Here is a 57671-nt window from a genome sequence, read left to right as displayed (position 1 = left end):
AAAGTAGAAATCTAAAGATTAATTAGCTTAAAACAGCTTCTTCTTCTACAACTAGATAAGGTTCTAATTCTAACTTTAACTGATGGATCCATTTTTCTAAGCGTTCATCGCTTAATTGAGATTCATTATCATGATCTAATGCAAGCCCATAAAAATAATTTTCTTTTTCTTCTATGATAGCTACAGAGTCTGTAAATCGATATCCTTCTATGGGCCAATGCCCAATAATTTCTCCTCCGTTTTCTAATACGACTTTGGCTAGTATTCCAATACCATCTACAAAGTATTCTCCATACCCTATTTGATCTCCCAAACCATAGATGGCTACTACTTTACCGGTAAAATCAATTTCTTTAAAATCATCAAAAAAGGCCTCCCAATCACTTTGTAGATCTCCGTCATACCATGTTGATAATCCTAAAATCAGGACTTTAAATTGATCAAAATCTTCTTTAGATACATCATCAATTTCTCGCACATCTAATTCTTCACTATCCCAAAGAGAAACAAAATCTTTTGTGATGTCATCAGTACATCCAGTATCTGATCCATAGAACAAGCCTATTTTTTTCATAATGGTTATAATTAAATATTTCTACAAAAATATATTATTTTTAATTATTCTAAATAAAAATAATGCAATAAATTTGAATATCGAAATTTGATAGATATGTATATTTTAGATCCATTATATTGTAATAGTACTGGTACCGCCTATACGGTGAAAAAAAATAATGAAGAAGAGGTAAAGCAAAAAATACAATTACAAATAGGTGATATTGCCGTTTTGATGAATAGTAAAGAAATAAAAACATTTCTTACTGTTATTCGCTCTGCCAGAAAAGGATGTGAATGTGAAGACTGCGATAATAAAAACTTTTATAAAACCATAAAATGTAATACTCCTAAAGCAGAAATTAATTTTAAGTTGACTCCAGAAATTTTGGATGGATTAGAAGAATTAGTTTTAGGTGTTTTATTTCACGAAGAATATAATGATATCCTGGGAAGTAATCAGATAAGTTAGTAGGTCAAGTTTTTTGAGATGTATGAACATATGCAATACAAAGTTGTCTTTACCGTATTGTTTCTAATCCTCTTTGTCTATACTTTTTGGGCGTAATGCCTTCGAGTTTTTTAAAAGCTGCAGTAAAATGAGTAGAATTTTTGTAGCCTACTAATTCTGAAATCTCATATATCGGTTTTTTTCCATGTTGTAATAATTTTTTTGCTTTTGTCATTCTTAAATTCAAAGCATATTCAAAGATTGTTGTACCAAAAACACGTTTAAATTCTTTTTTAAGGATAAAATCATTGAGTCCAACCATACGAGTTAATTCGTGAACAGAATATTGAATGGTCAAATCAGAATTTATAATAAACTGGACCTCGTATAGCTTTTTAATAAGGTTATCTGTATTTGAGACCGCTGATTTAGAATTCTTTTGTATATCTAATTGTAGGGAGAGTAATTCTAGCACTTTTGATTCCAAGAATAAGCGCTTTAATAGCCCCTGTCGGGTATCGGTTAATAGTTCTGCAAGTATTTCCTGAGTTTTCGTACATAAAGGTTTTGTGAAATCTTTATCCTGTTTTTCTAATTCATATTTTTCACGGATTCCATACTCTGAGTCGAGTTTATGTTTTTTGATAAAATTTGGACTCATCCTGATTTTAATCTCTTTAAAGTATTTATTCTTGTGATATTTAATAGAACCAGAAGTTTGGGATATATACACAAGATAACTTTCCTGACTTTCATAAATCAAGTCATAATTTTTTCCATCAATTTTAATGATTTGTTCACCATCAATTAGATAAGAAAGCTCTAGGGCATTTATCACATGTGTCCCATAAACATTAAAATCCTTGTTTAAGGATACATCAAAAATAGCTATATGTAATCCACCAAAATGGTTATACTCTAAATAACCATCTCCATATTCGGGTAGGAATTGAAATTTTTTTGTAAGTATACCACAGTGTTCTTGGGTATTAATTAGTTCTATAACAGTATCTAATGTGCATTTATGTTGATTATTTGAGTCTGTTGTTTTTGAAGACTCTTTATTGCGTCTTTTTTTATCCATGATGCGTCATTTTTCTCTTTCCCTAGATACTAATTTTGCAATTAAATTTATTTAGACCAAATATAAATAATAATATAAAGTCTAAACTAAATTGTTTAAAAAAAATTGTAATGTCAGTGATTATTTTAAGAAAAAACAGTTGTCTTTTTTTTCTGTTTTTATACGCAATGGTCTGTAACGCTCAAAGCAGGGTAACAGGAGTAATTTTGGATCAAGATTCTAATCCGATTCCCGAAGCATCTATACAAATTTTAGAACTCAAAAACAGAGGAACGGTAAGTGATTTTGATGGTAAATTCGATATAGAAATACCTTCAGGATCATATACTTTAAGAGCCAGTTTTGTAGGTTTTAAGAAATATATAAAGAAGATAGTAGTACGTAATTCAAAGATTACATCCCTTACTATTGTGTTACAGGAAGATATAAAAGAATTAAGTGATGTAATTATAAAGGGAAAATCTAACGCTCAAAATACAAGAGAAAAAGCATTTGAAGTTGAAGTTATACAAACCAAGGGGCTTAAAAATATAAGTGTAGATATCAATTCAATTTTAATGACTATTCCTGGTGTTAATGTAAGACAAAGAGGAGGTTTGGGTTCTGGTTTTGATTTTTCATTAAACGGTTTATCCGGCAAACAAGTTAAGTTCTTTATTGATGGTATTCCTTTAGAAAATTTTGGAAGCTCATTATCTCTAAATAATTTTCCTGCTACATTGGTAGAGAGAGCAGAGGTTTATAAAGGTGTTGTTCCTATATATTTAGGAGCAGATGCTTTGGGAGGAGCAGTAAACATCATCACAAACCAACGCAAAAATGATTTCCTGGATGTATCCTATGATACAGGTTCTTTTAATACACATCGCGCTACCATAAATGGACAATATTATAGCAATAAAGGCTTTGCTGTAAAAGTTTCTTCTTTTTATAATTACTCTGATAATGATTATAAGATAGATGATATCGAAGTAAGAGATGAACTGGGCAATGATACAGGAGTTAGACGCGATAATGTAAAGCGATTTCATGACGCATATAATTCTCAAATGATCAGCCTGGAAACTGGTTTTGTTGACAAAAAATTTGCTGATAAATTATTGGTTGGTATAACTGCATCTGCCAATAAAAATGAGATTCAACATCCCATTGATCCCCAGAATCCCTTTGGCGAAGTGTTTACAGAGAATAATGTAATTAAAGCTTCTGTCACTTTTGAAAAAGCAAATCTACTCAAGGAAAAATTGAAAGTAAAATTGTATGCCTCTATTGGTCAAAATAATGACAAAGTAGTAGATACTTCTGCTCGAAAATATGATTGGTTTGGTAATTTTATTGAAAGGGGAGACCAAAACTTAGGAGAGCTTGAATTTAGTAAAACCTTATTTGAATTTAAGGATAATACACATTTGATTAATGCTTTTGGGAGTTACAAAATCAACGACAAGAGTAAGTTAAATATTAATTTCACCAAGAATTATGTTAAAAGAAAAGGTGAAGATCCTGCCAGAGTTGGAAGAATACCTTTTAATGATCCTCATATTATAGACAAAAATATATTTGGGGTATCATATAATTTGGGCTTGTTTGATGCTACCTGGAGTACTACGCTATTCGCTAAAGGATATTTGCTAAACTCAGAAGGTATTATTGAAGATGTATTTACTACAGTAGAAGCAGATCGTTTTACTAAAGTAGAGAATACATTCGAAGAACTAGGGTACGGTTTTGCATCTACCTATAAATTTTCTGATCATGTTCAGATAAAAGGTTCGTTTGAGAAAACATTTAGGATTCCTGATGGCTATGAGGTGTTTGGAGATGGATTTTTATTGAAATCAAACCCCGAATTATTACCAGAAGAAAGCTATAATGCAAACCTGGGAATTCTTTTAAACACAGATATTAATAAGTTCAAATTGCGTTTTGATACTAATATTTTTCTTAGAGAATCAGAAAATTTTGTTGCAATTCGATCTGAAGGGATTTTTTCTAGGTTTTACAATACTGCAGCAGCCAGAAGCACAGGGATAGAAGGTGAAATTAGAACACTATATAATGATATCCTATTTCTGGATATTAACGCGACCTATCAAAATATTATAGATCGCAATGTAGGAGATAATGCTGGTGTTGATTTTCTAAAAAACCAACGGATTGCTAATATTCCTTATCTATTTGGTAATGCCAGAATTGGATGTAACTTAAAAGATGTTTTTTCTACAAACGACCAAATAACATTCTCCTGGGGTTCTTACTATGTACATGATTATCCACTTACCTCTTTTGTAGAAGGAGACCCTAATGATAGGGATATTATACCAGAGCAACTTTCGCATAATTTACAACTAGGGTACTCCTTTAAAAAGGGAACCTATAATATCTCTGTACAAGCAAGAAATATAACAGACGAGAAAGTGTATGACAATTTTGAAATACAACAACCCGGAAGAGCTTTCTATGTAAAATTAAGATACTATTTAACAAATAAAAACTAGTAATAATTATAAATCACACCAAAATGAAAATAATAAATTATATTAAATATTTGATGCTGCTAATAGCAGTATCAATACTAGCTACTTCTTGTAGTAGTGATGATGATGGAGAACTTATAGATCCAACCCCAACTTCTGTTTCTAAATATGTAGTTGGTTTTCAGGCATTTCCTGTTGGAGACGCATCTCCGGTAGACTATATTTTAGAATTACCGTCATTGGCATCACTTACTACTGGTGAGATCTCTGTAGAAGGACAAGGAACACCACTAAAGGGTTGGAGATTTTTTCATAACGTAAAAAATACGGTTTTTACTGCTGGGTATTCTGATGATGACAAATGCATAGCCTATGGTTTAGACCAAGACGGTAAATTGATAGAAAAAGCAAATTTTGCTTTTCAATCTACTTTAGATAACTATGCTGCTATAGATGATAAAACACTATTGGCAGTAGAGCTTACATATAGTGGGTTATCTGATAAGCGATTTCATATCATAAATGCAGAAACAGGTAAATTAGAAAAAATAGTAGAGCATCCTATTGATATTGATAAAGGTGATGGTACTGCAAAAAATCCAGGAACGATTCCTTGGGTAACAGGTATGGTTTTAAGAGATGGGAAATTGTTTGTTTCTTATCATAAATGGATGGCAGATGGTTCGTATATAACACCAGATGTGAATAGAGCCTATGTAGCAGTTTTTAAATATCCCGAATTCGAATTAGAAAAAATAATCTATGATGACAGAACTAGTCCGATAGGAGTTAACGGTCATAGCACAGGAATTGAAAAAACCGAAAATGGAGATATTTATTCGTTTTCAACTTCAGCATTAAGTGCTGGTTTTACTTCTGCTACAAAACCTTCAGGTATTTTAAAAATTAAAAACGGAGCTACAGAATTTGATAAAAACTATTTCTTTGATGTAGAATCTGCACCTAATGGAGGAAAATTATTCTGGATGGATTATATAGGAAATGGTAAAGCGATCGCCAGAATTATTATGGATGATACTGTTGGACCTTGGGGTGTATTTAAAGAAACAGGAGATTTTTTCAAATTGGTAATTATTGATTTAGATAATAAAACTGTTACCGATGTACAAGGAATACCAACCCATGCAAATCGATATACTTCTCCAATGTATGTAGAAGATGGTAAAGCATACCTTAGTAGCTATGCAGGGACAGAAACACATGTATATATTGTAGATCCAAAAACAGCTACTGCAACCAAAGGCGCTAAAATACAAGGATTAGCACTTAAAGGAATTTTTAAAGTAACTAACTAATCTAACCTTGTGAGAAGAAGCACTCCTGAACAACTTGGTTTAGGAGTGTTTTTTACAATTTTAATCAAAGTATAACGCAATAGAGAATGAGAAAAATAACAGGATTAGTAATTATACTACTATTATGTACTACAAAAACTTTTGCACACTTCTTTTGGATAGAAACCAATCCTAATGGAGTTATAAATCAAGAACACGAAATACGTATCTATTTTGGAGAGTTTACTAGTGGGGTAATTGAAAAAACAGACGGTGAAGTATTTCAAAATGCACTACATTTTACACTTTGGGTTGTGGATCAGCAAGGGAATAAGATAAAACTAGAAACCCAAGCAAAATCATCTTATCATGTAGCTAATTTTATTCCAAAATCAGAAGGTACGTATTCTATTGTCTTAGATAATAAGAAGTATAAGGTTTTGGATTATACTCAATATGATTATGGTATTTTTAGACCACAATATCATTCGGTTACTAAGGTAGAAGTAGGAAAAAATACGGTACATAAAACGGTTGCGGTAAATCCAGAAAGTATAGCGATAATCGATCTTTCTACAACACCTGAACAGGCTAAACTTCAAATACTTTTTAAAGACAAGCCTCTGGCAGAAGCAGAAGTTACACTATTCATAAAAGAGGATTGGTCAAAAAAAATAAAGACTGATAAGAATGGAATGATAACATTTAGTTTACCTTTTAAAACCCGATATGTGATTGAAGCAACACACGAAGATAAAAAACCGGGAACATATAATAATGTAGCATATCAATTTACCTGGCATTGTGCAGTGTATACTATCAATTGATTTTTATTAGAAAAGGCTATGACTATGACCGAAAAAGAATTGAAAGTAAAACAGGAGATACGGTGAATAGAGAATATACAATCGTAAAACTCACTAAATAATCCTATTAGTCAATACAAAATTAGAAAGAGAGAGTATACTTTTATAAAGTAATACTCTCTCTATTCATAGATATATTTAGGGGTAACTTCGAGTCAAATTTTGTAAGGTTATCTTATGCCTTAGGCTGCTAAGGCTGGAGTAACCATTCCGGATACTTCTATCGTAGGCTCAGTGATTTCTTTAGAAAATGAAACCTGTAAAGATTGTAGTACATTATAATTAAACCATATAGATAATAATCGGTAAGGAATTTCTAACGAATCTTTTAACCCTAATTTTGAGTCTTCCATATGAACCCATCTTTTAAGTGGTTGCTCATAAATTTTATTCATGATTTCGGTTTTACCAAAATGCTTTTTCATTTTTATAAACATTTCTACATCAAATAACCATCTGCTAAAAAAGCTTTTGTTAAAAATTACAGGAACCAGATCAGCTTTAAACACTTTGGCTCCACATTGTGTATCTTGAATAGACAATCCCAAAATGAATACAATAAGAATATTAATAAGTTTTGAGATCATTGCTCTAATACCATCTTTTTGGATATCATCTGATGCATTTTTAGCTCTTGAACCAAAAACAAAACTTAAGTTTCTATTGGTTTTTAATGTTTTTAAAAGCCCATCAAAATCTTCAAAATCTGTAGATAAATCGGCATCGATAAAACCAATAAATTCTATATCACCTCTACTATGTAGATATCTGGCACCGGCTCTTACTGCTGCCGCTTTTCCAGAATTCTTTTTGATATCAATAACACTTACTTTAAGAGGGTTATGAGATTGAATGTTCTTTAATACACCTACAGTATTATCTTTACTTCCATCGTTTACAAAACATAAGTGAAAATCGTTTTCTTTTTGTATAAAGTTTAAAAAAGCAGTTACATTTAACCTGTTTTCTTCGTTATAGCATGGTATGATAATTCCCGTTTTCATAATGGTAGTTTTTTGAGGTTTATATTCCAAAAGTAGCCACGATATGCACTCTACAAGTAGGTATTTCGATGAGTAGAATATTGCTATCGATGAATGGTTTTTATCGAAAGACATACCATTCGTCTATACTCATATTAGAAGGCTCTGGTTCTTGAAAACCAATGTTTTGAGGGGTTCGAGATTACTCTGAGTAGGTCGCGGGTTTCTATAGAAGTCTGATTTGTAGTCAACCAGAACCATAAACTGCTAATTTTTAATTTGCATTCTTTTTAGAGGTGTTCTAAACCGAAACCTTTGTCGTATATTTAAATCGAAAACTATGGCGAGTCTTTATGGATAAAACCACAAATAAGTATTTGATAAGTGCATTACTCATCGGAGTGGTTTTTCATGGTACGACTATTTTTTTTACGCTAGAGTCTACATATGATGCGTTAATTCATTTATTTTTTGGAAATCATTACGCCAATAATTGGTTTGAACCCTGGAACTATAGTTGGTATACAGGTTTTACAGTAATGGGATATCCACCATTGGTACATCAAAGTATTGGGTTGTTCTCTTATATTGGAGGGCTTAAATTTGGTTTGTTTACTGTGGCTATTATAGCCATCATTCTTTTTATAACAGGAATATACCGTTTTGCCCTGGTACTTACCTCTAATAGAAAAGTTGCTGGATATACAGCTATACTTGCAGTGTTCTCTTCTGCTTTTATAGAAACACTACATATTTTTGGACAATTACCCAGCATTATAGGGCTGTCTATCCTATTGCATGCGTTACCCGAAATTTATCTATGGCTTAAAATTGGGAAATATAAATATTTATTAAATGCTTTGAGCCTTTTAGCGGTTACAGTGACTTCTCATCATGTAACTCCAATTTTTGGGATGGTATTCTTCATTTTTCCGCTTATAGGTATGGTAATCATGGATGTTTCCAAAGAAAAAGCGGGTTCATATAAAGAAATTAGGTTTTTGATGTTCTTGCAAAGCTTTCTTTTTCTTTTTAAAAGAATTGTAGGTTTTGGTTTTGGATCACTACTATTAATTATTGTTTGTATTCTTCCCTATTGGATTAATACTAAGAATAATCCGATTACTCAAGTACCCATACCACATGGATCCAGAGATAATTTTTTCGAAGTCACTTCATCGGGATTAATATTCTTTTTGATCCCATGGGGGATTTTGTTATTCTTATTACCTTATATATGGTATCGATTCTACAGTAAGCGGTATTTGTTTTTTGGGTTGTCGATAACACTTTTAACGATCTTGGGAACAGGAGGAACGACTCCAATCCCCAGAATAATGCTGGGCGAAAATGCTTTTAATATCCTAACGCTAGACAGATTTACACTATGGGCCTCTATTATGGCCTTGCCTATGTTTGGTGAATTTAGTTATCGATTTATAGAAGGAGATTTAAAACAAAAAATTCAAGAAAGATACGGAAGTGTGTATCATAGAGTTTTGGGAGGATTATTTACGGGAGTTCTTGTTTTTACAACGTTTTTTACGATGAGCCTGGGATACTTCAGACCTTCGCAACCGCAAAAGATTAAAATGCTACCTATTTTAAATTTTTTAAGCCAGGATCAACATGATCAATGGAGATACCTTCCTTTGGGGTTTGGAGATCAGATGGCATGGCTTTCTGCTCAAACTAAAGCAATGACGGTTGATGGAAATTATCATTCTGCCAGGAGATTACCAGAGTTAACGACCAGAGCGGTAGAACGCTTAGAAAATTCAAAATTTAGAGGAGTAGAAGGCATTGGCTCTCTGCAACAATTTCTTACTGTTCCCGAGAAATATAATTTAAAATATGTGTTTTCTAATGATAAGTTTTATGACCCTATCTTATATTTCTGTGGCTGGCAGAGGCTGCGACAATTAGAAAACGGGATTATGGTTTGGGAAAAACTAAATGTTCCTCCGTTATCCAGTATTTTACCCAAAGAAGATGTTCCCACGTTTCAAAAATTAATGTGGGGTTTAATTCCATTATGTACTGTATTATTGGCATTTATTATTAATATACAGTTGATATGGATACATGCTTTAAAAGCTAAACATAAAAGTTTTCCTGTATATTTTAAGTATGGAATACACTATAAGGGATTTCAAAAATCAATTTTTAAAGCATCTTATCTATGGGGATTCCTAATGTTGATTTTTACGGGATATGGTTTTTATTTGATATACATAAAAAATGTAAAACAGATAAGCCCTGTTAATGTAACAGAATCATATTATGATGCATTGGATTTTAAAGAATTTGAAAGGGCATACTCTTATCTGGATCCGAAAAGTGATAAAACTATGGATCAATATATGTTAGAGGTTGCGGTAACAGATGGACTATTAAGTTCATATGCCAAATTAGATGAGATTAATGTAGACATTATTGCACAAACTGATAGTACGGCCAAAGCTAAAGTAATTACTTATTGGATCACTCCATTAGAAAAAATAGATAAAATATTTTATCATAAGTTGGTAAAATATGGCAAAAAGTGGTTTGTAAAGCCATTACCATATGATTTGGATATTCCTCCGGATCAATTATTTGCAGAAAACATCACTGCTTTTTATAATCATGGAAGACGTAGAGTTAGTTCTGAACAGACGTATCATGAAGATGTTCTTAAACAACCTGTATTAGAGGTGTTATCGGCAAAAATTATTGAATGTAGAGATCAATATAGTCTTATAGGCGAAATACAAAATATCGATAATATACCAGCAGATGTTGTAATCACTGGCACATTATATAATAGTAATGATGAAAAATTAGCGAGATACAATGCCAAACATCAAATGAAACATAAATTAATGCCTAAGGAAATTACTAGTTTCCGGATTAATTTTGAAGGAATTGCCTGGATAGATAAAGAGGACCATAAGCCTAAAACTTTTGACCCTGATCAGTTTACAGCAATGAAGTTTGATGAAAAACCTGCTAAATTCAACTTGCAATGTGCAGGAAATGTAACAACAGTAGATTTATATAAAGGAGTTGCAATTAATGAACTCTCTATAAAAAATGATCATGTAGAAGGAGTTTTATTTAACTCTGGACTAGAAGAGGTTACCATTCCTTTACTGTTAGTTTCTTATTACAATAAGGATCATGAACTAGTATGGGTAGATCATCAATATTTACCAGAAGGTATTCGCCCACAACGTAAACAATATTTTGATTATCGATTGTTAGATTTATCAGGGGTAAATACTATTAATAAAGATTTGAAAAACGTTTTTGTAAATGGACTATTAAATACTTTAATTAGTAGTAAAGTGGTTCCTAGTAGAAAAGTTGAACACCAATCAGCACAATTTTTACCAATAGAAGGAAAAGGGTTTAGTTATATTAAATTTGAAATTAATACCTATATCGGAGCACCAAATTAATGAAGCTAAGAAAGAAACATATTATTCTACTACTGCTAGGGTCATTAATTTGTACCATAAGTATAGCTTTTACGACTGTTCTAGAAAAAACAGACGAAGTTTCTGCAGTGTTATTAACCAAAGAAAGAGTGTTTGAAGCAGGAAATACTATTGTGTTAGATTTTAAACTTAATACACCTGTTAGGACTCAACTTTTTATACATTCTTCTTTTGGAAGTAATATAATCGATTCTGATAAACAGAATACAGCTCATTTTGTCGTTCCAGAGTTTATGGCAAAGAAAAAAGGGTTAGTATCGTATACCTTACTTGGTGAGTCAGGGAGTTTATATGAAGGTGAAATACGAATCATACCTAATACCAAAACAAAAGTGCATTTAGAATCCTATATTGGACCTCCTAGTATCATAGCAGGAGGAGAAGATTATACAATGCAAATTATCGTTCCTACTGATTCTTATGATAATCCATTGCCGGATAGTACAGCAGTATTGATCAGGCATCAATTTTTGGATATAGAAAAAGAAAGCATATTGCAAAGCAAAGATATGATAGGCTGGATAAACATATTCTCTTATGAGCAATCAGGACGAATATTATTGTTTTCGAAAGTTGGCGGGACGGTTTCTAAAGAGTTTTCTGTTGAGGTATATCCTTCGTTACCAGAAAATTTTGAGATTAAAAGTAATCGAAAACATGCATATGCAGATGGTAATCAAATTACAGAGTTTATTACTTCTATCATAAAAGATGAATATGGCAATATAGTAAGTGATGGCTCCCTTGTTAAATTTGTAATTAGAGATGCAAAAGGATTACTATTGCATACACAAGGAAGTACTGTTAATGGCCAGGCGGTAGGTAAAATTTTACATCCCGATCACAAAGATACGTGGCAAATTAAAGCCTATGTACCAGGAATGGCAGAGAGCAATACATTAACTATAGCATATACTCAGGTTTTGAATGATTTTGAAGTGAAATTTAACGATAATAATCGAGAGATTACTATTGGGCCTCTGATAAGTTTTATGGAACAATTGATCCCCGATGGAACTATAGTAAAGATTGATATTTTTAAGGATAATCAAAAAATAGAAACCGGAATTAAGACTTCTTCACAAGGGATCGTTAGATTCCTTTTACAGGATGGGTTTTATGTTTCTGGGAACTATGATATTCAAATCAAAGCTTTAGGAATACAAAAAGAATTTAAGAATATAGCACTAAAATGATAAGCTGGAATAGAAACATATATAGATCAATCATCATCATTTCTTTTGTTGGAGTCATTATATTAATACTCTTTGGTATCAGCCAGACATTATCTTATCTTACTACAGGAGCAGATCGAACTTCGATGCTACATCTGGCTTTACATAAAGAGCAAGTGTATTTACCCAAATTAAAATGGAAAGACACGATTAACCCCGGGCGACCTATAGAAAAACAGACGTTACAGGATATAGAACAAGATTACCTTAATGCATGGTATATACGCAATGCAGCATACCAAACTAATAAACAAGAGGGAATAGAGGATTACTATACTAAAAGTGCACAGAAACATATTGTTACATCATTAGTATCCAACAAAGAAAAAGATATTGCTATACATAGCACTACAACTACTCATAATGTAGCATTAGATTTTTATAGCGCAGATGGCCAATTAGCAGTTATAACAGATACAGGTGTAAAAGAATATCAAAGAGTTTATCGCGATAATGAACTACTATTAGAAACAGAGTTGCAATCAGACTATCAGGTGATGTTAATGTTAGAAGATGGTTTTTGGCGGATACGCCATATGGTAAAAGAAAAAAATCATTCATCAGATCCTGTAATGCAAACCAATAGCTCGATTAAAGTTATAGGAGAAAAAATATTTGTAGAAGATAAAGAATACCAGATCAAAGGGATTAACTATTATCCGCAGAAAACACCATGGGATATGTTTGGTGATGATTATGACATTAATGTCATTGGTGCCGATTTTGATGTTATTAAGAATGCAGGCTTAAATACGATACGAATTTTTATACCCTATGAAGTTTTTGGAAAAGCTAAGGTGAAAACAGAAAAATTAGAAAAACTTAAACAAGTATTAGATAAGGCAGAAGCCAAAAACCTTAAAGTTATTGTTACATTATTTGATTTTTATGGGGATTACTCTGTATTGGATTGGACATTAACCCATCGCCATGCAGAACAAATTGTAAGTGTTTTTACAAATCATAACGCTATCCTTGCCTGGGATATAAAAAATGAACCTAACCTGGATTTTGATAGCAGAGGAAAAGAAAATGTATTGGCCTGGCTAAAAGAAATGACTCGTCAAATCAAACAATTCGATCCTAATCACTTGATTACTATAGGGTGGTCTGATACAGCATCTGCTAGTTTACTACAGGATGAAGTAGATATTATCTCTTTTCATTACTATCTGGACATCAATACTTTTTCTGAAGCGTATACTACAATGAGTGCAAAAATTGAGAAACCTATGGTTTTACAAGAATTTGGATTATCTTCTAGCAGGGGACTTTGGAGTCCTTTTGGTCCTTCAGAAAAAGGGCAAGCCAATTATTATAAACAATTTCAAGAGATCATTAAACAAGATAATATCCATTACCTCTCCTGGACTTTATATGATTTTGATGAGGTGCCTAGTGCCGTGGTAGGTAAATTACCTTGGCGAAAACACAAACAAAAATACTTTGGGTTTATTGATCGCAATGGAAATAAGAAACCTGCTTTTGAGTTTATAAGTAAGTAAATTTGAACCGACGCAGTTTTCTGATATCAAAATGAGGTCAATATTACTCATCCAATGATAGGCATTGAAACATATAAACAGATATTACCCTAAATATTTAATTTTGAAGGATTAACTTTTTATTCAAAATTAAACCCTCATTGCTATAGACAGAGATAATGTATAATCCTTCTTGTATACCTTTAAAGAGATGCTTTTTAGAATTACTTTCAAGATTAGCTTCTAATATCTTAAGCCCTTTTAATGAATATAAATAAATTGTGAATTGTTTTTCTTGATCTGTTTCGATAGAAATCGATCCATTAGAACTCATTGGGTTTTGAAATTTGATAGCTACCTTATCTGTAGATTCATTGTTTATTTCAGAAACCACATCACATCCAATAAATTGATTTTGACCATAAAAAGTAGTATTTGGCGAAAAACTTATATCCCGATCGATTATAGAATTATTATAAATGTCTACAACCTTAAAATCATAAGGCCCTAAATTTTGATCATCTCTCCAAGTGATTACAAAAAAATCATTACTATTATTCTTTGCACGAAACACCTCTTTGAAATCATTGTTTTGATACCTGAAATACAGTTTCTTAACGGTCGATTTGGTGTTTACAACCATTACTCTCTTTTCTGATGCAAAGGAACTTTTGGAATAATAATACCCCATATTTCCCTGTTCGGGACAAGTTGTGATTTTCCATGTAACGTTAACATTACCCAGGAGAGTGTCTCCCAGTTTGGCAAAAGCCTTTTTATGAATGTCTAATCCATGAGTACCAGATTTATCCATTACTTTTACAATAACACTGCCTTTGTTGGAACTTACTTTTAAACATGTATTACAAAGTCTTTCTGCTTGATAATCCGTAGCTCTAAGTGCAGCATATAATGTATCATTAGCCATTGGGGAGTATCCACATGATGTAGTAGCATTTGTCACGTGATGGTACTTTGCCACTCCTGACCAAACCCTATTGTCACATTGTTGGGCAACCACGGAAAGACTAAATAGAAAAAACAATAAAAAATACTGGGGATTAAGCATATAAATTACGATTAATTTGAAGTGAAATAGAACCTTGTGTATAAAAGAATATTTAGTAAGCTTTAATAACTAACTCATGCCATAGATTTATAGTATAATGCTATGCGTTTATTTCTTTTTTTAAAGGAAATAAAGGGTATGAATTGAACCTTATATTAAACATATTCAAGAAAAAGAAAACAAATTGAATTTAACCAGAATACATTCGCATAATAGCAACTATTATACAAAGCTATTTAAAAAAAACACTCTATTGTTTTTGCAATAGAGTGTTTTACAGTTACGACAAATCATTAAGTTTGGGGCAATCCTGCCAGTATACAGGCAGAAATGTTTTTATAAAGAAGCCCCTTTATATGTCTTTTCAATTTTGCGAGCGTTATTTTTTTTAATAGCATTAAACTGCTCTATATACATTGCTGTAATTTTACTCATCGGTAAGGCAGTTGCTGCTTTATAATTTGCTTTTCCTAAAGCAGTACGATATGCAGGGTCCATGACTATTTTTTCGATAGCATCGGCCAGGCTATCTACACTTTCCGGATTAAAGAATTCTCCTTGGTATCCTTCGTCTTTTACTAATAAACTTAGATCTCCTAAATCTGGCATAACCACAGCTTTACCATAACTTCCTGCTTGATGCAATACACCAGAACTACCCGTTGTAGAGGTATAAGGAAATACGACCATTGCACTTTCTGTAAAGATTTGAGGCACATCTGCTTCTTCTACATAACCAGTAAAAGTGAGTTGAGGTACATCTGTATATTTTTCTTTCATCGATTGTAGATATCCAATAACATTAGGATTATCGGTTCCAGCAATTACAATCTCTAAATCAATATTTGTTCTTGATCGTATTTTTTCTACCGCTTCAATCATGATTTCTACTTTTTTGTAGGTACCAAATTTACCAAAAGTCATAATTTGTAATGGACCTTCTGGAAGCGTGTATTTTGGTTCTTCAGGTATTTCAAAAGTTCCATGAGGAATCTGCACTACATTTTCAGTTTTATATTTCGCTTTTAAAATATGTACATATTTGTCAATAGTAACGGCAACGATATCTGCAGATAAAATAAACCGGGTGAGTGTTGTTCCTATCCCGTTATAGATTTTTTGTAAAACTTTATTTTTTGTAAACCCAGAGCTTTCCAGATCTACTTGCTCCATAATATTGTGTAACAGAACTATAGTTGGTATTTTGTTAAAAACACAACGTTTGGGTAGTAATAAACCAAGTGCTGCAGCTATTTTTTTATCTCCGAATTTCATAAACTGAAGATTGAACAATACTGCATCTGGACGAGTTTGTCTAATAGCTTTCATGACAGAGAAGATGTTACTATAGCTATTAAATTTCCAACATTGTTTAACGACTACATTACATCCTTTTTCTTCAAAAACTGTATCAGCGTCATTAGGAGATACATCGGTTAATAAAATAAGTTCGGATACCTCGGCATGCTGTCTAAAATGTTTTACCAGGTGGTATGCATATTCATTTAAAGTTACTTTACTAGGCGGATATGCTGTTACAATTGCTAATTTCATCTGTTGAATTTTGTATTCTTTTTAGAAACAGACAGAGACGAATTAAAATCGAGTAGAAATCTTATTGGTTATATAGGTTTCAAGATTTTAGGACGAATGGGGTACGTCTTTATTTTTTAATATAATAAACTACAATTTATAATAACCTAACAACAAAAACAACTGAAACATAAGAAGAATAATTATAGTGTTGCCAATCAGAAAGAATTTTATAAGACTATTACAGGTAATAAACTTATATACCTAGATTAGTAATTTTCTCTAAAAATATGATTTGCTTTATTTTTTTTGAAAGCATTTACTATTACATTATTTTCTTTTCCTAAAACAAAAAGTATTTTACTTCTTCTATTTGCTTTTGCATAGATGTCTTTTAAAACTTTTATTGCTTTTTTGTCGATTTTATTTACTTTTTTTAAAGACATTACTACTTCTTCATAATGATCTAATAAGTAGTTAAAATGATCTCTTACTACTTCTGTATTATCCAAAGTAAAGTTCCCTATTACTTCAAATGTTCCTGACGTATTTATTATTTGTAGTTTCATGATATTTTATATTTGGGGGGAGTGTTAAATGTTATACGAAATCACTTCTTAGTATGTAACTTACTTTACCAAAAGCATTACTTACTTTTTTGTTTTCTTTTCCAATGATGTAAAAAATCTTGTTGCTTTCCATAGCATTTCTGAATAACTTGGTCAATACCGTAACACCTGAAGCATCAATTTTTTTAACCTTGTCAATACACAATATCACTTTGTCTGAATTGAATAATAGCTTCTCAAAATGATGTTGTAGAGATTTGGTATTTTCTGCTACAATACTTCCTTTAATTTCAAAAATCCCTTGATTTTTAGTAATTCTTAAAGCCATAACTTATTGTTTTATTGGTTATTAATATTTCAAAGATGGATCAATTTTTTTGCATCTCTACGCTAAATCTGTTGAGGTGCAAGTATCCTTCGATGAATTGATTTAATTGTTCGTTGAGCTTTTTTTAGATAGCTTCTGATAGCTTATAAAAAAGAAGATTTGAAATATGAGAAGAATAGCCATTGCTATTATTTGCATAATAACAATATCAGATAATGTGTCGTGAAAGAATATAATAAGTACAACCTGTGAGACCCCTAGTAAAGCCGATAATATAACGGGTATATATTGATCTAAGGATAAAAAATAATAGGCAAAAATGTTAGAAATAGCAAAAAGTGAAGTTGCGATTGCATATTTCCATAGTAATGGAGCAACACTTAAGTATTCTGAGCCAAACATGATATTGATTACCAATTCGGGAAATAGATAACATCCCAGAACAATGGATGCCGAAAGCAGTGTGATATAGAATACATATTTAAATAATATAGGAGCATGGGATTCTCCGTCCTTTTGTTTTTGTACTACCTTGGGTAATAGTAACATCACAAACATCCAGGCCACAAAATAAACTACTCTACCAATCAATGCTAATGATGCATACAAACCAGCTTCATAAGTTTCAAAATAATGTTTAACCATTAGAATGTCGCTATTGTTGATTATGATTTGAGTAAACTCATAGAAAGCCGTTAGCAAGAAAAACTTAATGATATATTTAGATTCTGCAGATGGTAGTTTATGCTTTTTTGTGATCTCTATATCTCGCGAATGAAAAGGTAATAACCCAAACAAAAAAGAAATAGCAATACCCAAAGCAACTAAAATAGAAGATTGTAAACCTAAGGTATATATCAAAATAAGAGTAATAACCAACCTGCTTAACATCTCTCCCTGATAGGTGATTGCAAGACTGTCAAACTTTTTACTGCCCTGAAACACTCCTCTGTTCACACTCATTATGAAGTAAATAGGAACACCAATCCCAAAAATGGTAAACATAACAGAAGATTGAGTATTAAAAAGTACTTGAAGTTGTTTGGAAAAAATAAGTAAGAGAGCACCAAAGATAACTCCAACAATACTTGAATATTTATAAATAATATTGATAAAACTTTTAAATATTGAATCTTCAAAAATCACAGAAAATTTAGCTGTGGATAGCTGAAATGTCATAGCGATAAAAGATAAAACCAAAAGAAAAGTAATTAATAATGCTGCATCTGCAAATTGTTCGGGACCTAAGATTCTACCTAATATCAAATTGTATAGATAGTTTCCTCCATTAACAATGATAACGCTGATCATAAATTTTTGTTCAGCACTTAATTTTTTTAAAGCAGTATTAAGAATCATATTCATAAAGTTAGTTTTTAATTTTCCAACGTTTACATTTTATTCTAAAAATATTCTCTTTTTGATAAAACCACTATACTACCTGTTTTTAGGTAGTATAGCAGCTTTATTGACTATTGTTATTGTATTAAAAAACTTCCCTCGTATCTTTTCTTAAAATCATCTCCTCTAATAATGTACTTATACACTCCCTGCTGTAAATTCTTAGCGGTAAACGTAAATGTGTCTGATGGAGCTCTTGCACTTCCTAACTCTTCTTTTTGCACAACTCTACCTAACATATCAATTACAGAAATTGTAATTTTTTGATTTACTGTAGGCATTTTGATAGTTGTTTGTGTCCTGAACGGATTAGGAGAATTGTTTATGACAGTATTATTATCTGTAGCTAGAGTAATATCTTCTACATCATCATTATTAATAATTGTAGCATCGCTATCTTCCTCATCGATAGTGTCTGTGTTTTCTTTTTCCTTGGTAAAAGCGAGTTTAGCAACTTCGAGATTGAAAAGAGCAAAGCTTTGATAATCTCCCTGAATAGAAAATACAACACTTCTTAATTCATCGATAGAAACACTTTGTTTTGCTTTACTCGAAAAATCTGAAAAAGGAATTGTATACGTTTGTTTTGTATCACTAGCTTTTATGGTATATCTAAGCCTTTCATTCCAGTTCGCAAGATCTTTGGTTACCAAAATTACTTCTACATCTCTGTCAGTATATAATTCAAACTCAACGGCATCATACTCAGAAACATTTAGTGTTAGATCACCACCAAGGATATTTCTAAACAGATTCATAGTTTCCTTTAGATTACCATTTACTTTGGCATCTCGTTCTACTTGATAATGCCCTTTTTGAGTTTCACTGTTTTTATTTTTTATGATTTCAAAATTAAATACGGTAGCTCCTTGCTCCAGATAATCGATCCCCCAGGGGCCATCTGCCAGATATAGTATATCTGCTGTATTGGGATTATCACCGGTAATGGCAAATCCAATATCAAATAAGTATCCTGTCTCTACAGTAATGGTCTCTTGATATTTACCAGATAAGGATATTGTTTTGGTAATTAGTTGTTCTTTAGACAATTCAGTGGCTCTTTTGTTTCCTCTGAAATTAAACTGACTTACTTCTGATTTATTTATAATATCTAGAACAAGTTTACCATCTCTATAAAATCCTTTTTGTACAAATACTGATGGGATATTATTAGGAATAAAAGTTTTACCTAATGACTTTTGTTCGATCAATTTATCGATAATAGTATTTGCAATAGTTGCTACCTGTGGGATAGAACCACCCCAAATCTGGAAATTAAGGTAATCGCCTTCTGGGTATTGATCGATATTCCATAAGCTATATAATTCATTTTGAAATTCATCTATTCTCACAGAGAAATGTAAAGCTTGTTCGATTTCTCCTGTAACTCTTCTGATTTTGGTATTTACCAAAGTATGATTTCGAATTGTTAATGTTCTTATATCTTCTAATACAGAACCATTAAGTCTGTCGCAGATCGTTTTAGAATGATCATAAATAGATCCTTTGGTTGCCATGGCAAGGGCCGCTCCAACTCTCTTATTTTGATTGTAGTAATCTATCGAAAATACTGCCGTAGCATTTGTTATACCAATCAGGTCATCAGGACTAGAAACAAAAGATGTTTCTGTTCCTGTGGCACCAGTTGTTGGGAAATAAATACTTAAATCTTGACTATTACCAGACTTGTATGATTTTTGACCCGGAGCGAAACGTTTCTGTAAATTCTTTTGATTGTATACTTTGTTCGTTTTTGATCTTAAAAAATTTCTTTTGGCAATTAAACTTGCCAGATCACCATTACTTTCTAATCCACCGTCGTTTCCAGAAGTTACAACACCTTCTTCTGTTAATTCAGGGATATTTGTAGTTTTTAAAGATGAGTATTGATCAGCTTTGATGTGAAAAAGAACATCATTAAAATCGTGATCTACTCCCGGATAATCTCTTCTGATATCTTCAAAACCAAGTACTATGGTCTCATTTGCTGTATCTGCAAGAAGGATGTTATGTGGTCGTAGTGCTTCATCACATTCTGGATTGTAATCAGGATTAGAATAGATTTGCCATAATCCAGAGTCTACAGTGCTACCATTCCAACCGTCTACAAGTAATACCCAGCCAATACCAGTATCTGCAGCAAAACTACCTATGTTTACAGTATTACCAGCATTTAATTCACCATTGCTGCCTGTTTTAGAAGCATTAGGGAATACAATAGTTATATCTTCTGGGTTAGGAGCCGCAGTAGAAGGACTATTTATATCATAGGTATAAAAACCTAATGTATTTTTATAATTTGTGTTTTCACCAATAAAAGTTACAGAAACATTCGTTGTACTTTCTATGGTAACATTGGTATCGTATCCCGAGTAAATATAATTCGGATTAAGATTTGGTACAGAATTTCCTTCTGGTAATGCGTTGTCGATTCGTGTGAGGTAATCAGAAGCGAGTGTTTCGTTTGTTCCTAAATAATCAGGAGTTCCGTTACTATTATATGTTCCTGGATATTGGTATCGCTGGCCAATACTTAATACAGGAAAACTGCTTGGAGTCTGGTTTCCATTCTCAGAATCAAATACGGTTTCCTTTAGATCAAAATTATCATCTAAGCCATCCTGATCAAAATCATTTCCTGCGGCAACTGTATCAGCAGTACCATCACTGTTAGTATCATACCCATCTACAGTATCCAAAGTTCCATCATTATTAGAATCAGTATCCATAAAGTCAGGATTATCAGTGCCATCTGTATTTATATATCCTTGAGGCGTACCCCCATGATCTGGATCAAAGGCATCATCCATACCATCTCTATCCTGATCTGAACCAGAAAGAGCAACGAAACTTGAGCTGTTTTGTCCTTCAATAAGATCAATAATACCATCCTGATCAGCATCAATATCGTATGGGTCATAAATTAAATCACCATCGGTATCTGTAGGGTAAAATGCAATTCCGGTTTGATCAACGTCTACTATGTCTGCAATTCCATCAAGGTCAGAATCTACAAAATTAGCATCCTGACTATTAAAAAAACCATCTCCATTGGTATCATAGCTTCCTAATCCGGCTTCAACGATATCGAATATCCCGTCATTATCACTATCAAGGTCCAATACATTAGGGACTCCATCACGATCAGTATCAAAAGCCAAAGAGACTCCACTATTACAAGTATTCCCAAAATCTGGATCCAGGTAATTAAAAATTCCATCAGAGTCATCATCACCATATGGATCAATCCCACCACCTTCTACAATATCAGGGATTCCATCTCCATCGGTATCCTTATCAAAAGGATCTAAAACTTCATCTTTATCAGCATCAATAGGTGATACTCCAACTGCACATTTAAAACCATCATTAGAATTTGTTACTTCGGTATTATTGAGTAATGTGGCATAAGGAGAAGCTAACTCATAATCATTTACTAAATACAATCCACCTTTATTACTAGATACATATAATCGGTTACTGGTATCGGTATAACAAGCACCAAATGTATGACTCGGTAAATCTGTAACGGTCTTATAACTAAAAGCAGGTGTAGCTGTAGTAAGATCCCATTTATAAACATTTCCTTTACTACCGCCATATAGATTACCATCTATAAAAACGATATCTGCGCAAGTACTTGGCGAGGCCTGATCAGATACTACGATCTCAAATGTTGGTGATGAAGAGCCATCATAACTTTGAAGATTGGTAATCTTATGAAATGATTGTTTATCAAGTGCATTTTGAAAAACCCATAAGTTCCCTTCGCTATCTACATCGGCTGCATAACCGCCACCAAATGAAACACTTCCATTTTGGGCAACAGCACCCAGATCTACTACGATGTCTGTTCCGATACGTAATAAATGCTTATCGCTATTTCTAATCGCATATAAAAAGTTATCTACAGGGTTGTATCCTCCCGCATTGTATGCTGTATGCGTATGAAGAGGCACTGAATATGTTCCTGTTATCGGGTCGTATGATCGTAATGCTCCAGAAATTACCTGATAAAATTTTCCCTCATTACAGTCTAATGATTGCTGGGCATACGTAATATTTGCTAGGAGAATTATCAAAAGTATAATGATCTTTTTCATAGTATATACTGGTCGCTTGTATTGAAAACTAATACAGACGTTTATTGATAGTTAAAATATATTTTGAATTAAATTTAGTAAAGAAGAAAAGTAGTTATCGTACCATATAGTAATCTGTTTTAAGGTTGAAAATGTCTGAAGCACTTTTGCTATTTGTTTTGATTTTGAAGTAACTAAACCAGATCATTAATAGATTGATTGGGATAAGAAAAGAATCTTTTAGTGTTATTTTAGAACCTTCTACTTCAATCCAGCTATCTAGCGGTTCTTCACTAATACAGTTTAATAGATCTTTTAACCCTACATGCTTTTTTAATCGAAGAAAGATTTCAATATCAAATAACCACCTGCTGATAAATCGTTGGCTATATACATTTTCGATGATACTTTTCTTAAATACTTTTGCTCCACACTGTGTATCTTTAATAGGAAGCTGAAGAATAAATCGGATAAAGAATCCAACAAAGTTTGATAAGAGTTTTCTAATTATATTTCTGTCAATATTGTTTGACTCTGCTGCTTTTCTAGAACCAAAAACCATGGTTAGTTTTGGATCACTATTCAGTTTCTTTACTAAGTTGTCCATTTCTTCTAATGATGTAGAAAGGTCGGCATCAAGGAAAGCAATATTTTCTATAATGTCTATATCTGCCAGGTAGTTTGCTCCTGTTTGTACTGCAGTAGCCTTACCTTGATTATGTTCGAGATCAAGAACTGATATCCTTTGTGGGTCAAATTCTTTCAGTTCACACAACATTTTTAATGTATCGTCAGAACTGCCGTCATTTACAAAGCATAAGTGGTAATTTGAATTTCTGCTTAAAAAATCACAAAACTTTTTTTGAGGTAATCTATTATATTCATTATAACATGGGATAATAATTCCGGTAATTTTCGTCATTTTTTTTTAGATTTTGGGACATACTTCTGGGGTAGTAGAAGTATTGGTTTCTTAATATTGGTCTTTATTACTTTTTTTAGACCTAAATCTTTTAAAACATGTTAAACATTCTTCTGGGGATTTTTGAAGATTATTTTACATTTTGACGAATTTACTGTAATCTCGAATTGACCATAAGCGCTAGTTATCAACTCGTTGTAAAAGTAATATGTGTTTTTGAAATTTGGTTATGGTAAAACCACAAAATGTTTACGCAAATTCCAAAAACAGTGTATTTCATCGGTTAATCGATATTTTTTACTGAAATTTTAACATTTTTGAATTTAAAAAAGAAGGTAAAATACTACAAATGTTAAAGAAAAAAATGCTTTTTTGATAATTTTAATGTTAAAAAAAGGGGTTTTTTCCCCTGTTTTAATCCTTAATTCTATAAAATTATGTTAATACCGATGTGTTTTTTCTTAAATGAATCTTGGGTGGTGATATTATTTTTATAAAACTTATTAAGTTTTTGACAGATGTTTTTTTAGTTATTCTTACTTTAACGATGTTAATCAACTATTACACAAAATAATGCACTTAAAGTCATTTTTTATTAGCCTTTTATTTTTGTTTTCATTTTCATTTTTGTTTGCACAAGATATGCAAGAAGGGTTTAAGTATTTGGAAACCGGTAAATATGATAAGGCAAAATCTTTTTTTGATACGATTCTAAAACAATATCCCGATAACAAAACTGCACGTTTATGTTATGGAAGAGCTGTGGGGTTATTAGGAGATTCACAACAAGCAGTATCAATTTTTACAGGACTAAAAAAAGAATATCCAAATGATTTTGAAATTAAACTAAATTATGCGGAGTCACTACTCTGGAATCGTCAATTTACCGAAGCCGAAACGTTTTATGAAAAATTGATTAAAGAAGATAGTACAAGCTTTCCCGCGGTACTGGGATATGCAAATACACTTTCTAATCTCAAAAAATATGAAAATGCATTGAAGTTGGTCAACAATGCATTACAACTACAAAAAGGAAATCCTAATGCCTTACTATCTCGAAAATATATTCGTTTGGGGTATGCTAATACCATAGCACAGGACAAAAAATATGATGAAGCAATTGCGCTATTAGATCAAAACCTGATTGATTTCCCTAATGATAAGGATACTCAGTTAAATAAGGCAAACCTATATCTAATGACAGATAATCTGGATAACGCAGAAAAAACATATACCGCTTTGGCAGTAAACCCTAAGGATAGTATTTTATCGTTAAATGGCTTGGCTCTGGTGGCTCATAAAAGATATAAAGAGAAGAAAGCATTAGCAATAGCTGGTATGGCAAAGCATAAAGTGAAAAGATTAGAAGAAGATAAAGAACTTTATCTATCTACACGAGAACGATATATACAAGCATTATTATGGAATAGGAAATTTACTGCAGCAAAAGAAGATATAGATCAATTACAACAATTATATCCAGATAACTCGAGAGTACTGGCTTTACAAGCTACTCATGGTATGTATACCAGCAATTTTAAAACCAGTCTTCAAAAATACAATACGATTTTAGGAAAAGACAAGGGGTCTTTTGATGGTAATTTAGGAATAGCAAATGCATATAGAGCAGTGGGAGAGGATATGAAATCCTATACATATGCTTTTAAAACATTAGAATATTACCCAAAGCAACAGGATGCCGAAAAACTGATAAAGACATTAAAGAAAACACACACGCCTTTTATAGAAGAAAAAACAGCATTTACTTTTGACAATGGAGATAATGAAGCAGTAAATATTACGGTAAAGACCGAGATTCCATTATCTGCCAAATTCAAATCCGAGATTCAATATGATTATAGAACTACTAAAAATACAGTAACCAAAAATGAAGCCACTTCTCATGATTTTTGGCTAGGGGGAGTGTATAAATTTAATGGAAGAGTTTCTCTACAATCCAAAATAGGGATTACCAATGCCGATGGATTTACAACTGAGTATACAGAATTGGTTGCCGAGGCAATATTAAAAACAAAACCATTTACCCTTCAAAACTTAGATGTTGGATATAAAAGAGAGCTACAAAATTTTAATGCAGATTTGTTGAATCGTGAGATTGTAATGAATAATTACTTTTTGAATTATAACCTTGGTACCAATTTTAATTTAGGATGGTATACCCAGTATATCTATACTTCTCAAACCGATGATAATAGTAGAAATCTACTTTTTACATCTTTGTATTATACGGTACTACAAAGGCCTATTCTAAAAGTAGGTATTAATTATCAATACCTTTCTTTTAAGAATCAGGTACCTACAATCTATTTTAGCCCTGCACGATTTAATTTAGGAGAGCTATTCGCAGAAGTGGTAAGTGATCCACAAAAAAAGTGGTTTTATAATGCTAGTGCAGCTTTGGGGCGACAATTTGTAGAAGATGATCCGGGATCATCTACTTTTAGAGCAGAAGGAAAATTTGGATACCGGTTTTCAGAACGTTTTAAAGCAGACCTCTATGGCAAGTATAGTAATATTGCTTCGGCTACAGCGGCAGGTTTTGAGTATGTAGAATTTGGTTTTAGACTAAAATGGTATTTCTTACGTAAACCGATTTTTGATAAAAAGATAATGGAATTACAAAAGTAACGAGTATTGGTACCTTAAATCCACACTATCGGGGATAAACAACTTCACAAGAATTATAATTGGTACTTATAGAAACGCTGGCTAAAACGTCCGAATTTTTTGAAATTCAAACATTTCGGATATTCAAAAAACATTTTGTTATTAGGTTTATACTATTCTTAGAAACGTAAGTTAAGCGTTAAGTAAAAAGTGTATAAACAAAAATAATAATTATGAAGAATCTTAAAAATTTCAAGAAGTTAGATAGAAAAGAATTATCCAAAATCAATGGAGGAGATGATGACCGACGACCAGGACCTGTTCCATTTGTTTTATGCCCGCAATGCTATATGTTAAATATAATGTATGCAGCAATGGCTATCCATTAATTGTAAAGAACAAGCTTACTACATTCTTTAGATAAAACGGATCTAATGTAAAGTGATTTTGTTTTGTGAAGCTATGTTCTTTTATAGAAAATTCGATAACCTATGTTGGATTATCGGATTTTTTTTAATGCTATAAGTAGAAAGTATTCTGTATCGTTTAAGAGGGATTAACTATCTATTGTTGGTTGTGTAAATTACTTCAGGATTAATATCAAAACAGCCGGATTATAGGTGACTGTTCGAAATACGTTGGTAATCCTTCGAGCCATTTTGGGATGGGCTTGATATCATATGCTTGGTTAAATTTGGATTATGTATTTCAAAATAAATTATATATAAATAGCGAGGACAACCATGACGTTATCCCCGCTATTACCCAAATCCTGAACTTAACCTATTTTTGTTATCGGATTAAAAAACTACCTTTATATTTTTGTTTGTTATTGCCTCTTAAGATGTAATAATATACACCTGGGATAAGGCTTCTTGTTTCAAAAGTTATGGTGTTATTATATACAACCATGCGCTCTTGTCGTACTGTTCTTCCTATCATATCGATGACTACCATTTCTAATGCTTCATGTGTTCCTGGTACTTGAATTGAAGTTTTGTTTTTAAAAGGATTAGGATAATTAGAAAGCGTAGTAACTGTGATTTGTTCATCTGTTTCTACTTGTGCGATTTCGTCGCTATTATCTTCTCCATTTTCTTCTACCACCACAGGTGTTTCAGGATCTAATTCTGGATCTATTATTGTTGTATTGGTGAATGCCAGATCAGATACTTCCAAGTGAAATGGAGTAAAGTTTTGATAATCTCCCTGTACAGAAAACACAATACTTCTTACTTTTTTGAAGCTTTCATTTTCTTTATTACCATTTGTGAAATCAGAAAACGAAATGGTATGCGTTGTTTTTTCATCGGTAGCAGGAATTCTATATCTAAGTCTGTTACTCCAGTCTGTAAGACCTTCGGTTACTAATATCACCTCGATATCTCTATCATTATACATTTCAAACTGTACAGCATCATAGTCAGACACAGATAGCGTTAATTCGCCTGCCAATATATTTCTAAAAAGATTTAAAGTTTCTTTTACATTACCATATACTAGTGCATTACGTTCTATAGTATATTCATTTTTCTGAGCTGCAACATCATGTTTTGTTACTTCAAAATTCTCGATCACTACTCCTTGTTCCTGGTAATCAATACCCCAGGGACCATCTGCCAGATACAATGCATCTAATTGAGTAGAGTTTTGTCCTAGGATAGAGAACCCGATATCAAATAGATATCCTGTTTCTATGGTGATTTGCTCATTGTATGCTCCTGATAATGCTACTGTTTCAATCATATTGTGTTCTTTTGATTGTTCAGTCTTTCTAATGTTACCATTAAATGTCATATGATTGGCACCTAATTTATTGATAATATTTAGGGTTAGCTTTCCATTTGCATATGATCCTTTTTCTACAAATACAGTAGGTACTCTATGACTCACTTTATGACTACGCATAGGTTTGTCGGTTGTAAATGAATCCAAAATATGATTCGCAATATTTGCTACTTGTGGTACTGATCCACCCCATACCTGGAAATTTATATAATCTCCATCAGGATAGTTGCCAATATTCCATAAGCTATAGATTTCATTCTCAGATTCACCTTTCTTAACCGAAAAGGTTAGTGCATATTCAATTTGACCAGAAGCTCTCTCTATTCTAGTACTCACAATAGTGTGATTTTTAATAGTTACTGTTCTTACATCTAATAATTTAGAGCCATTTAATCGGTCACAAATTGTTTTTGAATGATCATAAATAGAACCTTTGGTCGATGTGGCTAATGCTGCTGCTACTCTTTCATTTCCTTTGTAGTAATCTACAGAGAATACAGCTTTTGCATTAGTGATACCTAATAGATCATCTGGACTTGATACATAAGTAGACTCCGTTCCGAATATTCCTGTATTAGGGAAATAAATACTTAAATCTTCATTGTTACCCGATTTGTACGATTTCATACCAGGTTGAAATCTTTTTTGTGATTTTTTGGTATTGAAAATACTATTTGTTTTTGTTCTGCTAAAGTTACGTTTAGCAATTAAGCTTGCTAAGTCACCGTTACTTTCTAACCCACCATTATTAGCAGAAGTAACATCTGTAGCCGTATCGATATCCACATAATTATCTGTTGAGATCGCTGTATAAGGGCTTGCTGTGATATAGAATAATGCATCATTAAAATCCTGATCACAAGAAGCATAATCTCTTCTAATATCTTCAAAGCCTAATATAATTCTTTCATTATCAGGATCAGATAATAATACGTTGTGGTATCTTAATGAAGGATCTGTTTCTGGGTTATAATTTGGATTAGAATGTAGTTGCCAGTATCCAGTTCCCACACAACCGTCTGACCAAGCATTGGCTAGCAGTACCCATCCTATTCCTGTATTAGGAGGGAAAGTTCCAATTTTTACTTTATCACCAATTTCTAATTCACCGCCGCTTCCTACAGCAGATACGTTAGGAAAAATGATGGTAATATCTTCTGGAGCAGGTATTGAAGTTGATGGATTATTAATATCATAGGTATAGAATCCTAATGTATTTTTGTATCCAGCACCTTCTCCTATAAAAGTAACCCAGATATCAGCTTGTTCCTGTACTTCAATATCTGAATCGTAACCAGAAGAAATATAATGAGGGTTAAAATCTGGTACCGGATACCCTTCTGGTAATGCATTATTTACCAAATCGATAGTTTCCTGGGTAACTACATCTTGCCCATCCAAATACAGTGGCTTTCCATTAGAAGAAAAATCACCTAAGTAGTTATATCTGTCACAGATCTCAGGAATAGGAAAACTTGCTGGAGTTTGCCCTCCGTTTTCTGGAGCAAAACTACTTTTTCTTAAATCAAAACTATCATCTAATCCGTCATTATCATTATCAACTCCAGATAATGTAGTTTCTGCAACTCCGTCACCATCACTATCATATGCTTCTGTACTATCAGATACACCATTATTATCAGAATCGGTGTCCAGATGATCATAAGTATCTGTACCATCAGTATTTATGGTTCCGTTTGTGGTTCCTCCATAATCAGGATCAAACGCATCATCCATACCATCCTTATCTTCATCAATATTAGATAACCCTTGATAGCTACCACTATTTTGTCCTTCTATAATATCTACAATTCCATCATTATCAGAATCGATATCGTAGCAATCATAAATACTATCATTATCAGTATCGTTAGGAATAAAAGTATTCCCTTGATCAGGATCAAACGCATCTGCTAATCCATCTAGATCAGTATCCAGAAAATTGCTGTCAGATCCATTATAAATCCCGTCGTTATTTGTGTCTTTATCGCCTTGCCCTGCTTCTACAATATCATAGATACCATCGTTATCAGAATCGATATCCAGAAAATCGGGATTACCATCACTGTCTCTATCAAAAGCGTCTTGTACTACATTGTCTCCGTTACCACTAATATCGTTATCCAGGTAGTTGTATAAATCATCTCCATCATTATCTCCATAAGGATTCATACCGTTACATTCTGCAATATTTGTTATACCATCACCATCACTATCATCATCCATAGAATCTAAAGCCCCGTCTTGATCTTTATCGAGTGGAGAAATACCGTTGGCACATTTAAAACCGTCATTAGAGTTTGTGGTTTCGGTAAGATTAAGCAATGTGGCTGTTGGGGTAGCACTTTCGTAATCATTGATTAAGTATAAACCTCCGTTGTTAACAGATAAATACAATCTGTTATTAGCATCGGCATAAGCAGCTCCAAAAGTACCAGTAGGTAGATTGGTTACTGTTTTTTGAGAAAATACAGGGGTTCCTGAAGACAGATCCCATTTGTATAGCTTTCCTCTGCTTCCTCCATAAAAAGCACCATTTATATATGCAATATCTGCACAAGTACTGGGCGAAGTCTGATCAGCTTCTACAACTTCGAAAACAGGAGAAGAAGATCCGTCATAATCTTTTAAGTTTGTTATTTTATGAAATGTTTTTTTGTTGGTATTTTGATACACCCAAAGGTTTCCGTCTGCGTCGACATCTGCTGCATATCCACCACCAAAAACTGTAGTCCCGGCAGGGGTTACAGCACCAAGATCAATCACCATATCCTTGGCAATTCTAAGGAGGTGATTGTCACCTCTCTTAATTGCATATAGATAATTATCTTCGGGATTATATCCTCCAGCATTATAGGTGGTAGAGTAGGTGTGTAGTGCATCAGAATATGAACCGGTAATTGGATCATATGCTTTTAAAGATCCAGAGATCACCTGGTAGAAATTACCTTCATCACAATCAAAAGGTTGTTGAGCGTATCCAGATAAAACTACTAATATAAATATGAAGGTAGTTATTTTTTTCATTTTGATATAGATTTAGGTTTCAGATGACTAAAATTAATCTATATAAACTCTCTATATTGGAGTTATTCGATCAGGGGTAATTTACTGTAGATGAATGGGTTTTGTATAGAGTTGAGTACATGAGGGTGGGAGTGGTTAAATCCAGATTATGCGATTTGAAATATCATAGATATCAAATTCAATTACCTTCTTAGATAAGACTGGCGTGATGTTATTTAACCAGGATTCGATGTAAGGATTTAGTTTTAAAAAGCCGTCAACTTGAGTGATTTTTCATAGTGAAACGGAGAAAAATTGTATCGACCCTTCGACGAAGCTCAGGATGACAAGGCTTTTGCTTGAAAATTTACTTGTCTTCGATAGTTCTGCTGAGCTTGGTCGAAGTACAATTTTCTACCGAAAATCACTCTGACTGACGTAAATTTTCTTATGTCGAACTCACGTTATTTATGTAATTGGCTACTATTCTCTTAACTTAAAGCATATTAAGGCGCTTCATTAACTCCGGGCGGTTAGAACGACTCACCGGTATAACATCTTTTGCAATAAGTACACTGTTGTCTTCTATATCAATAATTTTTTTGATATTAATAATATAAGATCGATGTACTTTTAGGAAAAGATCGGTTGGTAGTTTTTCTTCAACCTTTTTTAATGTAGAATGTACTGTGTAATTTTGCTTTTCGGTTTTAATCAGCACATAATCTCCTTTGGCTTCAATCAAATTAATAGTTGGGATATTAATCTTGATTAACCTTCTGTCTATATTAATATAAAGCTCATTTTCTTCAGAAGAAGAAGTGTTTAAGGACGATTCTGTTTGTGTCTCTGTTGAGGTTTCTGTAGCAGCAACTGTTGTTGTGCTTTCTGCCTTTTGTATTGCTTTAAGAAATCTAGGTAAGGTTATTGGTTTTACCAGATAATCTACGATACATTCATACTCAAAAGCTTCTAAAGCAAAATTTTTGTCAGAAGTTGTTAAAATAATCTTAGGTGGATTCTTTAAGGTATCAATAAAATCAAAACCTGTAAAGTCTGGCATATGAATATCCAGAAATATAAGATCTACTTCTTCTTTATTTAAAAATTTAATGGCCTGAATTGCATTCGGAAAATCATCAATAACATTTAGTTCATCAACCTGTGAACAAAGTTGTTGAATAATCATTCTTGCGGTTTCTTCATCATCTATAATTATGCAATTCATAATAAATTGGTTTTTAAAGGATTTTTAAAGAGTTTTTAGAAAATGCTCTATGGATTCTAAAATTAATATAAATTTTGAATATAACGAAGTGTTACCGCTTTTTAGCTCTTCTTCAAAGTCTATTGCAGTTTGGTACCCTTCTTCAAAACCAAACATTCCAATTTTATGTTTTAGTTTATGAACATTTTCTGCTGCTTTATTATATGTTTTTGAGGTATAATTTTTAAGAAATTCATCTTTTTCATCAGGGAATTCTCGCTTTACAATACCAATTAATTTTTGTTCAAAAGACTCAGAACCAGCCGCCAATTCTTTAATATATATGAGATTTGGAGTTTCGTTCATATGTTATTTTTTTAATGTAAAATAGAAAGTAGTTCCTTGTCCTTCTTCAGACTCGATCCAAATTTTTCCATTATAAAATTCTACTATTTTTTTTACGATCGATAACCCAATACCTGTTGATTTTTTTTCGTCATCAAGAGTTTGAAATATCTGAAATATCTTGTTGTGATATTTTTCAGAAATTCCTCTTCCATTATCTTTAATACCAAACTTCCAGAAATTAGGGATTTCTTCATACATTACTATGACCTCTCCTTTATCTTTATCTATTGCTTGTATAGCATTATTAATTAAATTCTGAAATATTTGTTTAATTCTTGATACATCTGCATATATAACAGGAAGTTGATTGTGTATGCTAATTTTTATATGATCAGGAGGATGTATTACATGTGTAATATCTCCGATTAGAGTATTTAGATCAATATCAGATTCGAGATTTTTTGTTCTATCACTAATTATAGAATATTCTAAAATTCCACTAATTAGATTATCCATTTTTTCAATATTCTGATCAATTAAATTCAGGTTCTTTAGTATTGGCGCTTCAAGTCCTCCTTGGGTATCTTCTTTTATCCAGTTAATAAGCGTATTGATACTTCGTAATGGAGATTTTAAATCGTGAGATACCACATGCGCATAATCGTTAAGCTCTTTATTACTTTTTTCTAAATCCTTGAGTAACAATTCTCTTTGTTTCTCGACTTTTGAAATTTGAACAGCCTGTTCTTCGATCATTACAGCTAGTTCGATTCCTGAGAGTTCATCCCCATTTTTTCCTCCTTTCATATTTTTGAAAGTTATGGATTGAAGAATTCTAGTGGCATCGGTTAAACTGGCAATTACTTTTTTTTGCTGTTCTGCTTCTTTCTGAAGTTTTTGGTTGGCATCAAATAATTCTTTAGAACTTATAGACATTGCCCTCTGTAACATACCTAGTTGATCTTCAAAATTGTGATAGGATCTATCAATAGCACTTAAGAATTTTTCGGAATACTGAGATTCTTTATGTTCAGTATCCAAATGTTTTTTGATTTGTCTGGTCAATAATGAGTGCATACTATTCACTAAATAAAGTTAAAGTCATTGTTTGATTGTGTAACTCACAGTTTGAATTTTTTCCTTCAAAAGGAGATAGTTCGCCATATGAATAAAATCCAGCTACGGTAGCTTGAGCGCCAATAGATTCTATAACTTCTTCTACTTCTTCCTCAACACGTTGATCCATGACTAATTTTCTACCGATACAGCTTACCAATAATGCTAGTTCGGGTTTATGCTTTCTGTCTCTCATTCCTATTTCTGCTGCTTGCAATGCTCCATCTACAATATTATCAATATGTCCCATCATTAATTGAACGACGGCTCCTTCTGGTACATCTCCTGCCAGTGTCATCGTATTGGTTTTCTCATCGATCGATAAAATTGTTCTTACAATAGGCTCTTCTTTATCTTTGGACTTAACACTAAGCGGATATAATAAAGCAGATTGAGGAAGTTCTGCAGCTTTATCACCCAAATATTTTTTGTATAAATCCAGGGCAGGTTGGTTGTCTAATTCATATAATACATTCTGATCAGATTTTGTAATAATTCGCTCTGGTCCAAAAGCAGTCCATCCTCCATATTGGGCATAACTAATCTCTAGAGATTCACCATAAAAGGCGATTAATATAACCTCTCCTTCTTTAGGGTTTTCATTATAACCCGATATTGTTTTTTCAAATCTCGAATCGTCACCACAGAGTCCACCCGTTATTGCAACATTGTCGATCATTGTTTCGAGGCCTTCAATTAATGCCGAACCGTTTACAAAACTTCCTTCAGAAATAATGAAAACATGTTTTAAACCTTCTTTTGGTACTTTTTGAATCAGTTTATTTCCTAGTCGTACTGCATCTTTATTATTGTCGATACTATTTTCACGAAATATAACATAAGTACTTTTTTCAAATTCTATGGCAGTTAGTGCTATTGAATCATCAAGAACTTTACCGCCAATAATTTCACCAGCAGTAGAACCGATAACAATTTCTCCATCTGGGAATAGTTTTTTTACGTCATTATAAACTTCTGGGTCTTCTAGTTCATATCGATTTCCGAAAACCAACACTAAAGGGTTTTTTAGTTTTTTTTCTGTTGTTACAACGGCAGTCCATTCTTGATTTTTTCTCTTTTCAAATTGTTGAAATCTCATATGCCTATTTTTTTAATGTGAAGTAAAATGTTGTACCCATACCGAATTCACTTTCCAGCCAAATATCTCCTTCATACAGGTCTATTATTTTTTTAACAATGGCGAGTCCGATTCCCGAAGAATTTTCATTGTCTCCTACAGATTGGAACATTTTAAATATCTTCTCGTGATGTTCTTTTTTTATACCTATACCATTGTCCTTAATTTTAAAGAGGTAATAGGTCTTTTTGTCTTCATAATTGATTTCTATTTTTCCGATTTCTTTATCGTTATAAATTACAGCATTACCAATTAGGTTTTGAAAAAGTTGTTGAATTCTGGTAATGTCACCATTGATTACAGGAAGTTTATTTTTAATAGAAATCGTTATATTTTCTGGTATTAATACAGTATTTTTTATCTCACCAATAAGTATATTAAGATCTATTTTTTTGGTTTGTAGGCCTTCTTTGTTACTTACACTAGAATAACTAAGGATATCATTGATGAGAGTTTCCATTTTTTCCAATGTATTTTCGATCATGGTAAAATGGCGTACCCCGGTTTTATCAAGTGTATCAACATGATCTTCTTTAATCCAGTTTACAAGAGCATTAATACTTCTCAAAGGTGATTTTAGATCATGAGAAACGATATGCGCATAATCCTTAAGTTCCTGATTTGTTTTTTCCAGATTTTTTACGAGTTGATCCCTTTGTTTTTCTACCTCTAGTTGCTCTGTAATATCTTCTACTAGGGCAACCATATATTTAATATTTCCGTTAGGATCTCGTACTGCGGCTACATTGGTTTTTGCCCAGAATGTGGATTTATTTCGTTTTACATACCTCCTATTTATAGAAAAATCATCAATCTCACCAGTATTCATTTTCTCCATATTACTGGCCGAGGCTTCGTATTCATCTTTTAAAGAAATATCTTTGATCTCCATTTGTAGTAGTTCCTCTTGCGTATATCCCAATAAATTCTGGAAAGCTTTATTGGTTTGAAGTATTTTTCCAAATTGAGAAAGAGCAATTCCTAAAGACGAATTTTCAACAATAACAGATAGTTGTTTTTTTTGCTCTTCGAATATTTGTTTTTGTATAAGCTCATCAGTAATGTCCGTTACAATACCTTGTGCTCCAATTGGAGTTTTATTTTTATCAAAAATAAGACTGGCATTGATATGAACGGTACGTACTCCATTATCTTTTGTATATACTCTGGCCTGGTAATTAGAAAAAGAACCTTTGGTGACCAGTTCCTGAAAAGAAACCATGGCATATTTATAATCTTCTTTATAAATAAGTTTTACAACATTTAGTTTTTCTTCTGTAATATCGTATCCAAATAAATTTCTGGCGGCATAATTCATCTCCAGAACATTACCAAAAATATCCATTCGAACATAGGCATCCAGTAAATTATCAAAAACACCTTGTAACTCAGATTCCTTTGTACCAACTTGATCTTCTAGCTTTTCATTGGTATCCTTTAATTCTTGAGTGATTAGATAAAGTTCTCGAGATTTATCTTCAAGAATTTTTTCTGCTTGTTTTCGAGCTAATTTCTCTCTTTGTATAGCTCTTTTTAGTATTTCTATATCATCACTACTCATTTGTTTTCACGATACTAAATTTTACTTCCGTTCCATCTGATGTGAGTTTTTCTAGAGTGATTGTAGCCGTAGCATCAAAATGCTCAAAAGTTTTGCGCATTAATCCAAGTCCAAAGCTGTACATAGCTCTACTGGATTTATAAATCATGACCAGTTTAGAAGCTGTTTTTTCTTGTATTTCAAAAGTGGGAAGTTCTGCATCAGGATATATTTTTCGAACTTCGACATGAATATGATTTTCGATAGAAGATAGCATTTCTATTGGATCGTTGTATTTGTTAATTAAATCGGGGTAACTACTAGCTAGGACAGAAAAAAAATGTTCGGCGTAGGTAAGAAGAAGGTCATCGATACTTAGTTTTGTATGCTCGCTAAGATGCTTTAACAATCCTAGCATTTCAGAAAAATCGTAAGTACCTATAGCAGTATATGCTCCTTGTGAAGGCAGATTAGACTGTTGGATGATTTTGTCAACTACCGCTAACCCGAATTTATCTTCGACTAATTCTAAAAATTCTGTAAATACTATTCCTTTCATTCTTTTAAAAACTTTTTGGTTAGACGCCTTTATACCTCAAAAATACTGTTATGTTGTAGTTTCGAATGATTGTGTGTAATCTTGAAAGAAAACAATATAGGGGTAGTTCTCAGTATTTTAAATTAAATTACTTTAACTCAAACTGATGTTTTCTTTTGGGGTATAAAAACAGATAAGAACTTCTATAATGACAATATATTTACATTAAAAAGAAAATTATTTCATGTCTATATTATTTCTGAAGTTAATAAAGATAACCGTTATACTTTTAAAAGCTCATTAACACTCCAGTATTCAATTAAACATTTTATTTTATGTGTGTATTCTTCATATTTTAATGGTTTAACAATATAACCTGCAGCTCCAATTTTGTAAGACTCTTTAAGATCTTGATGATTATTAGAGGTACTTAAAATGATCACCGGTATGTATTGTAACGATGCATTTGACTTTAACTCCTTCAGAAATTCTAAACCATTCATTTTAGGCATATTTAGATCAAGAAAGATAATATCTGGTTGTTGATCTTTTTGAGCTAAAATATCTAAAGCTTCCTCACCATTTTTGGCCTCTACAATTTTATGCGGATAGCCATTTTTATCTATAACTCTAGCAAATTTTAGTCGTTCTATTTCATCATCATCTATTAATAAAAAAGTCAAACTCATTATTTCAGTGTTTTAAGTTAGGTTAAAAAATGTTCTTTAACAACACTAAAGGTCTCCTTTTTAGGGAGAATTTTATTATTTCTTTCGTTGAAATGCATTTTTAGTGTAGACGAATGGTAATTTTTTGTAGATAAATGGAAGATTGAAAAAACAACAAAATTAGAGTGTAAAATGTGAATTTTATAGAGAAAAGTGGTACTCAGGATAGGTTCATTGATCACTTCTGAAAATATAGTTGTATCATTACAACACAATTAAAAAAATAACCCTTCATTTTATTAAGACAATGCGAGACAACCCTCAAGAAACATCAGATCTAAAATTGAAAAATGAAAATGAAACGGAAATAGATACAATTATTATTGGTTCTGGAGTAGGAGGACTTGCTTCTGCAATTTGTCTTGCTCGTAGTGGTCAACGTGTATTAGTTCTCGAACAACACGATGTGCCTGGAGGGTGGTGCCATAGTTTTTATCTAAATGGGTATCGTTTTACACCTGGAGTGCATTATGTAGGGTTGTTAGATAAAGGGCAATCTACAAGCGAGCTTTATGAAGGATTGGGGATTGCAAATGATCTCGCTTTTTTTAGAATGAATACACAAGCATACGAACATTGCTGGATTGGTGATGAGCGTTTTGATTATCCTGCTAATTTTGATGAATTATGTGACTCATTATCACAACGTTTTCCAGAAGAAAAGAAGAATATTAAAAAATACCTCACTATGGTTCGTACAGTGAGTCGACAAATACAATTAATTCCTAAAATAAAAGGTTTTTGGGATCACGTTACTATTCCTTTTCGAACAAAATACATGGGGAAATATGCATTATTTAGCTTAAAAAAGGTGATCGGTTGGTATCTCAAAAACCCATTACTCAAAACGATACTTAATATACAATATGGTGATCATGGATTACCACCGGGTAAGGCAAGTTTTCCACTGCATTGTGCAGTAATGGATCATTATTTTGACGGTGGTTTTTATCCCATGGGCGGTGGCGGAGCTATAGTAAAGGCAATGACTAATGCAATCAAAAAACATGGTAGTGAAGTACGTACCGGTCAAAGTGTGAAACGTATTTTGGTAGAAGGAGAAAAGAAAAAACGAGCTATTGGAGTCGAGCTCGAAAACGGAGAGAAAATTCTTGCCAAAAGGGTGATCTCTAACGCAGATCCGGGAAAAACCTATTTAGATATGGTAGGTCGTGATAATATAAGCCGTAAATTATTAAAGAAACTTAATAAAACAAAATATTCGTGTACATCACTTATGCTGTTTTTGACTGTGGATATGGATCTTCGAAAAGCAGGATTGGATTCTGGTAATATTTGGATGATGCCCAAAAATGCAGATATGGATGAGCAATTTGCAGAGATGCAAAGAATTGATATTGAAGAAGGCGATGAATTTGCTGGTCTTTTTATAAGTTGTACAACTCTTAAAGATCCTATAAGTTATGATGGCCGATATCATACTATGGAAGTAATTACTTATATTAATTATAAGGCTTTTGAAAGATTTGAAAATGAGAATAAAGAACGCTCTCCAGAATATCTGCAATTCAAAGAAAAATTGACTCAAAAGTTTGTGAATAGCTTGGAAAAAGTAGTTCCTGGGATTAGTGACCATATTGTACAAAAAAAATTAGGAACTCCGATTACCAACGAGTACTATATAAATTCTACCGATGGTTGTGTGTACGGTACCGAAAAAAGTTTACGTCATATTGGTCCTTTAGCATATAAACCAAAAAGTGAGATCGAGAATTTATACCTCTGTGGCGCTAGTATTGCATCTCATGGAGTAGCAGGAGCAAGTTATTCTGGAGTTCAGACAGCTGCACTAATTCTCAAATGTAGACAAGATGATCTTATACAACCAGATGTGGATCTAAATCAGGATGTTCGTATTTATGATGCCGAAGATTCTTCTGATTATCCAGACTGGATGCTTCGTAAAATAGAAGTTAAAAAATCACGTTTGGCTACCGATGATAATAGATTCTCTTCTGTTAAAGAAAAGTAATCTCTACTTGATATATTAACGTTATCCTATTAGATTATAAAACCTAATTGGGATAACGTTATTACTTTCTTTTGTATTCTTTACTTTTCATCATAAGGGATATAATCTTCCCAATACCATGGTGTATACGTATCTGCAATTGATATTTCTAATAGCTCTTTAAAAATACTTTCTCCATTATCACTATTGGTCATTATCATTATACCCTTTTGTGCTTCTGGAAATATAATTGAATAATGCTGAAATCCATTGCCATGGCATTCTTTAAACGCTCCAAAACCATAAGGAGTTTTCAAAATACCCCAACCTAATCCATAACTTAACTCAATAGGATCATTTTGTGTAGAATCTTTTAGAGCTAGTGGTCCAAATTGCTTGATAGAATGAATTCTAAACTGTGGTTTAAACAGTTCATTCCAAGAGTTTCGTGTGATAATTTTTTGTTGTAATACGGCTTTAAGAAACTTCGAATAATCTTCTGGAGTAGTTTCTAATGTACTACCTCCTCTTGGCTCATTGTCTATATCTTTTTTAAAACGCTCACTTGTGATAGTATGACCATATGCAAAGTTATCTTCAAATAATGGTGACCATTGGTAACTAGAGCGACTCATGTTTAATGGTTCGAAAATTAATTCCTGCGCTAATTCCTCCAGATTCTTTCCCAGTATTTTCTCTAATACGACTTGCAGGTAAATAAATCCTTCTCCAGAATAACTATACCTGCTTCCTGGTTCACGGTTTACACGCAGTTGATAATCCGATTCCATCCACCGGGAATTAGCAAAACCTGTAGTGTGTGTCAAACACATACGAGCCGTTATTTTATGATATAGGCTATCGTTTTTTAAGGCAGAAAAATCATCATGCCAACGTGTAAGTGGTTTGTACTCGTATATTTTTTTGGGTAAATAAGACTCTAAAGCTGTGTCGAGATCAATAACACCATCTTCTACCAATTTCATTACGAGTACTCCAAAAACTGCTTTACTAAAAGAACCTCCATAGATATTAGTAGAATCATTTAGAGCTAATTTTTTATCATAATCTTTATACCCAAAGGCCTTCTGATATGTAACTTCATTGTCATTAAAAATAGTAACTGCAATCCCAGGTATATTTGCCTTTTTGATGAGTCGATTAATTTTAATTGTTAATGAATCTTTAGCTATTTCGGTTCCATCTAAACGTATAATATTTTGTGCTTTCGCTTGAGTGCAACTTGTGAAATACATAGTACTTGTCAATAGTAATATTATCATTTTTTTGGATACAGTTTTTTTAGTACTGCTTATAAACGGAAATGATAATGGGTAATAACATTTTTGTGAATTAACGACTCTTACTATATTAAATAACATGCAAATTATACTAAATGGGATTACAGATATAAACAAGAAAAACCCCCATTTCTCAATAGTTACAAGGGCAACTAGTGATAGTAAGTATAGTATACTCATCGTTATCTGAAAATTAATAATTTTTATACCATGACTGTTGTATAGCTCATTATCTTCTCTCTTATGAATCCAAATAAATAAAGGAAGAAGTATATTTGCAAGTGGTATTATAAAGCCTAAAAAAGGAGTGCTATGTAATAATATTAACCATTTTTTCTGTATCGTTTCTTCTTTTGGGTTTTCTAATATCAATAAATCATTCACTTCAATATCTAATGCAGTAGCTAACAATTTTACAGTTTGAAGATGTGGAGTTACATCTCCTTTTTCTATACGCTGGATAGTACGAATTGTAACTTGTGTTTTCTCTGATAATTCTTCTTGAGTATACCCTTTTAATTTTCGTTGATACACTAAGTTTTTAGCAATTGATTGGGTTTCCATAATTATATTTTTGTTTGATACAAAGCTATGGAGAGCTCCTTGTTGTTGTAACGACATTTAGATGTCACCTATCTGTCATTTATCTATTTTATCTAGATAGATCCTATTTTCTTCTATAGTAATGTTGATTTACTACTTAGTCACCCTATAGATTAATAGTTTTCTTCTTATGAGAAATCAAAACACAACACTCTACAACACCATTATGATTTTATACAGGATATGTTGTAGCCATTATGAGTATCTTATTGTTTGTCGAAGATAGCTAAAATCAATCTAGAGATTGCAAGATTTCTTTGGAGGTAGGAGTACTCCATAAATCAGAAAAGACATTATTCCATTTCCCTTTTATCAATAACAATTACAGGTTTCCTGCTTAGCTTAGGAAATTGAAGTTTCTGAATATCTTTTTTATCGTGAAATTCAATTTTTGGAGATACTCTTAACTTTGCTCTAAAATGATCTTTTATATCATGAAGTAATTCTTCTGTAGGGGTTTTTGTAACTATTTTAATTAAAATTTCGTCTGTACCTATTGTATTATGAAAAATTTCGATGATATAATTCTCTACCTCATTAAAATCATTGAGAATATTATCCATGGCGGGAGGGTATAAGGTTGTTCCTTTATACTTGATCATCTGTTTTTTTCTTCCTACTACTGGCCCCAAACGCATTGTATTGCGCCCACATGCACAACTTGAAGTATGTGCCTTGATCATATCTCCTGTTTTAAATCGCAATAAAGGCATTGCTTCTACTCCTAAAGTAGTAACGGTAAGTTCTCCTACCTCACCAGGAGAAACAGGGCTGTTGTTGTCGTCTAGAATCTCTGCAATAATAAGCTCTGGATGATGATGCCCACCTTGTTGCTCGCTACACTCTGTAAAAGCGGTATTCATTTCTGTAGATGCATAGGTAGAGTATAATTCGATGTTCCAGGTGTCTTTTATGTTTTTTGCAAGTGTGTTTAACGAAAAATCTTGATTTCTAAGAGATTCTCCTATACAAATAGCACCTTTTATTCCAGAAGCATTGAGGTCAATATCGTGTTCTTTGGCATATTTAATTAGTTTCAATAAAAATGAGGGAACTACGATTAGGTAGGTAGGTTTAAATTTTAAAATAGAATCCCATTGTAATTCGGGGATTCCAGCTCCTACGCGTATGATTCCTGCTCCTAATTCTCGAGCGCCCAGGAAATAGGCTAGTCCCGCCATAAAACGCCTGTCGATGGTTGTCATTAATTGCATTACATCTTCCTTTTGCACACCAGCACAGGCAAAAGAAATTGCTTCGTTATAAGCTAGCCTTTTTAAATCATTATCTGTTAATGCAAAAGTAACAGGTTCTCCCAAAGTTCCCGAAGTAGTAACATAATCTATGATTTCGCTTTTTGGTACGCAGATAAAATCATCATTAAACTGTTGCAATTGCTCTTTGGTAGTAACTGGTATTTTTACTAAATCCTCTAATGTATTAATCGTCGAAGGAAGAATATTATGCTTTGCAAAAACACTTTGATAATAAGTAGAATGCGTATCTAAATAAGATATTAATTTCTTTAATTCTTGCTCTTGTACTTTTTTGATCTGAGCCAACGATGCTTTTTCTATTTCAGGAATCATTGTTTTAATTTCCTTTTTAATTTTTTAATATACAAATCGATTTCACGTTTGTCGGGAACTGTCGTAATTTCTTTTTTACTTGCCTCCTCAAAAGCATGTAATGCCGCGGTATAATATTTTTTTTCGTAATAATATTTACCAATTAAATAGTATACTTCCCAATACTCTGGATTGGTCTTCTGAAAATCTCCAATAAAAGAAGAATCCAACATTTTTTTGTTGTCAATTGCTATTTGAATCTCCTTACTTAATCGCCTGTAGTTTTCATAATCTTTATATGCCTTAGTAAATTGAAAAGAGTCTTTTTCAATATTTAATTCAGATTGAGATAATGCTGCCTTTGTCGGTCTTTTATTAAAAATATCATTGAGATTATAGGCAACAAATTCTCCTAATTGATATGGGCTTGATGATACCCAAACCATACGATCTTCTGGTTTAAAAACAATACCATGATGCGCTAATAATTGATTTAAAGCTTTTTCATTACCGTATCCAATCTGTTTGTTGTTTAATCCTTCTTTATTTCTTAGAATATCAACAGCAATTTGTGGTGTTACTTTTGGTTGTTGTTGCAATAGCTCCAGCATTCTTTTATAACGATATTGAGAATGACTTTCTGCGATATGTTTTATATTGTTTTGATCATCAGAATAAGCCTCACTTTGAAAATGATTAGAACAAATTAATTGATTAGAGTTAGAGACTTCATAAACACCAAAGTTTTTGGGAGAAACCTCAATAGTAATTGCCTTTTTATCTTTTGCGCTTCCTATAAATATTGATTCAGATACAAAAACTTCTCGTTTTTTTGCTATTGCTATTGCTTCATCTATTGTTGAAGCATATTGTAAAATCTCACGAGCCAAAATTGAAATTGGTGTTTTTGCTAATAAAGGGATCTTGGATTTTCCTGCATTTATAGTTATTGTAAGTCCATGTTCGTTCATTCCCGAAACCACACCAATCATTCCTCCCCAGGTTACAGACATAAATTTATGGCCTTCTGTTGGACTTACAAAAGCAATGATTTTATCTTTGGCAAAGTCATCACCAGCATAAAAATCAAAATTCCTACCAATGATCAAATCACCATCTACAGTTTTTTCTCCCCAGGCGGCAAATGAAGAGCACCCTACTAATGCTAAATCTTGCAAAGCATGCCCTATATCATGCGCACCATGAAGGTATAGTATTCTTAGATAGTTCTCTGCTATATGATTATAATCGTTTGATGCATATTTTGAAAGTCCGTATATTTCTGCTTTATACTCTGCAGGAATGTGTAAATACATTTTCCTATTATACCAGGCTACAACTTTTCTTAATAAATATTGTTTTGTTTTTGAAGGCACTAATTCTCCAACCTTAGATAGAAAAGCATGTTCTTGCTTTTTAAATAATTCTTGTGTTAGACTCCCGGTTTGTAAGCCTATTTGCAAAGGATCTCCTTCTACATAAAGTTCCCATAAACCTTGTTTGTTTTTACTAAGAAAACTATTCCCGATAGTAAAAACAGAATCCGAAACTTTAATTCTTTCTTCAATAGAAGAAGAATAGGCACTAACATCAGGAATATCCTTTATAGATCTAGAAACGCCACACGACATTAATAGAAAAAGGAGTGCAAAAAAGCACAGCCATTTTGTACAACAAGATGTTTTTGAGAACATACTTCTTTGTTTTTTAGATGCTCGTTATTTTAATTTTTCCCATTGCCTAAATAGTTTTTTGTTCTTTATTGGCTTCCAGTATTTTATCAAGTAAATAATCTTTACCGATTATTTCTGAGCAAGTAGTGACTGCACTAATAGTGACTCCTAAAATACCATGCATATTTAAACTCTGGCCAGTAAACATTAAGTTTTTAATTTTGGTTTTTGGAGATAAAAAAGAGTGCATAGGTTTATTAACATCTTTGACATAACCATACATCGATCCTTCATTACTACCGATATAATCTCTGTAGGATAATGGTGTTGAAGTGTATGTTTCTTGAATACAATCTCTTATATTCGGAAATTTTTTCTCTAATGCATTAATAATTTTTTCAGCTTTTTCAGCTTTAAATTCTTCATAGGTTTGTCCTCTTTCATTTTTATTAGCTACCGTATTAAATGTGTTTTCCCAAGGTTCAACTTCTTCATAACGCATATATGTCATTACAGCAATACTATCACCATATTCATCTGTGTTTTTATTAATCCCCATAGTCATCATATATCCTTCTGGCCAACTTTCCTGTGTATAACTTTGTGTATCCCAAACCCTATCTGGATGATTAAAATGATAGAAGTTTTTGTTTTGATAAGCAAAAGTGTTAGGTTTTAATACGATATATAATGTAAAAGCGGCGATTGTGCTTTCAATCTTATGTACTCGATTGGCATATGATTTTCTAAATTTATCCTCTCCTGCTAATTTTAAAGTGAGTTTTGGCTCAATATTAGAAATAAACAAATCTCCTTTTATTTCTTTACCATTTTTACAGGTAACAGAACTGATTTTACCATCATCAAATCCAAATTTAGTAACCTCATGGTGTTTGTATGTTTCACCACCATATTCTTTTAATCTTTTAATTAAAACTTTTGTAATCTGGCTCCCTCCATTTATACACCGATATGAACTTTCGATATATGAGTTAATACATAAAGCGTGTACATAAAAAGGAGTACGATCACTATCCCCGGCATATAAATAATTTGTTCCTGCAAGAACTCCTTGTAGTTTTTTGTTATCTGTAAGGGAATTGATATAAGATTTTGCATTGAGACCAAAAATTTCAGTATCATCAAAGTAAGGTTTACCTTGTTTTAGCTGGTAAAGCGGAAATTTAAGACATGTTTCTTTTAATTTATCACAATAGGTTATAATGGCTTCTTCCTCTTCTGGGAATTGATCTACTAAAATTTTTATGAAATTTTCATATCCTTGAGCATGTTTGTATTCTTTTTCATCACCTTCAAAAGTTATGATATCAAAACCGTCTTCATCTAGTTTTTTTAATTTTAAGTCATCAACGATATTAATGTATTTAAAATATTGATATAGGTTTTGTCCTTTAGAAAGGCCGCCAATATAGTGTACTCCTGTATCAAAAATAGTTTTATCCCTTACAAAGGTTTGTAAATTTCCTCCATACTGATTGTTTTTTTCTAACACACATACACTATAGCCTTCTTTGGCTAAAATGATAGCAGAAACCAAACCACCCAAACCACTTCCGATAATTACAATATCATAATGCTCTTTCATTCTTTAATTTTCTTTGTTTTTTAAAATAACCAGATTATTCTTTTGGTGATCGATCTCGAATCCCAAATTAGTAATTATCTGTGTATGTATATTTTGACCTTCTTTTAGTAAAATTAACAGATTAATTTTACTGCTTAGTACCTTTTCTAATTCATTTTGTGTAATTGTAGCTAAATTTATAATAAGAACACTTGCATCATATGCCATTGTTTCTTCTAAATTATCGACACAAATAATTTTACTATGATTATTAGTAATATAGCTGTTTTTAACAATATCCCTAGTGTTTTTGTTTTCTATATAATTAATAATCTTTCTGTCTGGACTATCTAGAGATAATAGGAAATCTAATTGACCAGAATCTTTTGAAATATGAAGTATAGTTTCTTTTTTTCCGACTGTGTCTATAATTATTTTATAAATTTCTTTATTAATTTTTAGATCGTTTAGTACTTCTTTATATAGAGAGTCACCTTTGTATCGGTATTCTTCAAGAATAATATTATTAAAGTAGGCATCATGTTCTATCTCATTTCTAAGTTTTCCAAATTCACTTTTAAAATACGCCCCGATTTGCTTTGTCTTTCTAGCATAGTTTTCGCCAAAACTAGTATCGTTTGCTTTTATTCTATCGAGTATTTTGATAGTTATACTACCATCTTTAATAATAAAACTTCCTTTTGGAAGCACTTCGGAATTTCCGTGAATAAGTATCGGAATGATGTCTAACCCAAATTGCTCTGCAAGATAAAATGCTCCTTTGTGAAATCGTTTAATTTTATTGGTATTAGATCTTGTCCCTTCAGGAAAGGCAATAAGAGAGTAGCCTTGATCAACTTTCTTCTTTAAATGATCTAATCCATTCTCTATACCACTAGACACTGGATAAAAACCTGCTAATTGAACTGCTTTTCCAAAAACAGGAGAGTTGTACACCCAATCATTTACCAGGAAAATAATTTTTGGATATAACATTCCTATTGCCAAAATGTCTAAAAATGAAGTATGATTAGCAATGATAACCCCTGGTTTTTTGAAGGTTTCATTACTTTGATTAATGATTTTTTTACGTACAAAAGGGTTTGTATATAGTACTGATCCCATAAATTTTGACATTATTTTATGAAACCATTTCATTTTCATTTTTTTAGGTAACGGGATAATTTTTATCAGAAATACACTAAATAATGAAAGTAGTAAGCCTCCTATACCATAATAACAAAAAGAAAGAACAGAATGTATAAATAACCTAAGTGTTATCGGTCTTTTTGTTTTACTTCCAATAAAAAGTCTAAATAATTGAGGTTGAATTGTAAATGAAATAACAATTGCAGATAATATGCCGATAATAGAAAGTAATGATATCGTATATAGCGCAGGGTGTTTAGCAAATATTAAAACACCTACTCCCAAAATAGTAGTGATAACAGATAGAATAATTGATGTTTTATGAGTTGCTAATGCTTTTTCCCCGGTTCTATATTCATGTAGTAACCCATTAGTCATAAAAATACTATAGTCAATCCCAAGACCAAAAATAAAAGTTGAAATTATAATATTAAAGATGTTAAACTCTAATGAAAATAATCCCATTATACCAATTGTTAGCAACCATGTGATCGCTATAGGAATACTTGTCACTAGGGTAAGAGATAAACTTCTATAAAATAATAAAAGGATAAGCAGCACAACAATTAATGAGTAACCTACTAGTTTGTTAAAGTCATTTTTTAGATTCCCTAAAAAAGTTTCATTCATATGTTTCCTGTCAATAACAATAGTTTGAGGCTGATCTTTAAAAATATCAACTATATGTTGCGCATTTTCATCTTTTACCTTAACGAGTGTTGTTGCAGTGATGAAATCATCTTTTGTTGTTATATAATCTGCAATAGAAATTGTTTTTAAAGCATTATAATCTGTAATTTTAAGAGGCTTGAAATTCGATTCTAAGAGGGTGTAAAAAGCATTAAAACTATTAGGTTTAAAACCTAATTTGTTTCCGCTTTCAATAAGATTAGCTTTTGTATCTGCTATGGTATTAGTGTTCCAGAAAGAATTCCATCTCGAAATTCTTTCTTTTTGAGCTTTTTCTGAATAAATTAAAGATCCAATCGAGCTAAAATCAATTACTTTTCCTTCAGCTTTTAGTATTTGTAGCTTTTTGAAAATCTTGTCATTTATTTGTAAAGCACCTTGCTCCGAATCTTCATAGGCTGCCAGATAAATTGATTTTGAAGCAATATTAGTCAGAGCATCTAATCTTAATTGTGCATCTTTTAGCTCTTGTGGCTCAAAGTTTAGCTTAGAAATGTCATTATTAAACTGTACTTTGTTATAGGTAAACAAGCTTACAATTAGTAACAACGTTAATACTATAATTGCCCATTTGTTTTTATGTAAAGGATATTGAGCGGCATTATCGATTAATGTTGTTTTTGGCTTTTTTTGAGAAGTGCTTTTATATACTTGAGGTATAAAAATTAATGCGAAAAAAGAGGACCCGACAACGCTAATTGCTGCAAAAATACCTAAATCCTGAAGGGCTTGTGATTCTAAAAATAATAAACATAAAAATGCTAAAGCTGTTGTTAAACTACTCATTAAAACCGGAGTAGTGATTTCTTTGTAAACAGCTTTTATATTGGTAGTACTTCTTATATGTGTTAGAATATGAAGTGAATAATCCAAAGTAACCCCTAGCAGTACAGAGCCAATACCCAGGGATATTGCAGAAATTTTTACGCGAATTAAATACAATAAAGCAATAGCTAATAACCCTCCGAAAATTGTTGGAACAAATAAAATAATCGGAATAGTAATTTTTCTATAAAAGAAGATAAGTATGATCAATAAAATAGTAATAGCAATACTAATGGTTAGTTGGATATCGCGTTTTATTTGCTTAGCATTTGCTACAGCGATTAAAGCACCTCCAAAATATTCACTTTGTACTTTATCTTTAAAAAGACCATTGAGTTGATTGTTTATTAGATAAAGATCTTCTACAAACGCAGCATTCTTGGCTGTTTCGCTAGATTTTAATTTAGGAGTTATAAATAATAGAACATGATTTTGATCTTTACTAAGTAAAAAACCATTGTGCAATGTGAAATCATCACCAAAACTAAGTTGCTGTAATTTTTTTAAGGCAATAAATGATAACCCCAAGGGGTCCTTTAAAATATTATCTTTTGCAATGATTCCTGTAGGAGAAACTAAAGTTTTATAATTACTATTTGTGATAGCCTCAACACTATCTTTTTGAATTTTATTTTTAATGTCTTTATAATCATTTTCTTGTAAAAAAAGAGGAAGATTTTTGTACACAAAATCCAAAGTGTTAAAAATATCTTCTTCTTCGACCTTACCTTGGATTTGGGTAATGTGCTTACCAGATCTTAGAGTAACGCTATCAATAAATTGTGCTGCATACTGAGTGATATCATCAACCGATCCTCCTGGTTGACGTGTGATATTTACTATAATTTTATCGGCAAAATTTACTGATTTTAATACTTTTTGAATCTCAGAAGTCTTATCATTTGTAGGAATCAATTTGGTGATATCTTCTTCAAATTGAATTTTTGAAGCTATAAATAATAAACCCGAAATAATGAGTACAAATATTCCAAAGCTTGCAACTTTTTTGGAAACAATAGATGTATATAAACTATAAAAAAAGTTATCCATTATGATGCATTATTTTTTTTATAAAAAATGATAAGAAATACATATGCCAAAATCCCTATAGTAAAAGCAGAAATTATGGCTAAGGTAAAACTACCTACAATATAGGTTTTTAGACTTTTTATCATTTCAAAATTTTCACCAATATTGGTAAATGATGGTTGAGATTCTCCTAAAACAAAACTACCGACTTTTAAACTCATAAAAACGATAAAAGGAATGAAAGGGGGCAAACTTACATTAGAAAAAGCAAAAGCAATTACCTTATTTAGTTTTAAAACGACAGCTAAAAAGAGCACGAGTACTGTATGAAACCCCCATAGAGGTGACACCCCTATGAAAACTCCCAGAGCTACCGATAATGCCTTTTTTTGTGGGGAATCCTGACTTTCTAAGAAATCTTCAAAAAAGAAACGTTTTACTCCTTTTTTTTTAACTTTCCGGAATAAATTTCTCGGCTTTATATATAAAAAAGCCACCGTAACCAACCAGGTATTAAGAATACTTATTCGGGTAAAATCTTTAAAAGGCCTAAAATGTGATACCCGTTCGGTTTCATCATATAATACTTGTATTGGAATATTTTTTACAATTACATCACTCCAGGCTGCTTTTACAATAACTTCTATTTCAAATTCAAATTTTGAAGTATAAAAATTCAATTTTGCTAATTCTTCTAGTGGATATAATCTATACCCAGATTGTGTGTCCTGAAGTTTTGTACCGGTTTCTACCCAAAACCAAAAGTTAGAAAACTTATTTCCGAAACTACTTTTTTTAGGAACGCTTTCCTGGCTCATATTTCTGGCACCAATGAGTAAGATATTTTTATTTTCTGATTTTTCTAAAGCTGTAATAAAAGCTGGAATATCTTCAGGAAAATGCTGCCCATCAGAATCTATCGTAATTGCATACTTAAAACCTTGTTTTTGTGCAGATACAAACCCAACACGTAAAGCATTACCTTTTCCTTTATTTTTTGGCAGATGGATTTGTTGAACTTGAGGATATTCTTTTAATATCTCCTGAGTAGTATCTGTGGCCCCATCGTTTACAACAATAATATTTTTAGTGTAAAGTAATACACCATCTATAACCCGTCGTAATGTTTTGCAATTATTATAGGTAGGAATTATTACACATACGTTGAATAGGTCGATTTTTTGTTTTGTAAACTCTTTTATCACTCAATTGAAGTGTTTCAATTTTTAAGGAACTAAAATTACTGCTTTTTCTTCATCACTAAAAGCTTTCGATTGCAAAATATACTCACCGATATGCTTTTTTAAAATTTTGGGTTTTATAGTCTTGTATTGTTTAAGCAGAAATAATTTGTCTTCTTTTATATTGGATTTATATTTTAGCAATTTAGGAGTATTTTCTTGTATTCCTATACGTATAAAACGAGGTTCGATAGCATTTGGTGATTTTTCTATAGCAAATTCTATATATGTAACTCCTTCTATAAACAACCGTCTTTTTTCTTTTATACTTTTTTCATATTTGGCTTGCAATGTGATAGCAGCTCCTTTATAAGCCACTAAAACAATATTATCTTCTTTATTTACCGATGCAAGTTGCTCATTAAGTGCAGCTACTTTTGTCTTGTCATGAGCAGCTTCTTTATACGCGATTCTAATGGTATCCAGATCTATCGATAGAATGGTAAGAGATAATGATATGAAAACAATTAAAAATTTCACACGGTTAGGTTTTGGTAATTATTTGATAATATATTAATTATAAAATTGAGAATGAGCGTAGTCACCACATTCTTTCATTAAAAATTAAAAATATTTTTAATGTTCGTTTTATATTTAAATTTACTTTGTCTTAAAATTAGCAGTTAATTTTAAAGCAACTGTATCTTCAAATGTAGTTACATTTTTTACTTTATAAGTATCATCTGTCTTGGTAATATCTAAAGTTAAAACTAAATCTGGGTTTTTTTCCGGATTTATGATGGCCATGAATTTGATATTACTAGAGGATTGCATAAATAGTTTTTTATCTACAATACCTTCTGTTAATTCTTTTATGATTTGCATCATACAAACACCTGGTGTTACAGGATTCCCTGGGAAATGCCCTTTGAAAATTTTATGGTTTTTGTTGATGGTAATAGTTGCTGTCGACATATTTTCAACAGTCTCTAATGTATTTGCGGTGTAAAAATCTTTTAGTAACATAAGTAATTAGAAATTAAATCTATACGATAGGCCAATTTGAAAAACACGATTAAATTGATTTTTTTCTTCGTATATCGATTGTGTTGAAAAATCATGGAAATCACCAGAAAATACATCTAGTGTACCATGCTTATATCTAGCTTCTATACCAATTCCGTTTTTAAATTCGTAACCAAGACCAGCAGCAATAGAAAGATCTACAAAGGTAATATCATTACCTTCTTCTCTGTTTACAAGACTTACTGGGGTGTCATCAAAATCAAAATCAAGACTTGGTGCAATTATTAAATGTAATCCTGTATTTCTAACGAAAAATTTATTGGTGGCAGATATTGAAACGTAATGGATTTCGAGATCATCTCCATTTGAAAATTTGTTATTACCACCTTGATTAGAATATCCCACTTCGGGTTGAAGAGCATATAGCTCTGAAAATCTAATATTTAAAAAAGCTCCTATATAAATACCTGCTTTAGTTTCTAAATTGGCATTTGAAAGATCCGAAATGTTAGCTCCGCCTCTTAATCCAAAAGATGTCTTGCTTTGTGCAGAAACCGTCCCAAAAACACCAAGAAAGGTTATGACTAATAAAAGATTTCTCATTTTTGAATTGATTTTAAATTAATTTTAAGCTTTAAATTCTTATGCTCAATCGTAATTAGATTTGCAATAGTATCACTAATTTCTGAAAATGTAAAAACTACTTTTTCTTTTCTATTTCCAGTCCTTACAATTTTATTTATTTCATTATTTGTATTGTAATAATAATGTTTGTCATTATTAATTTCAGTTTCAAAAACGACATCGTTTTGGTATGAGAACGTATTTAAAAGCACAGGAGTTTCTTCAATCAATGCTTTAAAATCTTTTTTCAAAATGTTTATTAAAATCTTTTTATTAAAATCTTCTAAGATGTAATTTACTGTAAAGCCTTCATTAATAAATGAGAAGTCAAAAATTTTATTTCCCATTTCTGTAGTAAAGACAATGCGATGATTTTTATCTTCAATTTTTTTTACAATAAAAATCCCACCAAAATGTTTTTTGTAAACTTCAATATTTGCCTTATACACATAGTCTTGTGCCTTATCTGAAAAATATAAATTTCTTATTTCTATATCAGATGTTTCTCTTTTGATGAAATTGTTTTTCTTTGGATAGGAAGCACATCCTATACATATAAAACAAAAACTAATGAGCAAATATCTCATCTGCCAAAGGGGTGTTTAAGACTCTATTGCTAAATACTATTCTCGTATAATCGTTTGAAGGCTCTATCATTTTTACTTCAACAACATCACCTTTGGAGTTAAATATAATATGAAATGCTTTAATGAATTTTTCGAATTTTTTGTCTTTGGGATTAAAATGTACTTCGCTATTACTTTGGTTTTTATAATAACTAATACTAAACTCATCATCATTAAACATATCTCCTTTTACACTATTAATAATAAGTTTGTTCAATTGCTTAAACTGCTCGCTAGACCCAATATCAATGTTACTTTTATTGCCTTCATCATTAATGTATAGTGTCTTGTTTTTAAATAACACAGAATATTTAAAAGGTTTTACATATTCCCATTTTACAACATCTGGTGTTTTAAAAGCAAGTTTTCCTGTTGTGATAATATCATTCGATAAAAAATCCAGGTGTTTGTATTGTATAAAATCACTTGAAATAGTTTTTGTTGTAGTAGCAAGAGCTTTTACTTTTGTTTTTAAGGCATCAGCTTCTATAGTACTCATTTTAGTTTGAGCAGATAGAGTAGTGGCTATAAATAATATTAAATAAACAATTTTAGGCATATGCTTTTATCTTAAATAAAGAATCTATTGTAACCGATTCTATATTTTGTTGTTGTAAAAATAACAATAACTGTTCCAAAACAATAATTGTTTTTGAACTTGTATCATGAAGTAAAATGACATCACCTTTGGATAGTTTTTTTGTTATTCGTTTTAGTACTTTATCCGAACTTCTGGATGTTGTATCCAGGGACCTGACATTCCATCCAATAGGTTGTAATTCTGTGACTTTTAATGCTCTTTTAATTCTTGGATTTGTTACACCAAAAGCAGGTCTGTATAGCCGCATAGCTAACCCGGTTACTTCTTTTGCTATGGCATTGGTTTGTTGTAATTCTGAAATTACCTCTTCTGTTTTTAAAAAACCAAAAGAGTTAGGGTGTGAATACGTATGATTACCAATAACATGGCCTTGTTTGATACTTTCTTTAACCAATTCGGGATACATCTCAATGTGTTTGCCAATGCAAAAAAAAGTAGCTTTTGCATTATACTGTTTTAAGAGTTGTAAGACTTGCGGTGTGAATTCGGGATTTGGTCCATCATCAAAAGTAATGGCAATTTGATTATTTTTTATATCTCTATTTACATTAAGAGAAGTAAAATGATAGTTCCATTGTATAAGCCCAGAACCAGCCATAGTAATAATTAACCATATAAATGCTAATAAGAAATAAGACCATACCGGTATTTCTAATGAGTAATTGGTTATGTGTAAAACCAAAAAAGCGAGTGCTGTTATTCTATTGACGTATTTAAAATTTAGCATTTACGCAGTAAAGTGAAGCTATGATTCTCTCCTCGATATTGATTGTATAATAAAATAGTAGTAAAGTTTGATGTTGATTTTTTGTTTAACCTAACTACTTCTGGTAACTCTTGTGTTTTTAAAATTTTTGAAGCCAACCATACTCCAAAAGACGATGCGGTATTAAATTCACCACATAAATGTTTGTAATATATCTGTTGTGTCTCTTTGAATAGATTTAAACTTAACTCATTGTAAAATGTATCGTATTTTACATCTCCGTTATTTCCTAATACAATAGCATCTATATCATCAATAGCTAAGTCATTATCCTTTAAAAATAGTTGAGCTGTATGAGAGACTTCCGTTTCTGATAATGTATTATAAGTTTGTACTGCTATAACTTCGGCATAGCTCGAATCTTGTTTTTTATTTGATACTACAAAGAAATTTGCACCTTCTCCAAATATTGCACCTTCTGTTTTAGAATCTAATACCTTAGTAGATTCGGTTTTTTCTAATTTAATGTGATTAATAAGTTTGTGAATGGTAATTGTATGATCACCATGTTCATCAACACCTCCGATTAAAATAGTATCGGCCTCATTATTTTCTAATTGTAATTGGGCATCTAATAATGTCGATTCAAAAGATACACTTGCATGTACATATGTAAAATTGTAGCCTTTACATTGAAGCCCTAAAGCGATTTGCCCACCAACTGTATTATGAGTTGATTGTATAAATGAAGTAGGGGTGAGGTATTGTTCGTCATTATCTATAATTGCACTAACAAATTTCTCTGAATCTCTAACACATCCCATTCCTGTTCCTGTAATAATGGCATCAACATTTTCTATGTTTGCGTCTTTCAATGCAATTCTGGATGCAACAACTCCCATTTTAATGCCTTTTGCCATTCTACGTGCTGCAGCAGGTGGGATATACTCTTTATAATTAGGGTTAACCACAGAAATCACATTATCTGTATAGGTGAGGATTTCTTTCAAAAACTCAGTATTGTCAAAAGTTTTTTGAGATGAAATAGATCCGACACCGGTTATATAGACTGCACTCATATCTCTTTAATTAAACAGTTTTTGCATATAGGTATTAACCTTTGTTTACAATTTTGCTATTGTTCTTTTGAAAAAATTACTGTAGAACAATTACCTCCGAAACCTAAGGAATTAGACAACACGGTGTGCAATTCTTTTTCTTTGAGCTCTAATTGTGGTGTAATATCAAACTCTTTCATCTGAGTTTTAAAATTGAGATTAGGATAGATGATATTATGTTGAAGGGCTAATACGGCATAAACAGCCTCGATAGCTCCTGCTGCAGCCAAAGTATGTCCTGTATACGCTTTTGTAGAGCTAAAATCGGGAATTTCTTCACCAAAAACTCTTAGAATAGCACGCCCTTCAGATAGGTCATTATTTCCTGTTGCTGTTCCGTGCGCATTAATATAATCAATATCATTTGCTGTGTATGCTGCAACTTTTAAAGCTTTTTGCATTGCTAAAGTAGCTCCGTCTCCATTTTCTGAAGATGCTGTTTGATGATAGGCATCATTTGCATTGCCATATCCTTTAACATATCCCAATACTTCTTTTTTTTCTGCAGCAATCACTTCATCAGATTCTAGTACTAAGAAAGCGGCAGCTTCACCTAAATTTAAACCTTTTCTATTTTCATCAAAAGGAGTATTGTAGGTATCAGATAAGATCATTAGGGTTTTAAATCCATTAATGGTGAACTTAGATAAACAATCTGCACCACCAACAATAACTCTGTCTAGTTTTCCTGATTTAATCAATCGGGCACCGAACATTATGGCATTTGCAGCAGAAGAACAAGCTGTACTTATTGTAGTTACCAGGCTTTTTTTGATTCCTAACTGCTCTGCGATTTTTTGAGTAGAATCTCCGGCATGGTGACCTTCGATATATTTTTGGGTGCTTTTATTTTCAAGATAATCATAATAGTAAGTTTCTGTCATATCCATCCCACCAACACTGGTCGCCGAAACTAATCCTGTCTTATGGGTGTTGATATCAGAGATTCCAGCATCTTGTATTGCTTGCTTAGCAGCAATAGCACCTAATAAAGCTGTTCTTGAGTAATTATTATCAGGAGTTAGACCTAATTGTTGTTCTAACTCCAGATTTGTAGATGCGATTTCACCAACCATAATATCGTCTTTATGAATGGTATTAATTTTGGAAACCCTGGAGATTCCTTTTTTACCATTAATAAGCGATTGGTAATTTTCTGTGACATCGTTTCCAATAGCAGAAATTATTCCCATTCCGGTTATAGCAACACCTTTACTCATTTAAATACAACTAAAATTTATTTTGTTCTATGCTCAGAAATATATTTTGCCATTACTTCTATAGATGCAAAAATTTCACGCCCTTCTTTAGGATCGGTTAATTTAATACCATAGTTTTTATCTAGCATTACGATTAACTCTAATGCATCAATTGAGTCTAAACCTAAACCATCACCAAAAAGAATATCGTCATCAGCAATATCTTCAACAGCAATATCTTCAAGATTTAATTGCTCAATAATGTTTTCCTTTAGTTCTTGTTTTAAAACCTCCATATTATGTATTATATAAATTTACTATATTTTGTTTAGTATGTGTTGT

The 57671-nt window shown here is 32.0% G+C and carries 45 protein-coding genes (2 of these 45 running past the window's edge); 11 read left to right on the top strand and 34 right to left on the bottom strand.

Features of this window, described 5'->3' with window-relative positions; translation table 11 throughout:
- A protein-coding gene (locus AAFU52_RS04425; RefSeq protein WP_438425657.1) for a crotonase/enoyl-CoA hydratase family protein crosses the window boundary here: on the top strand, positions 1–15 show its 3' portion. Its footprint begins 813 nt before the window's first position; 15 of the gene's 828 nt are visible here — the last part of the coding sequence; its start codon lies beyond the left edge, outside the window; its stop codon occupies positions 13–15.
- A 7-nt stretch (positions 16–22) separates the two neighbouring features.
- Here AAFU52_RS04425 and AAFU52_RS04420 read toward each other — a convergent pair whose 3' ends face one another.
- On the bottom strand, positions 23–574 hold the full coding sequence (locus AAFU52_RS04420; protein ID WP_438425656.1) for a flavodoxin: 552 nt from the start codon (positions 572–574) through the stop codon (positions 23–25).
- A 96-nt stretch (positions 575–670) separates the two neighbouring features.
- Here AAFU52_RS04420 and AAFU52_RS04415 point away from each other — a divergent pair, with 96 nt between their 5' ends.
- A complete protein-coding gene (locus AAFU52_RS04415) occupies positions 671–1027 on the top strand; it encodes a hypothetical protein (RefSeq protein ID WP_438425655.1) in 357 nt (118 codons plus the stop codon).
- 49 nt (positions 1028–1076) lie between these two features.
- Here the strand turns inward: AAFU52_RS04415 and AAFU52_RS04410 are convergent, their stop codons facing one another.
- Positions 1077–2090, bottom strand: a complete 1014-nt coding sequence (locus tag AAFU52_RS04410; protein ID WP_438425654.1) for a helix-turn-helix transcriptional regulator — start codon at positions 2088–2090, stop codon at positions 1077–1079.
- A 110-nt stretch (positions 2091–2200) separates the two neighbouring features.
- On the opposite strand from AAFU52_RS04410, the gene AAFU52_RS04405 reads away from it, so the two are divergent.
- The 3 genes from AAFU52_RS04405 (at position 2201) to AAFU52_RS04395 (ending at position 6689) form a co-directional block, all read left to right on the top strand.
- On the top strand, positions 2201–4588 hold the full coding sequence (locus AAFU52_RS04405) for a TonB-dependent receptor (RefSeq protein WP_438425653.1): 2388 nt from the start codon (positions 2201–2203) through the stop codon (positions 4586–4588).
- A 23-nt stretch (positions 4589–4611) separates the two neighbouring features.
- Positions 4612–5883 (top strand): DUF4374 domain-containing protein, encoded by a 1272-nt coding sequence (locus tag AAFU52_RS04400; RefSeq protein ID WP_438425652.1) that lies wholly within the window; start codon positions 4612–4614, stop codon positions 5881–5883.
- Positions 5884–5969: 86 nt separating this feature from the next.
- A complete protein-coding gene (locus AAFU52_RS04395) occupies positions 5970–6689 on the top strand; it encodes a DUF4198 domain-containing protein (RefSeq protein WP_438425651.1) in 720 nt (239 codons plus the stop codon).
- Between the two features lie 221 nt (positions 6690–6910).
- Here the strand turns inward: AAFU52_RS04395 and AAFU52_RS04390 are convergent, their stop codons facing one another.
- Positions 6911–7732 (bottom strand): dolichyl-phosphate beta-glucosyltransferase, encoded by an 822-nt coding sequence (locus AAFU52_RS04390; protein WP_438425650.1) that lies wholly within the window; start codon positions 7730–7732, stop codon positions 6911–6913.
- A gap of 332 nt (positions 7733–8064) precedes the next feature.
- Here AAFU52_RS04390 and AAFU52_RS04385 point away from each other — a divergent pair, with 332 nt between their 5' ends.
- From AAFU52_RS04385 to AAFU52_RS04375, 3 genes are read left to right on the top strand one after another with little or no spacing between them, the layout of a single operon-like run.
- On the top strand, positions 8065–11154 hold the full coding sequence (locus AAFU52_RS04385) for a hypothetical protein (RefSeq protein WP_438425649.1): 3090 nt from the start codon (positions 8065–8067) through the stop codon (positions 11152–11154).
- Positions 11154–12389, top strand: coding sequence for a hypothetical protein (locus AAFU52_RS04380; RefSeq protein WP_438425648.1), 1236 nt, complete (start codon positions 11154–11156; stop codon positions 12387–12389). The genes AAFU52_RS04385 and AAFU52_RS04380 overlap by 1 nt, the downstream gene beginning before the upstream one ends.
- Positions 12386–13933 (top strand): cellulase family glycosylhydrolase, encoded by a 1548-nt coding sequence (locus tag AAFU52_RS04375; protein WP_438425647.1) that lies wholly within the window; start codon positions 12386–12388, stop codon positions 13931–13933. Before AAFU52_RS04380 ends, AAFU52_RS04375 begins: the two co-directional genes overlap by 4 nt.
- Before the next feature lie 97 nt (positions 13934–14030).
- Here AAFU52_RS04375 and AAFU52_RS04370 read toward each other — a convergent pair whose 3' ends face one another.
- The 7 genes from AAFU52_RS04370 to AAFU52_RS04340 all read right to left on the bottom strand — a co-directional run bounded on the left by AAFU52_RS04370 (position 14031) and on the right by AAFU52_RS04340 (position 23816).
- On the bottom strand, positions 14031–14981 hold the full coding sequence (locus tag AAFU52_RS04370) for a T9SS type A sorting domain-containing protein (RefSeq protein ID WP_438425646.1): 951 nt from the start codon (positions 14979–14981) through the stop codon (positions 14031–14033).
- A gap of 336 nt (positions 14982–15317) precedes the next feature.
- Entirely contained in the window at positions 15318–16535 is a 1218-nt protein-coding gene (locus tag AAFU52_RS04365) for a glycosyltransferase (RefSeq protein WP_438425645.1), read from the bottom strand.
- 248 nt (positions 16536–16783) lie between these two features.
- Positions 16784–17083, bottom strand: coding sequence for a hypothetical protein (locus AAFU52_RS04360; RefSeq protein WP_024771956.1), 300 nt, complete (start codon positions 17081–17083; stop codon positions 16784–16786).
- A 31-nt stretch (positions 17084–17114) separates the two neighbouring features.
- Entirely contained in the window at positions 17115–17411 is a 297-nt protein-coding gene (locus tag AAFU52_RS04355; protein ID WP_024771957.1) for an STAS domain-containing protein, read from the bottom strand.
- A gap of 102 nt (positions 17412–17513) precedes the next feature.
- Entirely contained in the window at positions 17514–18776 is a 1263-nt protein-coding gene (locus AAFU52_RS04350; protein WP_394331066.1) for an oligosaccharide flippase family protein, read from the bottom strand.
- 113 nt (positions 18777–18889) lie between these two features.
- Entirely contained in the window at positions 18890–22915 is a 4026-nt protein-coding gene (locus tag AAFU52_RS04345) for a DUF6923 family protein (RefSeq protein WP_438425644.1), read from the bottom strand.
- 94 nt (positions 22916–23009) lie between these two features.
- Complete coding sequence (locus tag AAFU52_RS04340) at positions 23010–23816, bottom strand: glycosyltransferase (RefSeq protein WP_024771960.1); 807 nt, start codon at positions 23814–23816, stop codon at positions 23010–23012.
- A 573-nt stretch (positions 23817–24389) separates the two neighbouring features.
- Between AAFU52_RS04340 and AAFU52_RS04335 the strand changes: the two genes are divergently transcribed.
- Both AAFU52_RS04335 and AAFU52_RS04330 read left to right on the top strand, forming a co-directional pair.
- Entirely contained in the window at positions 24390–26465 is a 2076-nt protein-coding gene (locus tag AAFU52_RS04335; RefSeq protein WP_438425643.1) for a tetratricopeptide repeat protein, read from the top strand.
- A gap of 212 nt (positions 26466–26677) precedes the next feature.
- Positions 26678–26833, top strand: coding sequence for a bacteriocin-like protein (locus AAFU52_RS04330; RefSeq protein ID WP_152538634.1), 156 nt, complete (start codon positions 26678–26680; stop codon positions 26831–26833).
- 403 nt (positions 26834–27236) lie between these two features.
- Here the strand turns inward: AAFU52_RS04330 and AAFU52_RS04325 are convergent, their stop codons facing one another.
- From AAFU52_RS04325 to AAFU52_RS04290, 8 genes are all read right to left on the bottom strand, one after another.
- Positions 27237–31259: a DUF6923 family protein gene (locus tag AAFU52_RS04325; protein WP_438425642.1), complete on the bottom strand. Its 4023-nt coding sequence runs from the start codon at positions 31257–31259 to the stop codon at positions 27237–27239.
- Between the two features lie 475 nt (positions 31260–31734).
- Positions 31735–32466 carry a LytR/AlgR family response regulator transcription factor gene (locus AAFU52_RS04320; RefSeq protein WP_438425641.1) on the bottom strand — a complete coding sequence of 244 codons (732 nt, stop codon included), beginning with the start codon at positions 32464–32466 and terminating at the stop codon, positions 31735–31737.
- A 24-nt stretch (positions 32467–32490) separates the two neighbouring features.
- Positions 32491–32811 (bottom strand): Hpt domain-containing protein, encoded by a 321-nt coding sequence (locus AAFU52_RS04315; protein WP_024771964.1) that lies wholly within the window; start codon positions 32809–32811, stop codon positions 32491–32493.
- Positions 32812–32814: 3 nt separating this feature from the next.
- Positions 32815–33870, bottom strand: a complete 1056-nt coding sequence (locus tag AAFU52_RS04310) for an ATP-binding protein (RefSeq protein ID WP_024771965.1) — start codon at positions 33868–33870, stop codon at positions 32815–32817.
- 1 nt (position 33871) lies between these two features.
- On the bottom strand, positions 33872–35008 hold the full coding sequence (locus AAFU52_RS04305) for an FIST signal transduction protein (protein WP_024771966.1): 1137 nt from the start codon (positions 35006–35008) through the stop codon (positions 33872–33874).
- Between the two features lie 4 nt (positions 35009–35012).
- The gene (locus AAFU52_RS04300) at positions 35013–36608 is read right to left on the bottom strand and encodes a sensor histidine kinase (protein WP_438425640.1); all 1596 of its coding nucleotides are present in this window, start codon (positions 36606–36608) and stop codon (positions 35013–35015) included.
- Positions 36601–37146 (bottom strand): heme NO-binding domain-containing protein, encoded by a 546-nt coding sequence (locus tag AAFU52_RS04295; protein ID WP_024771968.1) that lies wholly within the window; start codon positions 37144–37146, stop codon positions 36601–36603. Before AAFU52_RS04295 ends, AAFU52_RS04300 begins: the two co-directional genes overlap by 8 nt.
- Positions 37147–37406: 260 nt before the next feature.
- Positions 37407–37814 carry a response regulator gene (locus tag AAFU52_RS04290; protein WP_035092948.1) on the bottom strand — a complete coding sequence of 136 codons (408 nt, stop codon included), beginning with the start codon at positions 37812–37814 and terminating at the stop codon, positions 37407–37409.
- A 286-nt stretch (positions 37815–38100) separates the two neighbouring features.
- Between AAFU52_RS04290 and AAFU52_RS04285 the strand changes: the two genes are divergently transcribed.
- Positions 38101–39846: a phytoene desaturase family protein gene (locus AAFU52_RS04285; RefSeq protein WP_438425639.1), complete on the top strand. Its 1746-nt coding sequence runs from the start codon at positions 38101–38103 to the stop codon at positions 39844–39846.
- 80 nt (positions 39847–39926) lie between these two features.
- Here AAFU52_RS04285 and AAFU52_RS04280 read toward each other — a convergent pair whose 3' ends face one another.
- From AAFU52_RS04280 to AAFU52_RS04205, 16 genes are all read right to left on the bottom strand, one after another.
- A complete protein-coding gene (locus tag AAFU52_RS04280; RefSeq protein ID WP_438425638.1) occupies positions 39927–41690 on the bottom strand; it encodes a serine hydrolase in 1764 nt (587 codons plus the stop codon).
- A 332-nt stretch (positions 41691–42022) separates the two neighbouring features.
- On the bottom strand, positions 42023–43318 hold the full coding sequence (locus AAFU52_RS04275; protein WP_024771972.1) for a phenylacetate--CoA ligase family protein: 1296 nt from the start codon (positions 43316–43318) through the stop codon (positions 42023–42025).
- Positions 43315–44991, bottom strand: coding sequence for a C45 family autoproteolytic acyltransferase/hydolase (locus AAFU52_RS04270; RefSeq protein WP_438425637.1), 1677 nt, complete (start codon positions 44989–44991; stop codon positions 43315–43317). The genes AAFU52_RS04275 and AAFU52_RS04270 overlap by 4 nt, the downstream gene beginning before the upstream one ends.
- Positions 44992–45037: 46 nt before the next feature.
- On the bottom strand, positions 45038–46576 hold the full coding sequence (locus AAFU52_RS04265; RefSeq protein ID WP_024771974.1) for a phytoene desaturase family protein: 1539 nt from the start codon (positions 46574–46576) through the stop codon (positions 45038–45040).
- Positions 46577–46579: 3 nt separating this feature from the next.
- Complete coding sequence (locus tag AAFU52_RS04260) at positions 46580–50269, bottom strand: MMPL family transporter (protein ID WP_438425636.1); 3690 nt, start codon at positions 50267–50269, stop codon at positions 46580–46582.
- Positions 50269–51453 (bottom strand): DUF2062 domain-containing protein, encoded by a 1185-nt coding sequence (locus AAFU52_RS04255; protein ID WP_438425635.1) that lies wholly within the window; start codon positions 51451–51453, stop codon positions 50269–50271. The genes AAFU52_RS04260 and AAFU52_RS04255 overlap by 1 nt, the downstream gene beginning before the upstream one ends.
- A gap of 21 nt (positions 51454–51474) precedes the next feature.
- The gene (locus tag AAFU52_RS04250; RefSeq protein WP_024771977.1) at positions 51475–51969 is read right to left on the bottom strand and encodes a hypothetical protein; all 495 of its coding nucleotides are present in this window, start codon (positions 51967–51969) and stop codon (positions 51475–51477) included.
- A gap of 120 nt (positions 51970–52089) precedes the next feature.
- Positions 52090–52455 (bottom strand): 3-hydroxyacyl-ACP dehydratase, encoded by a 366-nt coding sequence (locus AAFU52_RS04245; protein WP_024771978.1) that lies wholly within the window; start codon positions 52453–52455, stop codon positions 52090–52092.
- A 6-nt stretch (positions 52456–52461) separates the two neighbouring features.
- Entirely contained in the window at positions 52462–53058 is a 597-nt protein-coding gene (locus tag AAFU52_RS04240; protein ID WP_024771979.1) for a porin family protein, read from the bottom strand.
- The gene (locus AAFU52_RS04235) at positions 53055–53666 is read right to left on the bottom strand and encodes a hypothetical protein (RefSeq protein WP_438425634.1); all 612 of its coding nucleotides are present in this window, start codon (positions 53664–53666) and stop codon (positions 53055–53057) included. The genes AAFU52_RS04240 and AAFU52_RS04235 overlap by 4 nt, the downstream gene beginning before the upstream one ends.
- Positions 53647–54264, bottom strand: a complete 618-nt coding sequence (locus tag AAFU52_RS04230; protein WP_438425633.1) for a LolA family protein — start codon at positions 54262–54264, stop codon at positions 53647–53649. Before AAFU52_RS04230 ends, AAFU52_RS04235 begins: the two co-directional genes overlap by 20 nt.
- Positions 54257–55033 (bottom strand): polysaccharide deacetylase family protein, encoded by a 777-nt coding sequence (locus AAFU52_RS04225; protein WP_024771982.1) that lies wholly within the window; start codon positions 55031–55033, stop codon positions 54257–54259. The genes AAFU52_RS04230 and AAFU52_RS04225 overlap by 8 nt, the downstream gene beginning before the upstream one ends.
- Positions 55027–56091, bottom strand: a complete 1065-nt coding sequence (locus AAFU52_RS04220; RefSeq protein WP_024771983.1) for a beta-ketoacyl synthase N-terminal-like domain-containing protein — start codon at positions 56089–56091, stop codon at positions 55027–55029. The genes AAFU52_RS04225 and AAFU52_RS04220 overlap by 7 nt, the downstream gene beginning before the upstream one ends.
- A 56-nt stretch (positions 56092–56147) precedes the next feature.
- Positions 56148–57350 carry a beta-ketoacyl-[acyl-carrier-protein] synthase family protein gene (locus tag AAFU52_RS04215; protein WP_438425632.1) on the bottom strand — a complete coding sequence of 401 codons (1203 nt, stop codon included), beginning with the start codon at positions 57348–57350 and terminating at the stop codon, positions 56148–56150.
- A 17-nt stretch (positions 57351–57367) separates the two neighbouring features.
- On the bottom strand, positions 57368–57625 hold the full coding sequence (locus AAFU52_RS04210) for a phosphopantetheine-binding protein (RefSeq protein WP_024771985.1): 258 nt from the start codon (positions 57623–57625) through the stop codon (positions 57368–57370).
- A gap of 1 nt (position 57626) precedes the next feature.
- Positions 57627–57671: the 3' end of a 3-oxoacyl-ACP synthase gene (locus AAFU52_RS04205; protein WP_024771986.1), read on the bottom strand. 576 nt of this gene lie beyond the right edge of the window; 45 of the gene's 621 nt are visible here — the last part of the coding sequence; the start codon falls outside the window, past its right edge — the gene reads right to left on this strand; the stop codon is at positions 57627–57629.

The organism is Aquimarina macrocephali (assembly GCF_051627225.1).
Lineage (GTDB): Bacteria > Bacteroidota > Bacteroidia > Flavobacteriales > Flavobacteriaceae > Aquimarina > Aquimarina macrocephali.
This window is presented reverse-complemented; position numbering and strand designations above follow the sequence as displayed.

Bases quoted from the DNA above. Each gene is read 5' to 3' on its own strand.
- AAFU52_RS04420 (WP_438425656.1), bottom strand. From the start codon at position 574: ATGAAAAAAATAGGCTTGTTCTATGGATCAGATACTGGATGTACTGAT.
- AAFU52_RS04415 (WP_438425655.1), top strand. From the start codon at position 671: ATGTATATTTTAGATCCATTATATTGTAATAGTACTGGTACCGCCTAT.
- AAFU52_RS04410 (WP_438425654.1), bottom strand. From the start codon at position 2,090: ATGGATAAAAAAAGACGCAATAAAGAGTCTTCAAAAACAACAGACTCA.
- AAFU52_RS04405 (WP_438425653.1), top strand. From the start codon at position 2,201: ATGTCAGTGATTATTTTAAGAAAAAACAGTTGTCTTTTTTTTCTGTTT.
- AAFU52_RS04400 (WP_438425652.1), top strand. From the start codon at position 4,612: ATGAAAATAATAAATTATATTAAATATTTGATGCTGCTAATAGCAGTA.
- AAFU52_RS04395 (WP_438425651.1), top strand. From the start codon at position 5,970: ATGAGAAAAATAACAGGATTAGTAATTATACTACTATTATGTACTACA.
- AAFU52_RS04390 (WP_438425650.1), bottom strand. From the start codon at position 7,732: ATGAAAACGGGAATTATCATACCATGCTATAACGAAGAAAACAGGTTA.
- AAFU52_RS04385 (WP_438425649.1), top strand. From the start codon at position 8,065: ATGGATAAAACCACAAATAAGTATTTGATAAGTGCATTACTCATCGGA.
- AAFU52_RS04380 (WP_438425648.1), top strand. From the start codon at position 11,154: ATGAAGCTAAGAAAGAAACATATTATTCTACTACTGCTAGGGTCATTA.
- AAFU52_RS04375 (WP_438425647.1), top strand. From the start codon at position 12,386: ATGATAAGCTGGAATAGAAACATATATAGATCAATCATCATCATTTCT.
- AAFU52_RS04370 (WP_438425646.1), bottom strand. From the start codon at position 14,981: ATGCTTAATCCCCAGTATTTTTTATTGTTTTTTCTATTTAGTCTTTCC.
- AAFU52_RS04365 (WP_438425645.1), bottom strand. From the start codon at position 16,535: ATGAAATTAGCAATTGTAACAGCATATCCGCCTAGTAAAGTAACTTTA.
- AAFU52_RS04360 (WP_024771956.1), bottom strand. From the start codon at position 17,083: ATGAAACTACAAATAATAAATACGTCAGGAACATTTGAAGTAATAGGG.
- AAFU52_RS04355 (WP_024771957.1), bottom strand. From the start codon at position 17,411: ATGGCTTTAAGAATTACTAAAAATCAAGGGATTTTTGAAATTAAAGGA.
- AAFU52_RS04350 (WP_394331066.1), bottom strand. From the start codon at position 18,776: ATGAATATGATTCTTAATACTGCTTTAAAAAAATTAAGTGCTGAACAA.
- AAFU52_RS04345 (WP_438425644.1), bottom strand. From the start codon at position 22,915: ATGAAAAAGATCATTATACTTTTGATAATTCTCCTAGCAAATATTACG.
- AAFU52_RS04340 (WP_024771960.1), bottom strand. From the start codon at position 23,816: ATGACGAAAATTACCGGAATTATTATCCCATGTTATAATGAATATAAT.
- AAFU52_RS04335 (WP_438425643.1), top strand. From the start codon at position 24,390: ATGCACTTAAAGTCATTTTTTATTAGCCTTTTATTTTTGTTTTCATTT.
- AAFU52_RS04330 (WP_152538634.1), top strand. From the start codon at position 26,678: ATGAAGAATCTTAAAAATTTCAAGAAGTTAGATAGAAAAGAATTATCC.
- AAFU52_RS04325 (WP_438425642.1), bottom strand. From the start codon at position 31,259: ATGAAAAAAATAACTACCTTCATATTTATATTAGTAGTTTTATCTGGA.
- AAFU52_RS04320 (WP_438425641.1), bottom strand. From the start codon at position 32,466: ATGAATTGCATAATTATAGATGATGAAGAAACCGCAAGAATGATTATT.
- AAFU52_RS04315 (WP_024771964.1), bottom strand. From the start codon at position 32,811: ATGAACGAAACTCCAAATCTCATATATATTAAAGAATTGGCGGCTGGT.
- AAFU52_RS04310 (WP_024771965.1), bottom strand. From the start codon at position 33,870: ATGCACTCATTATTGACCAGACAAATCAAAAAACATTTGGATACTGAA.
- AAFU52_RS04305 (WP_024771966.1), bottom strand. From the start codon at position 35,008: ATGAGATTTCAACAATTTGAAAAGAGAAAAAATCAAGAATGGACTGCC.
- AAFU52_RS04300 (WP_438425640.1), bottom strand. From the start codon at position 36,608: ATGAGTAGTGATGATATAGAAATACTAAAAAGAGCTATACAAAGAGAG.
- AAFU52_RS04295 (WP_024771968.1), bottom strand. From the start codon at position 37,146: ATGAAAGGAATAGTATTTACAGAATTTTTAGAATTAGTCGAAGATAAA.
- AAFU52_RS04290 (WP_035092948.1), bottom strand. From the start codon at position 37,814: ATGAGTTTGACTTTTTTATTAATAGATGATGATGAAATAGAACGACTA.
- AAFU52_RS04285 (WP_438425639.1), top strand. From the start codon at position 38,101: ATGCGAGACAACCCTCAAGAAACATCAGATCTAAAATTGAAAAATGAA.
- AAFU52_RS04280 (WP_438425638.1), bottom strand. From the start codon at position 41,690: ATGGAAACCCAATCAATTGCTAAAAACTTAGTGTATCAACGAAAATTA.
- AAFU52_RS04275 (WP_024771972.1), bottom strand. From the start codon at position 43,318: ATGATTCCTGAAATAGAAAAAGCATCGTTGGCTCAGATCAAAAAAGTA.
- AAFU52_RS04270 (WP_438425637.1), bottom strand. From the start codon at position 44,991: ATGTTCTCAAAAACATCTTGTTGTACAAAATGGCTGTGCTTTTTTGCA.
- AAFU52_RS04265 (WP_024771974.1), bottom strand. From the start codon at position 46,576: ATGAAAGAGCATTATGATATTGTAATTATCGGAAGTGGTTTGGGTGGT.
- AAFU52_RS04260 (WP_438425636.1), bottom strand. From the start codon at position 50,269: ATGGATAACTTTTTTTATAGTTTATATACATCTATTGTTTCCAAAAAA.
- AAFU52_RS04245 (WP_024771978.1), bottom strand. From the start codon at position 52,455: ATGTTACTAAAAGATTTTTACACCGCAAATACATTAGAGACTGTTGAA.
- AAFU52_RS04240 (WP_024771979.1), bottom strand. From the start codon at position 53,058: ATGAGAAATCTTTTATTAGTCATAACCTTTCTTGGTGTTTTTGGGACG.
- AAFU52_RS04235 (WP_438425634.1), bottom strand. From the start codon at position 53,666: ATGAGATATTTGCTCATTAGTTTTTGTTTTATATGTATAGGATGTGCT.
- AAFU52_RS04230 (WP_438425633.1), bottom strand. From the start codon at position 54,264: ATGCCTAAAATTGTTTATTTAATATTATTTATAGCCACTACTCTATCT.
- AAFU52_RS04225 (WP_024771982.1), bottom strand. From the start codon at position 55,033: ATGCTAAATTTTAAATACGTCAATAGAATAACAGCACTCGCTTTTTTG.
- AAFU52_RS04220 (WP_024771983.1), bottom strand. From the start codon at position 56,091: ATGAGTGCAGTCTATATAACCGGTGTCGGATCTATTTCATCTCAAAAA.
- AAFU52_RS04215 (WP_438425632.1), bottom strand. From the start codon at position 57,350: ATGAGTAAAGGTGTTGCTATAACCGGAATGGGAATAATTTCTGCTATT.
- AAFU52_RS04210 (WP_024771985.1), bottom strand. From the start codon at position 57,625: ATGGAGGTTTTAAAACAAGAACTAAAGGAAAACATTATTGAGCAATTA.